The sequence below is a fragment of the Geodermatophilus sabuli genome (assembly GCF_010686765.1).
Lineage (GTDB): Bacteria > Actinomycetota > Actinomycetes > Mycobacteriales > Geodermatophilaceae > Geodermatophilus > Geodermatophilus sabuli_A.
In genome coordinates this window covers 1-54,303 of sequence record NZ_JAAGWF010000030.1, presented here as the reverse complement: position 1 = coordinate 54,303, position 54,303 = coordinate 1, and the positions used below count along the sequence as shown (strand labels likewise).

General features: G+C 76.0%; 61 protein-coding genes (1 of these 61 only partly in view). 29 read left to right on the top strand and 32 right to left on the bottom strand.

Translation table 11 applies throughout. From position 1 onward, the window contains the following. A protein-coding gene (locus tag GCU56_RS22070; protein WP_163484351.1) for a DNA polymerase III subunit delta' crosses the window boundary here: on the bottom strand, window positions 1-766 show its 5' portion. Its footprint begins 413 nt before the window's first position; 766 of the gene's 1,179 nt are visible here — the first part of the coding sequence; its start codon is at window positions 764-766; its stop codon lies off the left edge, out of view. Then, complete coding sequence (gene tmk / locus GCU56_RS22065) at window positions 763-1,383, bottom strand: dTMP kinase (protein ID WP_275586022.1); 621 nt, start codon at window positions 1,381-1,383, stop codon at window positions 763-765. The genes GCU56_RS22070 and tmk overlap by 4 nt, the downstream gene beginning before the upstream one ends. 187 nt (window positions 1,384-1,570) lie before the next feature. On the opposite strand from tmk, the gene GCU56_RS22060 reads away from it, so the two are divergent. From GCU56_RS22060 to GCU56_RS22050, 3 genes are read left to right on the top strand one after another with little or no spacing between them, the layout of a single operon-like run. Beyond that, entirely contained in the window at window positions 1,571-2,389 is an 819-nt protein-coding gene (locus GCU56_RS22060) for a trans-aconitate 2-methyltransferase (RefSeq protein WP_163484349.1), read from the top strand. 54 nt (window positions 2,390-2,443) lie between these two features. Further along, window positions 2,444-2,875 carry a hypothetical protein gene (locus tag GCU56_RS22055; protein ID WP_163484347.1) on the top strand — a complete coding sequence of 144 codons (432 nt, stop codon included), beginning with the start codon at window positions 2,444-2,446 and terminating at the stop codon, window positions 2,873-2,875. Continuing rightward, complete coding sequence (locus GCU56_RS22050) at window positions 2,872-3,204, top strand: transcriptional regulator (RefSeq protein ID WP_345772010.1); 333 nt, start codon at window positions 2,872-2,874, stop codon at window positions 3,202-3,204. Before GCU56_RS22055 ends, GCU56_RS22050 begins: the two co-directional genes overlap by 4 nt. Here GCU56_RS22050 and GCU56_RS22045 read toward each other — a convergent pair. The 5 genes from GCU56_RS22045 to GCU56_RS22025 all read right to left on the bottom strand — a co-directional run bounded on the left by GCU56_RS22045 (window position 3,191) and on the right by GCU56_RS22025 (window position 11,339). After that, complete coding sequence (locus tag GCU56_RS22045) at window positions 3,191-3,955, bottom strand: class I SAM-dependent methyltransferase (protein WP_345772009.1); 765 nt, start codon at window positions 3,953-3,955, stop codon at window positions 3,191-3,193. The genes GCU56_RS22050 and GCU56_RS22045 overlap by 14 nt on opposite strands. An 8-nt stretch (window positions 3,956-3,963) precedes the next feature. Then, the gene (topA, locus tag GCU56_RS22040) at window positions 3,964-6,870 is read right to left on the bottom strand and encodes a type I DNA topoisomerase (protein ID WP_345772008.1); all 2,907 of its coding nucleotides are present in this window, start codon (window positions 6,868-6,870) and stop codon (window positions 3,964-3,966) included. A 217-nt stretch (window positions 6,871-7,087) separates the two neighbouring features. Then, window positions 7,088-8,596, bottom strand: a complete 1,509-nt coding sequence (locus tag GCU56_RS22035) for an alpha/beta hydrolase (RefSeq protein ID WP_163484343.1) — start codon at window positions 8,594-8,596, stop codon at window positions 7,088-7,090. Continuing rightward, window positions 8,593-8,907 (bottom strand): WXG100 family type VII secretion target, encoded by a 315-nt coding sequence (locus GCU56_RS22030; protein WP_163484341.1) that lies wholly within the window; start codon window positions 8,905-8,907, stop codon window positions 8,593-8,595. The genes GCU56_RS22035 and GCU56_RS22030 overlap by 4 nt, the downstream gene beginning before the upstream one ends. A 170-nt stretch (window positions 8,908-9,077) precedes the next feature. Continuing rightward, entirely contained in the window at window positions 9,078-11,339 is a 2,262-nt protein-coding gene (locus GCU56_RS22025; RefSeq protein WP_163484339.1) for a sodium-translocating pyrophosphatase, read from the bottom strand. A gap of 202 nt (window positions 11,340-11,541) precedes the next feature. Between GCU56_RS22025 and GCU56_RS22020 the strand changes: the two genes are divergently transcribed. Next, window positions 11,542-14,127, top strand: a complete 2,586-nt coding sequence (locus GCU56_RS22020; protein ID WP_345772007.1) for a DEAD/DEAH box helicase — start codon at window positions 11,542-11,544, stop codon at window positions 14,125-14,127. A 14-nt stretch (window positions 14,128-14,141) separates the two neighbouring features. On the opposite strand, the gene GCU56_RS22015 is transcribed toward GCU56_RS22020, so the two are convergent. The 7 genes from GCU56_RS22015 to ssd form a co-directional block, all read right to left on the bottom strand. Beyond that, window positions 14,142-14,528: an Rv3654c family TadE-like protein gene (locus GCU56_RS22015; RefSeq protein WP_163484337.1), complete on the bottom strand. Its 387-nt coding sequence runs from the start codon at window positions 14,526-14,528 to the stop codon at window positions 14,142-14,144. Beyond that, window positions 14,525-15,007, bottom strand: coding sequence for a TadE family type IV pilus minor pilin (locus GCU56_RS22010; RefSeq protein WP_163484332.1), 483 nt, complete (start codon window positions 15,005-15,007; stop codon window positions 14,525-14,527). Before GCU56_RS22010 ends, GCU56_RS22015 begins: the two co-directional genes overlap by 4 nt. 1 nt (window position 15,008) lies before the next feature. Then, window positions 15,009-15,272 (bottom strand): DUF4244 domain-containing protein, encoded by a 264-nt coding sequence (locus tag GCU56_RS24900; protein WP_345772006.1) that lies wholly within the window; start codon window positions 15,270-15,272, stop codon window positions 15,009-15,011. Window positions 15,273-15,401: 129 nt separating this feature from the next. After that, window positions 15,402-16,127 carry a type II secretion system F family protein gene (locus tag GCU56_RS22000; protein ID WP_163484327.1) on the bottom strand — a complete coding sequence of 242 codons (726 nt, stop codon included), beginning with the start codon at window positions 16,125-16,127 and terminating at the stop codon, window positions 15,402-15,404. Between the two features lie 13 nt (window positions 16,128-16,140). Next, the gene (locus GCU56_RS21995; protein ID WP_163484325.1) at window positions 16,141-16,956 is read right to left on the bottom strand and encodes a pilus assembly protein TadB; all 816 of its coding nucleotides are present in this window, start codon (window positions 16,954-16,956) and stop codon (window positions 16,141-16,143) included. Between the two features lies 1 nt (window position 16,957). Next, complete coding sequence (locus GCU56_RS21990; RefSeq protein ID WP_163484323.1) at window positions 16,958-18,103, bottom strand: TadA family conjugal transfer-associated ATPase; 1,146 nt, start codon at window positions 18,101-18,103, stop codon at window positions 16,958-16,960. After that, window positions 18,100-19,197 carry a septum site-determining protein Ssd gene (ssd, locus tag GCU56_RS21985; RefSeq protein ID WP_163484321.1) on the bottom strand — a complete coding sequence of 366 codons (1,098 nt, stop codon included), beginning with the start codon at window positions 19,195-19,197 and terminating at the stop codon, window positions 18,100-18,102. Before ssd ends, GCU56_RS21990 begins: the two co-directional genes overlap by 4 nt. Window positions 19,198-19,322: 125 nt before the next feature. Here ssd and GCU56_RS21980 point away from each other — a divergent pair, with 125 nt between their 5' ends. Next, window positions 19,323-20,171, top strand: coding sequence for an HAD-IB family hydrolase (locus GCU56_RS21980; RefSeq protein WP_163484319.1), 849 nt, complete (start codon window positions 19,323-19,325; stop codon window positions 20,169-20,171). 91 nt (window positions 20,172-20,262) lie between these two features. Here the strand turns inward: GCU56_RS21980 and GCU56_RS21975 are convergent, their stop codons facing one another. Next, window positions 20,263-21,048 carry an oxidoreductase gene (locus GCU56_RS21975; RefSeq protein WP_163484317.1) on the bottom strand — a complete coding sequence of 262 codons (786 nt, stop codon included), beginning with the start codon at window positions 21,046-21,048 and terminating at the stop codon, window positions 20,263-20,265. Window positions 21,049-21,110: 62 nt separating this feature from the next. Here GCU56_RS21975 and GCU56_RS21970 point away from each other — a divergent pair, with 62 nt between their 5' ends. Beyond that, the gene (locus GCU56_RS21970; RefSeq protein WP_163484315.1) at window positions 21,111-21,662 is read left to right on the top strand and encodes a histidine phosphatase family protein; all 552 of its coding nucleotides are present in this window, start codon (window positions 21,111-21,113) and stop codon (window positions 21,660-21,662) included. Window positions 21,663-21,681: 19 nt separating this feature from the next. Continuing rightward, a complete protein-coding gene (locus GCU56_RS21965; RefSeq protein WP_163484313.1) occupies window positions 21,682-22,461 on the top strand; it encodes an adenosylcobinamide-GDP ribazoletransferase in 780 nt (259 codons plus the stop codon). 318 nt (window positions 22,462-22,779) lie between these two features. On the opposite strand, the gene GCU56_RS21955 is transcribed toward GCU56_RS21965, so the two are convergent. After that, a complete protein-coding gene (locus GCU56_RS21955) occupies window positions 22,780-23,109 on the bottom strand; it encodes a tetratricopeptide repeat protein (protein WP_163484309.1) in 330 nt (109 codons plus the stop codon). A gap of 50 nt (window positions 23,110-23,159) precedes the next feature. Between GCU56_RS21955 and GCU56_RS21950 the strand changes: the two genes are divergently transcribed. The 5 genes from GCU56_RS21950 (at window position 23,160) to GCU56_RS21930 (ending at window position 28,079) form a co-directional block, all read left to right on the top strand. Continuing rightward, window positions 23,160-24,110, top strand: a complete 951-nt coding sequence (locus tag GCU56_RS21950) for a pyridoxal-phosphate dependent enzyme (protein WP_163484307.1) — start codon at window positions 23,160-23,162, stop codon at window positions 24,108-24,110. Between the two features lie 79 nt (window positions 24,111-24,189). After that, the gene (locus GCU56_RS21945) at window positions 24,190-24,879 is read left to right on the top strand and encodes a DUF4383 domain-containing protein (RefSeq protein ID WP_163484305.1); all 690 of its coding nucleotides are present in this window, start codon (window positions 24,190-24,192) and stop codon (window positions 24,877-24,879) included. 136 nt (window positions 24,880-25,015) lie between these two features. Continuing rightward, a complete protein-coding gene (gene mftD / locus GCU56_RS21940) occupies window positions 25,016-26,185 on the top strand; it encodes a pre-mycofactocin synthase MftD (protein WP_163484303.1) in 1,170 nt (389 codons plus the stop codon). 59 nt (window positions 26,186-26,244) lie between these two features. Further along, window positions 26,245-27,471, top strand: coding sequence for an MFS transporter (locus tag GCU56_RS21935; protein ID WP_345772005.1), 1,227 nt, complete (start codon window positions 26,245-26,247; stop codon window positions 27,469-27,471). Between the two features lie 218 nt (window positions 27,472-27,689). Next, window positions 27,690-28,079, top strand: coding sequence for a hypothetical protein (locus GCU56_RS21930; RefSeq protein WP_163484299.1), 390 nt, complete (start codon window positions 27,690-27,692; stop codon window positions 28,077-28,079). Window positions 28,080-28,098: 19 nt separating this feature from the next. Here the strand turns inward: GCU56_RS21930 and def are convergent, their stop codons facing one another. Both def and GCU56_RS21920 read right to left on the bottom strand, forming a co-directional pair. Continuing rightward, window positions 28,099-28,656 carry a peptide deformylase gene (gene def, locus GCU56_RS21925; protein WP_163484297.1) on the bottom strand — a complete coding sequence of 186 codons (558 nt, stop codon included), beginning with the start codon at window positions 28,654-28,656 and terminating at the stop codon, window positions 28,099-28,101. Between the two features lie 73 nt (window positions 28,657-28,729). Further along, a complete protein-coding gene (locus GCU56_RS21920) occupies window positions 28,730-28,993 on the bottom strand; it encodes a hypothetical protein (protein WP_163484295.1) in 264 nt (87 codons plus the stop codon). 61 nt (window positions 28,994-29,054) lie between these two features. Between GCU56_RS21920 and yczR the strand changes: the two genes are divergently transcribed. The 3 genes from yczR (at window position 29,055) to GCU56_RS21905 (ending at window position 32,212) form a co-directional block, all read left to right on the top strand. Further along, entirely contained in the window at window positions 29,055-30,506 is a 1,452-nt protein-coding gene (yczR, locus tag GCU56_RS21915; RefSeq protein ID WP_163484293.1) for a MocR-like transcription factor YczR, read from the top strand. A 121-nt stretch (window positions 30,507-30,627) separates the two neighbouring features. After that, entirely contained in the window at window positions 30,628-31,458 is an 831-nt protein-coding gene (locus tag GCU56_RS24895; RefSeq protein WP_163484291.1) for an ANTAR domain-containing protein, read from the top strand. Window positions 31,459-31,567: 109 nt separating this feature from the next. After that, window positions 31,568-32,212 (top strand): 1-acyl-sn-glycerol-3-phosphate acyltransferase, encoded by a 645-nt coding sequence (locus GCU56_RS21905; protein ID WP_163484288.1) that lies wholly within the window; start codon window positions 31,568-31,570, stop codon window positions 32,210-32,212. Window positions 32,213-32,232: 20 nt separating this feature from the next. Here the strand turns inward: GCU56_RS21905 and GCU56_RS21900 are convergent, their stop codons facing one another. After that, on the bottom strand, window positions 32,233-32,619 hold the full coding sequence (locus GCU56_RS21900; protein ID WP_163484287.1) for a hotdog domain-containing protein: 387 nt from the start codon (window positions 32,617-32,619) through the stop codon (window positions 32,233-32,235). A gap of 34 nt (window positions 32,620-32,653) precedes the next feature. On the opposite strand from GCU56_RS21900, the gene GCU56_RS21895 reads away from it, so the two are divergent. Further along, window positions 32,654-33,241, top strand: coding sequence for an MSMEG_1061 family FMN-dependent PPOX-type flavoprotein (locus GCU56_RS21895; RefSeq protein WP_163484285.1), 588 nt, complete (start codon window positions 32,654-32,656; stop codon window positions 33,239-33,241). A gap of 31 nt (window positions 33,242-33,272) precedes the next feature. Here the strand turns inward: GCU56_RS21895 and GCU56_RS21890 are convergent, their stop codons facing one another. After that, complete coding sequence (locus GCU56_RS21890) at window positions 33,273-33,422, bottom strand: hypothetical protein (RefSeq protein ID WP_163484283.1); 150 nt, start codon at window positions 33,420-33,422, stop codon at window positions 33,273-33,275. Between the two features lie 191 nt (window positions 33,423-33,613). Between GCU56_RS21890 and GCU56_RS21885 the strand changes: the two genes are divergently transcribed. Beyond that, on the top strand, window positions 33,614-34,168 hold the full coding sequence (locus GCU56_RS21885; protein ID WP_239522717.1) for a type II toxin-antitoxin system PemK/MazF family toxin: 555 nt from the start codon (window positions 33,614-33,616) through the stop codon (window positions 34,166-34,168). Between the two features lie 22 nt (window positions 34,169-34,190). Here GCU56_RS21885 and GCU56_RS21880 read toward each other — a convergent pair whose 3' ends face one another. From GCU56_RS21880 to GCU56_RS21870, 3 genes are read right to left on the bottom strand one after another with little or no spacing between them, the layout of a single operon-like run. Continuing rightward, the gene (locus tag GCU56_RS21880; protein WP_163484281.1) at window positions 34,191-35,006 is read right to left on the bottom strand and encodes an ABC transporter permease; all 816 of its coding nucleotides are present in this window, start codon (window positions 35,004-35,006) and stop codon (window positions 34,191-34,193) included. After that, the gene (locus GCU56_RS21875; protein ID WP_163484279.1) at window positions 35,003-35,725 is read right to left on the bottom strand and encodes an ABC transporter ATP-binding protein; all 723 of its coding nucleotides are present in this window, start codon (window positions 35,723-35,725) and stop codon (window positions 35,003-35,005) included. The genes GCU56_RS21880 and GCU56_RS21875 overlap by 4 nt, the downstream gene beginning before the upstream one ends. A 35-nt stretch (window positions 35,726-35,760) precedes the next feature. Further along, the gene (locus GCU56_RS21870; RefSeq protein ID WP_163484277.1) at window positions 35,761-36,972 is read right to left on the bottom strand and encodes an FAD-dependent oxidoreductase; all 1,212 of its coding nucleotides are present in this window, start codon (window positions 36,970-36,972) and stop codon (window positions 35,761-35,763) included. A gap of 96 nt (window positions 36,973-37,068) precedes the next feature. Between GCU56_RS21870 and sigJ the strand changes: the two genes are divergently transcribed. Both sigJ and GCU56_RS21860 read left to right on the top strand, forming a co-directional pair. Beyond that, window positions 37,069-37,956 (top strand): RNA polymerase sigma factor SigJ, encoded by an 888-nt coding sequence (gene sigJ / locus GCU56_RS21865; protein WP_345772004.1) that lies wholly within the window; start codon window positions 37,069-37,071, stop codon window positions 37,954-37,956. Then, the gene (locus GCU56_RS21860) at window positions 37,953-38,375 is read left to right on the top strand and encodes a thiol-disulfide oxidoreductase DCC family protein (protein ID WP_345772003.1); all 423 of its coding nucleotides are present in this window, start codon (window positions 37,953-37,955) and stop codon (window positions 38,373-38,375) included. The genes sigJ and GCU56_RS21860 overlap by 4 nt, the downstream gene beginning before the upstream one ends. Window positions 38,376-38,379: 4 nt before the next feature. Here the strand turns inward: GCU56_RS21860 and GCU56_RS21855 are convergent, their stop codons facing one another. From GCU56_RS21855 to GCU56_RS21835, 5 genes are all read right to left on the bottom strand, one after another. Further along, complete coding sequence (locus GCU56_RS21855) at window positions 38,380-38,823, bottom strand: hypothetical protein (RefSeq protein ID WP_345772002.1); 444 nt, start codon at window positions 38,821-38,823, stop codon at window positions 38,380-38,382. Between the two features lie 108 nt (window positions 38,824-38,931). Further along, the gene (locus GCU56_RS21850) at window positions 38,932-39,192 is read right to left on the bottom strand and encodes a hypothetical protein (RefSeq protein ID WP_345772001.1); all 261 of its coding nucleotides are present in this window, start codon (window positions 39,190-39,192) and stop codon (window positions 38,932-38,934) included. An 83-nt stretch (window positions 39,193-39,275) separates the two neighbouring features. Then, complete coding sequence (locus GCU56_RS21845) at window positions 39,276-40,343, bottom strand: AbrB family transcriptional regulator (RefSeq protein ID WP_163484273.1); 1,068 nt, start codon at window positions 40,341-40,343, stop codon at window positions 39,276-39,278. Between the two features lie 69 nt (window positions 40,344-40,412). Next, on the bottom strand, window positions 40,413-40,706 hold the full coding sequence (locus GCU56_RS21840) for a transcriptional regulator (RefSeq protein ID WP_163484271.1): 294 nt from the start codon (window positions 40,704-40,706) through the stop codon (window positions 40,413-40,415). Next, window positions 40,703-41,167 (bottom strand): hypothetical protein, encoded by a 465-nt coding sequence (locus GCU56_RS21835; RefSeq protein WP_163484269.1) that lies wholly within the window; start codon window positions 41,165-41,167, stop codon window positions 40,703-40,705. The genes GCU56_RS21840 and GCU56_RS21835 overlap by 4 nt, the downstream gene beginning before the upstream one ends. 162 nt (window positions 41,168-41,329) lie before the next feature. Here GCU56_RS21835 and cobT point away from each other — a divergent pair, with 162 nt between their 5' ends. Further along, on the top strand, window positions 41,330-42,424 hold the full coding sequence (gene cobT / locus GCU56_RS21830) for a nicotinate-nucleotide--dimethylbenzimidazole phosphoribosyltransferase (protein WP_163484375.1): 1,095 nt from the start codon (window positions 41,330-41,332) through the stop codon (window positions 42,422-42,424). Further along, on the top strand, window positions 42,421-43,680 hold the full coding sequence (gene cobA / locus GCU56_RS21825; RefSeq protein WP_163484267.1) for a uroporphyrinogen-III C-methyltransferase: 1,260 nt from the start codon (window positions 42,421-42,423) through the stop codon (window positions 43,678-43,680). The genes cobT and cobA overlap by 4 nt, the downstream gene beginning before the upstream one ends. Here the strand turns inward: cobA and GCU56_RS21820 are convergent. Continuing rightward, window positions 43,664-44,248: a hypothetical protein gene (locus tag GCU56_RS21820; protein WP_163484265.1), complete on the bottom strand. Its 585-nt coding sequence runs from the start codon at window positions 44,246-44,248 to the stop codon at window positions 43,664-43,666. The genes cobA and GCU56_RS21820 overlap by 17 nt on opposite strands. 71 nt (window positions 44,249-44,319) lie before the next feature. Between GCU56_RS21820 and GCU56_RS21815 the strand changes: the two genes are divergently transcribed. From GCU56_RS21815 to GCU56_RS21805, 3 genes are all read left to right on the top strand, one after another. Continuing rightward, entirely contained in the window at window positions 44,320-45,249 is a 930-nt protein-coding gene (locus GCU56_RS21815; protein ID WP_239522716.1) for an ABC transporter ATP-binding protein, read from the top strand. Next, window positions 45,246-46,100 carry an ABC transporter permease gene (locus GCU56_RS21810; RefSeq protein ID WP_163484263.1) on the top strand — a complete coding sequence of 285 codons (855 nt, stop codon included), beginning with the start codon at window positions 45,246-45,248 and terminating at the stop codon, window positions 46,098-46,100. The genes GCU56_RS21815 and GCU56_RS21810 overlap by 4 nt, the downstream gene beginning before the upstream one ends. A 75-nt stretch (window positions 46,101-46,175) precedes the next feature. Continuing rightward, window positions 46,176-46,448 carry a helix-turn-helix domain-containing protein gene (locus GCU56_RS21805; RefSeq protein ID WP_163484261.1) on the top strand — a complete coding sequence of 91 codons (273 nt, stop codon included), beginning with the start codon at window positions 46,176-46,178 and terminating at the stop codon, window positions 46,446-46,448. 61 nt (window positions 46,449-46,509) lie between these two features. On the opposite strand, the gene ygiD is transcribed toward GCU56_RS21805, so the two are convergent. Both ygiD and soxR read right to left on the bottom strand, forming a co-directional pair. Beyond that, a complete protein-coding gene (gene ygiD, locus GCU56_RS21800) occupies window positions 46,510-47,361 on the bottom strand; it encodes a 4,5-DOPA dioxygenase extradiol (protein WP_204332641.1) in 852 nt (283 codons plus the stop codon). Window positions 47,362-47,432: 71 nt separating this feature from the next. After that, window positions 47,433-47,903, bottom strand: a complete 471-nt coding sequence (gene soxR / locus GCU56_RS21795; protein WP_163484260.1) for a redox-sensitive transcriptional activator SoxR — start codon at window positions 47,901-47,903, stop codon at window positions 47,433-47,435. Window positions 47,904-47,954: 51 nt separating this feature from the next. On the opposite strand from soxR, the gene GCU56_RS21790 reads away from it, so the two are divergent. After that, complete coding sequence (locus GCU56_RS21790) at window positions 47,955-48,650, top strand: SDR family NAD(P)-dependent oxidoreductase (RefSeq protein WP_163484258.1); 696 nt, start codon at window positions 47,955-47,957, stop codon at window positions 48,648-48,650. Next, window positions 48,647-49,660, top strand: a complete 1,014-nt coding sequence (locus tag GCU56_RS21785) for an S-adenosylmethionine:tRNA ribosyltransferase-isomerase (RefSeq protein WP_163484256.1) — start codon at window positions 48,647-48,649, stop codon at window positions 49,658-49,660. Before GCU56_RS21790 ends, GCU56_RS21785 begins: the two co-directional genes overlap by 4 nt. 48 nt (window positions 49,661-49,708) lie before the next feature. Here GCU56_RS21785 and GCU56_RS21780 read toward each other — a convergent pair whose 3' ends face one another. Next, window positions 49,709-50,413 (bottom strand): (2Fe-2S)-binding protein, encoded by a 705-nt coding sequence (locus GCU56_RS21780; protein ID WP_345772000.1) that lies wholly within the window; start codon window positions 50,411-50,413, stop codon window positions 49,709-49,711. Window positions 50,414-50,565: 152 nt separating this feature from the next. On the opposite strand from GCU56_RS21780, the gene acs reads away from it, so the two are divergent. From acs to GCU56_RS21765, 3 genes are all read left to right on the top strand, one after another. Next, window positions 50,566-52,518 carry an acetate--CoA ligase gene (gene acs / locus GCU56_RS21775; protein ID WP_163484251.1) on the top strand — a complete coding sequence of 651 codons (1,953 nt, stop codon included), beginning with the start codon at window positions 50,566-50,568 and terminating at the stop codon, window positions 52,516-52,518. 203 nt (window positions 52,519-52,721) lie between these two features. Then, window positions 52,722-53,225: a phage holin family protein gene (locus GCU56_RS21770; protein WP_163484249.1), complete on the top strand. Its 504-nt coding sequence runs from the start codon at window positions 52,722-52,724 to the stop codon at window positions 53,223-53,225. A gap of 23 nt (window positions 53,226-53,248) precedes the next feature. Beyond that, window positions 53,249-54,178, top strand: a complete 930-nt coding sequence (locus GCU56_RS21765; RefSeq protein WP_163484248.1) for an alpha/beta fold hydrolase — start codon at window positions 53,249-53,251, stop codon at window positions 54,176-54,178. Window positions 54,179-54,303: the final 125 nt, after the last annotated feature.

Sequence of the window (54,303 nt, the reverse complement as noted above, 5' to 3'; positions counted from 1 at the left end):
CGAGGGCGGAGGTCGCCTCGTCGGCCTCCTCCTTCGCCGCTCCGACCAGGTCGTCGGCGGCGTTGAGGCAGGCGGCGAGGGAGACCAGCGACAGCGGGACGTCGAGCACCGCCTTGCGGGTCAGCCGGGCGTCCTCGTCCTGCGCCAGGCGCCGGGCCCGCCCCACGTGGCCGCCCGAGGCCGCCGCCGACCACGCGGCCAGCGCCGGGTCGACGCCGTCCCGCCGCACCAGGACGTCGGCCACCGCGTCGACCGGCGGCGTGCGCAGGCCCACCACGCGGCAGCGGGAGCGGATGGTGACCGGGACGTCGTCGGGGTGCAGGCTCGGCGCGCAGAGCATGACCACGGTGCGCGCGGGCGGCTCCTCGATCATCTTGAGCACGGCGTTGGCCGCCTGCTCGGTCATCCGGTCGGCGTCCTCGACCAGGATCACCTGCCAGCGGCCCTGAGAGGGCGCCCGGCCGGCGACCCGCACCAGCTCGCGGGCCTCCAGGGCGCCGATCGACAGGCCGTCGGGGACCACGACGTGCACGTCGGCGTGGGTGCCGGCCAGCACCGTGCGACAGGCGTGGCAGGTGCCGTCCCCGCCGTCGGGGCACTGCAGCGCGGCGGCGAAGGCCCGGGCGGCCACCGACCGGCCGGACCCGGGCGGACCGGTGAACAGCCAGGCGTGGGTCATGGCCGCCGGGTCCGCGACCGCGGCCCGCAGCTCGGCGACGACCGCCGGCTGGCCGACTACCTGCGCCCAGACGCCGTCCCCGGTCACGAGCGCACCGGCAGCAGGGGCCCGACCCGGGCGCGCACCGCGGCGGCCAGCTCGTCGACCGGGCGGGTGGCGTCGAGGACGAGGTAGCGGCCGGGGTCGGTCCCGGCGAGCGTCCGGAAGGTCGCCCGCACGCGCTGGTGGAACTCCAGGGACTCCGACTCCAGCCGGTCGGCCTCGGCGCGCCCGCGGGCACGGGCCAGGCCCGTCTCGGGCGGGACGTCGAGCAGCACCGTGAGGTGGGGCCGGAGACCCTCGGTGGCCCAGCCCGAGATCGTGGCGACGTCGTCGAGCGGGATGGTGCGGCCCGCGCCCTGGTAGGCCAGTGAGCTGTCGATGTAGCGGTCGGTGATGACGACCTCGCCGGCCGCCAGCGCCGGGCGCAGCACCGCGTGCGCGTGCTGGGCCCGGTCGGCGGCGTAGAGCAGCGCCTCGGCCCGCGACGCGAGCCCGGTGTGCGCCCGGTCCAGCACGATCGCGCGGACGGCGGCCCCGACCGGCGTGCCCCCCGGCTCGAGCGTCGCCCGCGCGGCGTGCCCCTCGGCGGCGAGCCACTCCTGCAGCAGCCGGACCTGGGTGGACTTCCCGGCGCCCTCGCCACCCTCGAAGGCGACGAACAGGCCGGACCGGGGGGGACCGTCAGCCGGGACGGGCAGGGCGAGCCGGTCGGCCGGGCCGTCGACGGACGCGGTGATCTCGGCCCCCGGGAGGTCAGGAGTTGCGGGCGTTGCGGGCCCTGGGCGGTCGCCACGGTACCGGGCTGCACCGACGGTCCCCGGACGGCGCCGACCCCTAGGGTCGGGCCGCGTGACGAGCTCCTCCCGGGTGGCGCCCGGTGCCTGGGACCCGGCCGGCTACCTGCGGTTCGCCGGAGAGCGGGCGCGACCGTTCACCGACCTGCTGGCCCGCGTCGACGCCCCCGCACCCCGGGTCGTCGTCGACCTCGGCTGCGGCGAGGGTGCCCTCACCGCGTCGCTCGCCGCCCGCTGGCCCGGTGCCCGGGTGACCGGCGTGGACTCCTCGCCGCAGATGCTCGCCGCGGCGGCCGCCCACGCCGTCCCCGGGCGGGTGGACTTCGTCGCCGGCGACCTGCGCGACTGGACGCCCGGCGCGCCCGTCGACGTCCTGGTCACCAACGCCGTCCTGCACTGGGTGCCCGGCCACGCGGACCTGCTGCGACGGTGGGCCGGGCAGCTCGCGCCCGGCGGCACGCTCGCGCTGCAGGTGCCGGGGAACTCCCGCGCGCCGACGCACCGGTTGCTGGCCGACCTGTGCCGGTCCCCGCGCTGGGCCGCGCTGCTGGGCGGTGCCGCCCCGCCGGCGGACGCGGTCCTCGACCCGGCCGGCTACCTGGACGTGCTCACCGGAGCCGGGTTGGGCGTCGACGCCTGGGAGACGACGTACCTGCACGTCCTGCGCGGCACGGACCCGGTGCTGGAGTGGGTGCGCAGCACGGTGCTGCGGCCGGTGCTCGGCCGGCTCGGGGACGCCGACGCCGCCGAGCTCAGCGACGCCTACGCCGCCGCGCTGCGGGCGGCCTACCCCCCGCGACCCGACGGCACGACCCTGCTGCCCTTCCGGCGGGTGTTCGCGGTGGGACGGGTGCCCGATACGGCAAGTACTTGACGGTCAGGAAAGTAGTTGCCAAGGTGCTCCCCTGACTTCCGAGGAAGGGACGCCATGAGCACTCCGACCCCATCGACCGCCGCCGCCCTGCTCGCGCGGGCCGCGGACGCCGACGCCCGGGTCCGGCGGGACGCCGGATCCCAGCCCGCCGGCTTCCTCGCCGTCCTCGGCTGCGCCAGCGCGGGGCTGTTCCTGGCCCAGCCGGTCGCCGACGGGGACCGCGGCGTGCTCGCCGCGGCGGTCGTCTTCGGTGCCGCCGTCCTCGGCGCGGTCCTGGTGCTGGTCATCGGCCGGCGGTCGACCCGGTACGGCTTCAGCCGCCGCTTCGGCCTGGCGATGGGCGCCTGGGCCGCGGTGTTCGCGGTCGGCCTGGCGGTGGGCACGACGGCGCCGGGCCTGGCACACCGCGCGGCCTTCTGGGTGCCGCTGGCGCTGCTGGTGGCGGTGCCGGGCCTAGTTGGCGCCTGGCGGGAGCTGCCGCGGTGAGCGATCCCTCCGGTGAGCACCCGCGGCACGGTCTGGACGAGGCCATCCACGCGCCGGTCCGTTTCTCGGTGATGGCCACCCTGGCCGCGGCCGAGGAGGCGGAGTTCGGCTTCGTCCGCGACGGGGTGCAGGTCAGCGACTCGCTGCTGTCGAAGACGGTGAGCGCGCTGGAGAAGGCCGGCTACGTCGAGGTGCGCAAGGGCTACGTCGGCAAGCGGCCGCGGACGTGGCTGCGGCTGTCGAACCGGGGCCGGGCGGCGTTCGCGGCGCACGTGGCGGCGCTGCGGACGATCGCCGACGGCGCACTGCCGCCGGTCAGCGCGGAGTGAGCCGGTAGGCGTCGGTGCGGTAGGGCAGGTCCAGCAGGTCGCGGCCGCGGGTGTCGGGATGGCCGGCCAGCAGCTCCCGTACCCGCCCGAGGAACTCCGCCCGCCGGGCGTCGTCCATCGTGGCGACGTAGCTGCGCGTGGCGATCCCCTGCACCACGTCCTCCGGTGCCAGTCGCTGGACGACGCCCGAGCCGAACCGCTCGACGTCGGCGTCCAGCTCGCGGGCGAAGTCCTCGACCACGGCCTGGTCGGCCTCGTGGTCCCGGGACTCCGCGGCCAGGACCTCGCCGAGCGCCCCGACCCACGGCACCTGCTCGTCGCGGGTGTTCCACACCAGCCCGACCACGCCGCCCGGGCGCAGGACACGGCGCATCTCGGCCGCCGCCGCCGCCGGCCGGAACCAGTGGGCCGCCTGGCCGGCGACGACCGCGTCGACGGCGGCGTCGGGCAGCGGCAGGGCCTCCGCGCCGCCGACGGCCGCCGACACGTCCGGGTACGCGGCCCGCAGCTGGTCGAGCATCTCCTCGACGGGGTCGACGGCGACGACGTCGTGACCGGCGGCGACCAGGACGCCGGTGAGCAACCCGGTGCCCGCCCCGACGTCGGCGACCCGCCGGGGCCGCTCCCCCAGCAGGAAGGTCACCGCGTCGGCCGGGTAGCCCGGTCGCAGCGCGGCGTAGCCCGCCGCGACCGCCCCGAAGGACGTCCGCCGCGCGTCCCAGGTCGCCGGGTCCAGCGAGCCGGTCGCCACGGCGGACCTCAGCCGGCGGGGACGGCGTCGGTGCCGGCCGCGGTCCCCCGCGCCGCGGCCTTCGTCGCCGTCGCCTTCTTCGCGGGCGCCTTCTTGGCCGCCGCCTTCTTCGCGGCCGCCTTGGCGGGGGTCGCCTTCGTCGCCGTCTTCGCCGGGGCCTTCTTCTTGGTGGCCTTCTTCGTCGTCGGCCGGGCCCGCCGGTCGGCCAGCAGCTCGGCGGCCCGCTCGAGGGTGATCGTCTCGACGTCGTCGCCCTTGCGGAGGCTGGCGTTGGTCTCGCCGTCGGTGACGTAGGGGCCGAATCGGCCCTCCCGCACGGTGACCTGGCCCTCGCTGACCGGGTCGGCGCCCAGCTCCTTGAGCGGTGCCGCGGCCGCCCGGCGGCCGCGCTGCTTCGGCTGGGCGAAGATCGCCAGCGCCTCGTCGAGCGTGACCGTGAACAGCCGGTCCTCGCTCTCCAGGCTCCGGGAGTCGGTGCCCTTCTTGATGTAGGGGCCGTAGCGACCGTTGAGCGCCTGGATCTCCTCGCCGTCCGGCGCCGCCCCGACGGTGCGCGGCAGCGTGAGCAGCTTCAGCGCGTCGTCCAGCGTCACCGTCTCCGGCGACATCGAGGAGAACAGGCTCGCCGTGCGCGGGGACTCCTTGCTGCCCTCGGGGACGACGGTCGTCACGTAGGGCCCGTAGCGGCCGGCCTTGACCACGACGGGCGCACCGGAGTCGGGATCGGTGCCGAGCTCCCGGTCACCCGAGGGCGCGGCCAGCAGCTCCTCGACCTTCTGCTGGGTCAGCTCGTCCGGGCCGAGGTCCTCCGGGAGGCTCACCCGGGCGCCGTCGTCGCCGTCGACCTGGAGGTAGGGGCCGTAGCGGCCGACCCGGACCACGATCGGCTCGCCGCCCGGGCCCGTGGCGCGCAGCGGGATGGAGTTGACCCCCCGGGCGTCGATCTCCTCCAGGCGCTGGCCGACGACCTGCTTGAGGCCGCCGGACTTGGCGATGCCACCGGCGTGCCGGCCCTCGCCGCCGAAGTAGAACTCGGTGAGCCAGTCGACCCGCTGCAGGTCCCCGTTGGCGATCTCGTCGAGCTCGCTCTCCAGCGAGGCGGTGAAGTCGTAGTCGACGAGCTGGGCGAAGTGCTGCTCGAGCAGGTTGACCACCGCGAAGGCGACGAAGGAGGGCACCAGCGCGGCGCCCTTCTTCCAGACGTATCCGCGGTCCTGGATGGTCTGCATGATCGACGTGTACGTCGACGGGCGGCCGATGCCGAGCTCCTCGAGCCGCGCGATCAGGCTCGGCTCGGTGTACCGGGACGGCGGGGTCGTGGAGTGGCCCTTGGCCTCGAGCTCCCGGGTGTCCAGCTGCTGACCCCGCTCGACCCGGGGCAGCCGGCGCTCGGCGTCGTCGCTGCCGTGGTCGTCGTCGGGGGCCGCTCCCTCGTCCCGGGACTCGACGTAGGCGCGGAGGAAGCCGGGGAAGGTGATGGTCCGGCCGCTGGCGGTGAACTCGACCGCCTCGTCGGTGGTGCTGCGACCGGCCAGCCGGATGCTCACCGTCTGCCCCACCGCGTCGGCCATCTGGGAGGCGACGGTGCGCTGCCAGATCAGCTCGTACAGGCGGAACTCGTCACGGGCCAGCTGACCGGCGAGCTGGCCGGGCGTGCGGAAGCTGTCCCCGGCGGGGCGGATCGCCTCGTGCGCCTCCTGGGCGCCCTTGGCCTTGCTCTTGTATCGGCGGGCCTCGGCCGGGACGAACGCGTCGCCGTAGAGCTCGCGCGCCTGGGTGCGGGCGGCGTTGATCGCCTCGTTCGACAGGTTGGTCGAGTCGGTCCGCATGTAGGTGATGTGGCCGTTCTCGTACAGCCGCTGGGCCACCCGCATGACCTGGGCCGAGGACCAGCCGAGCTTGCGCCCGGCCTCCATCTGCAGGGTCGAGGTGGTGAAGGGGGCGTAGGGACGACGCCGGTAGGGCTTCTCGTCGACCCGGGTGACGGCGACCTGCCGGCCGCGCAGCCGGGCGGCCAGCCCGCGGGCCCCGGCCTCGTCCAGGTGCACGACCTCGCCGCTGACCCGGCCGGTGGCCGGGTCGAAGTCACGGCCGGTCGCGACCCGGCTGTCGTCCACGCTGACCAGGCGGGCGCGCAGCGTGGTGGGCTCGCCCTCGTCGGTGGCGCCGCGCTGCTCGGTCACCGCGAAGGTGCCCTCCAGCGACCAGTAGTCGGCGGACGTGAACGCCATCCGCTCGCGCTCCCGCTCCACCACGATGCGGGTGGCCACCGACTGCACGCGGCCGGCGGAGAGCTTGGGCAGCACCTTCTTCCACAGCACCGGGCTGACCTCGTAGCCGTAGAGGCGGTCGAGGATGCGCCGGGTCTCCTGGGCGTCGACGAGGGCGGTGTCCAGCTCACGGGGGTTGGCCACGGCCCGGGCGATCGCCTCGGGGGTGATCTCGTGGAACACCATGCGGCGGACCGGGACCCGCGGCTTGAGGGTGTCGACCAGGTGCCAGGCGATCGCCTCGCCCTCGCGGTCCTCGTCTGTCGCGAGGTAGACCTCGCTGGCGTCCTTCACCAGCTGCTTGAGCCGGCTGACCTGCTGCTTGCGGTCGGGGCTGACCACGTAGAGGGGCTCGAAGGAGTTGTCGACGTCGACGCCGAGCCGGGCCCAGGCGGCGCCCTTGTGCTCGGCCGGCACGTCCGCGGCATTGCGGGGCAGGTCCCGGATGTGCCCGACGCTGGCCTCGACGACGTAGCCGCTGCCCAGGTAACCGGCGATCTTCCCCGCCTTGGTGGGGGACTCCACGATGACCAGCGGGCGCCCTGCGCCCGCGGCGGCGGTCCGGCGGCGGGTGGGCGTGCTCGTGCCGCCGGCCGTCCGGCCTGCGGTCGTGCTGCCGTCGTCAGCGGTCTTCGTGGGGGCCACGGTGCTCCTGTCGGTGCTGCTCGGTACGGGCGCCGGCGGTCCGGCGCCGGGCGACGCGGTTGCTGCGCGTACGCCCTCCGCGACGCCACGGTAGGCCACGACACCGACGGAGAGCCCAGCGGCGAGCCACCGTGGGCGCGCCGTCCTCCCCTGCACGGGTGTGTTCCGGCCCCCGGTCCGCCCGCGGCACCGCCACCGCAGCGCCCGGCGTGGGCCTTCATCGGGGCTCCCAGGTGCCGGCCACCACCTCGCCCATGGCCGGCAGTGTGGGGCGGTCGGGGTCGTAGTAGTCGCTGTGCCCCATGTCGTCGTCGGTGGGCAGCGCCGAGGCGCCGAAGCCGGTGTCCCACGTCTGCTCGCCGTGGACCTCCAGCCAGGTCACGTAGTCGCTGCGCGACGACGCCTCGTAGACCTCCGCGGCCTCGAGGGCGTCGGCGTCGCCGTCCATGCCCGGGCTGCCCAGGAGGACGACGGAGTCGGCGGCGAGGACGCCGGGCGCCTGGGCCGCGCGCTCGCTCACGACGGTGCCGTAGCTGTGCGCCAGGACGGTCGTCCGGGGCGGGTCGGTCGACCGTGCGGCGACGAGGCCGTCGAGGGCCCGGTCGAGCGCCGGACCGCCGCTCCTGGCAGCGGACGTGGACAGGGCGCGGGCGAGTGGTGGCGCGCGGTACCCCAGCCACGCCACCGTCGCGACGGCGAGCTCCGGCGCGGCGGCTCCCGTGGCGTGCGCCACCGCGGCGGCGTCGTCCGCGACCGCGTCGAGGTCGTACGCCGCGTCGGTGCCGACGCCCGGCACCAGCACCGCCACGGCGTCGGCCTCGTCGAGGTCGCCCAGTGCGAGGGCGACCAGTCCCTCGTCGGGCCGGAACTGGTGCAACTGGACGTCCTCGCCGCGTTCCTCCCTCTCGCGGATCTCCGTGGACACCGACTCCGCGACGGCGTGCCCCGGTCGGGCCGGATCGGCCAGCTCCCGCCCGAGCAGCAGGCGGTTGGCGCGGTCCCGGGCCCAGGTGGGGACCCCGTCGAGTGCGCCGATCCGGGCGGGATGCCCGGCGATGGCGCTCGACCGGGCGGCCGTGGACAGCGCGGCCCACCAGGCGGCGACCTGGTCCGGGCCGGCGTCCGCCGACGGGGGCGGGGGCGGGGTGGCGGGCCCGCTCACCGCCAGCAGCCAGCTCAGGTCGTCGAAGGTGGCCGGGGCGAGGGAGGAGGCGACCCCCAGGGGCGCGAGCGCGTCGGCTGCCGCCGACGCCGCCAGCGCGGCCGACCCCGCCGCGTATACGGCGTCCCCCGCCAGGGCCTCCGCCCGGAGGACGGCCGCGGTGCTCCCGGCGTCCGGTCCGGCGCCGGACGACTCCGGGAGCGGACCGGTCACCCGGCCGTCGCCGTCGAGCTCGACCGGGACGGCGGCGGCCGTGGCCAGCGCCTGCTCCGCCAGCTCCTGCGCCGTGTCGGCCGAGACCAGCAGCTGCGCGGCCTGCTCCAGCGACTCGGTGAGCGCGGCGGTCACTGCCGTCGCCGCGGTGGACACCTCCTGGAGGGCGGCCGCGGCCGCGGTCGCGGCCGGGCCGTACCAGCAGTCGGCGTGCCCCAGTGACCGGCCGACGACCTCCATGCGGGCCCGCCACGCCGGCAGCCGGTCGGCCACCGCGGTGAGGACCGACACCGCTGCGCGCAGCGACGGCACGTCCCACCCGGCGATGTCGGGCAGCGTCGCGCTGCTCATCGGGTGCCCGTGTCCGCGCGCGACAGCAGCCGGTCCGACAGCGCGGCGTCGGCCAGCCGGTAGGAGGTGACGGCCGCATCGAGGGTCGCCGCGAGTGCACCGGTCTGCTGGGCCAGCAGGCCGACCAGCGACCCCCAGCCAGCCCCCGCGGCCGCGGCCCGCTCCCCGGTCGTCCCCGACAGCGCGGTGGTCAGGGGGGCGACCGTGGACCGGCACTGCTCCGCCTCGGCACCCAGCTCGGTGGCCAGCGCCGCCAACTCGTCGGCCAACGCCTCGATGGCGTCGAACTGGGCGGCGATGGTGACGGACACGGGGACCTCCGGCGTCGGGCCGGGCCCCTGGTGGACCGGCTCGGCCGGACGTTAGGGAAGGCGGGCGACTCCGGGCTCGCCCTCGTCCACATGCCCGAACGCCGTCCACAACCCGCGGCAGGACCCTCCGGCCGGCCGGAACCGGCCGGAGGATCCCCGGTGTGCCGGGATCAGGGGACGCTGGTGGTCAGCGAGCTGGACGAGTCGGTGCTCGCGCCGCCCACGACGATCGACCGGCGCTTGGACACGACCACCGCGCCGACGATCACGAGAGCTGCCGCGACCGCGATGAGCACCCGCAACGTGGTGTTCTGGTCAGCACCGACCGACGTGCTGACCACGGCCGGAGCGATGATCAGGGCGACCAGGTTCATCACCTTGATCAGCGGGTTGATCGCCGGACCGGCGGTGTCCTTGAACGGGTCGCCGACGGTGTCCCCGATGACGGTGGCCGCGTGGGACTCGCTGCCCTTCCCGCCGTACGCGCCGTCCTCGACCATCTTCTTGGCGTTGTCCCAGGCCCCGCCGGAGTTGGCCAGGAAGACCGCCATGAGCGTGCCCGCCGCGATCGCCCCGACCAGGTAGGCGGCCAGCGGACCGAAGCCCAGCCCGAAGCCCACCGCCACCGGCGCGAGGACGGCGAGCAGGCCGGGGGTGGCGAGCTCGCGGAGGGAGTCCTTGGTGCAGATGTCCACGACGGCGGAGTAGTCGGGCCGCTCGCTGTAGTCCATGATCCCGGGCCGGGTGCGGAACTGCTCGCGCACCTCGAACACCACCCGGCCGGCCGCCCGGGACACGGCGCTGATGGCCAGCCCGGAGAAGAAGAAGACCACCGCGGCACCGAGCACCGCGCCGACGACGTTGTTGGGGTTCACCAGGCTGAACGCCGTCCCGAGGGTGTCGCCGGCCTCCTCGAGGGCGACCTCGATCTGGGCGTTGTACGAGCCGAACAACGCGGTCGCGGCGAGGACGGCGGTCGCGATCGCGATGCCCTTGGTGATCGCCTTGGTGGTGTTGCCGACGGCGTCGAGGTCGGTGAGCACCCGCGCACCCTCCTCGTCGATGTCGCCGGACATCTCCGCGATGCCCTGGGCGTTGTCGCTCACCGGGCCGAAGGTGTCCATGGCGACGATGACCCCGGCCGTGGTCAGCAGCCCACAGCCGGCCAGCGCCACGGCGTAGAGGGCGGCGCCGCCCCCGACGAGGAAGGCTCCGTACACCGCACCGCTGATGAGCAGCGCCGCGTAGACGGCCGACTCCAGGCCGAGGGAGATCCCGGAGAGGATGACCGTGGCGGGGCCGGTCAGGGAGCTGCGGCCGACGTCCTGCACCGGCTTGCGGCTGGTCTCGGTGAAGTAGCCGGTCAGGAGCTGGATGGCGGCGGCCAGCACGATGCCCACGAGGACGGCGACGAAGCCGAGCACCTGCGGGCTGACCGCGGTGTCCGGGATGTCGGCGACGCTGGGCAGCACCGTGAACGACGCCGCAGCGACCAGCACCAGCGAGGCGACGGCGGAGGCGAAGAAGCCGCGGTTGATGGGTGCCAGCCCGCTCGAGTCGCCCTTGCCCGGGTTGGTGGCGAGGATCCCCACGACCGAGGCGATCACGCCGATGGCGGCCACGACCAGCGGGAAGACCATCCCCACGGCACCGAAGAAGACCTGCCCGAGGATGAGGGCGGCCACCAGGGTGACGGCGTAGGACTCGAAGAGGTCAGCGGCCATGCCGGCGCAGTCGCCGACGTTGTCCCCCACGTTGTCGGCGATGGTGGCGGCGTTGCGGGGGTCGTCCTCGGGGATGCCGGCCTCGACCTTGCCGACGAGGTCGGCGCCCACGTCCGCGGCCTTGGTGAAGATGCCGCCGCCGACGCGCATGAACATGGCCAGCAGCGCGCCACCGAAGCCGAAGCCCTCGAGGACGACGGGGGCGGTCTCGTCGAACAGCAGCAGGGCCAGCGCCGATCCGAAGAGGCCGAGCCCGACCGTGATCATCCCGACCACGCCGCCGGTGCGGTAGGCGATCCGGAAGGAGGGCAGGTACCCCCCGCTCTGCGCGGCGGCGGCGACGCGGACGTTCCCACGCGTGGCCAGCGTCATCCCGATGAACCCGACCATCGCGGAGAACAACGCGCCGACCAGGAAGAACACCGCCCGCCCGATCCGGGTCCCCCAGCCTCCGTCGGCCACCGGCAGCACCAGCAGCAGGAGGAAGACGATGACGGCGAAGACCCCGAGAGTGCGGAACTGTCTCCGCAGGTACGCCGCTGCGCCCTCCTGCACCGCCTTGGCGATCTCGCGCATCGACGCCGTGCCCTGGTCGGCCGCGATGACGGCTCGCACCAGGTAGGCGGCGAAGGCCAGGGCGGCGATCGATATGGCGAGCACGATCGTCACCAGGACGATGTCCCCGCCGGAGAGTGCGCTGTCCGGCATGTGTTCCTCCAAGTGCGTCGGCTGCCCCGGGGTCCACCTGCGCTGCGGTCGGCGGAGGTCCGCCCACGCGCGTGGAGGGCTCCTCGGGCCGGGGTCGCGTGAGTGTAAGGGGAATCACAAGCCGTGTCGGTAGCTCGACGGTCTGCTGTCCCCGACCGGGCGACGGCGGTGGGGGGTTGCCCCCGGGTGTGACAGTGGGGAGGTGACCACGCTCCACCCGGTCCGGTCGGCTCCCCCTCCCGGCCAGGACCACGGTCCAGGGGGGCGTGTCCCGCCCGCGACGGCGTTGCCCGGCGCGGAGCTGCTGGCGGCGCTGCTCGCCGGCACACCCGCCGAGGAGCAGCCGGTCACCCACGTGCACCGGTTGCCGGTCCGGGACAGCCGCACGCAGCCGTGGCCGGACTGGGTGGACCCGGCGCTGCGGGTGCGGCTGGAGTCCGCCGGGGTCCAGGCCCCGTGGCGGCACCAGGTGCAGGCCGCGCAGCTCGCCCGCGACGGCAGGTCCGTCGTCGTCGCCACCGGGACGGCCTCGGGCAAGTCGCTGGCCTACCAGCTGCCGGCGCTGACCCGCCTGGCCGAGGACCCCCGGGCGTGCGTGCTCTACCTCGCGCCGACCAAGGCCCTCGCCCGTGACCAGCTCGCCTCGGTGGCGGCGCTGGCCGATCCGTCGGTGCGTCCAGCCGCCTACGACGGGGACACCCCCGCCGAGGAGCGGGACTGGGTGCGTCGGCACGCGCGCTGGATCGTCACGAACCCGGACATGCTGCACCGCGGCGTCCTCCCGGCCCACCAGAGGTGGTCGAGCACGCTGCGCCGGGTGGCCTACGTCGTCGTCGACGAGTGCCACGCCTACCGCGGCGTGTTCGGCTCGCACGTGGGTCACGTGCTGCGCCGGCTGCGGCGGATCTGCCGGCGGTACGGCGCCGACCCGGTGTTCCTGCTCGCCTCGGCCACGGTCGCCGAGCCGGCCGAGGCCGCGAGCCGGCTTGTCGGGGCACCGGTGGTCGCGGTCACCGAGGACGGCTCGCCTCGGCCGGGGACGACCTTCGCCCTGTGGGAGCCGCCGCTGACCGAGCGGACCGGGGAGCACGGTGCCCCGCTGCGCCGCTCGGCAGCGGCCGACGCCGCGACCCTGCTCGCCGACCTCGTGGAGCGCGAGGCCCGGACCCTGGCGTTCGTGCGCTCGCGCCGCAGCGCGGAGTCCGTGGCCGAGCAGGCGCGACGGGTGCTGGTCGACCGCGGCCGGGCCGACCTGGCCCGGCGGGTGGACTCCTACCGGGGCGGTTACCTGCCCGAGGAGCGCCGCGAGCTGGAGCGCGCGCTGTCGACCGGGGACCTGCTCGGCGTGGCCACCACGAACGCGCTCGAGCTGGGCATCGACATCGCCGGCCTCGACGCCGTCGTCCTGGCCGGCTACCCCGGCACGCTGGCCTCGCTCTGGCAGCAGGCCGGGCGGGCGGGCCGGGCGCAGCGGGAGTCGCTGGTCGTCTTCGTCGCCCGGGACGACCCGCTGGACCACTACCTCGCCCACCACCCGAAGGCGGTGTTCGGCCGACCGGTGGAGGCCACCGTCACCGACCCCACCAACCCCTACGTGCTCGGCCCCCAGCTGTGCTGCGCGGCCGCCGAGCTGCCGCTGACCCCCGAGGACCTCGCCGACTTCGGTGGGCCGGCCGCGCAGGCGCGGATCGAGGAACTGGTCGCCGAGGGGCTGCTGCGTCGGCGGCCGACCGGCTGGTACTGGGCCGGCCGGGGCCGGCCGGACGTCGACATCCGGGGCAGTGGGCTGGAGCCGGTCACCATCATCGAGGGGGCGACCGGTCGGCTGCTCGGCACGGTGGACGGCGGCGCCGCGCACGCCACCGTGCACACCGGCGCCCTCTACGTGCACCGCGGGGCGACGTACGTCGTGGACGAGTTCTGCGGTGACGACGCCTGCGCGGTGGTGCACGCGGAGAGCCCCGAGTGGACGACGGTCGCGCGCGACGTCACCGACCTCGGGATCGTCTCCACCGACCGCACCCGGCGGCTCGGCACCGTCACCGCGCACACCGGCGTCGTCGACGTGACCAACCAGGTGGTGGCCTACCAGCGACGGCGGCTGGGGACCGGCGAGGTGCTGGCCGAGTTCCCGCTCGACCTGCCCGCCCGGCAGCTGCGGACCCGCGCGGTGTGGCTGACCTTCGACGACCGGGCCGTGACCCGCGCCGAGGTGGACGAGGTGGCCCTCCCGGGATCGCTGCACGCCGCCGAGCACGCGGCGATCGGCATCCTGCCGCTGCTGGCCACCTGCGACCGGTGGGACCTCGGCGGCCTGTCGACCGCCCTGCACCCGGACACCGGTGCGGCCACGATCGTCGTCTACGACGGCCATCCCGGGGGTGCGGGCTTCGCCGAGCGGGGATTCGCCGTGCTGCGGCGGTGGCTGCAGGCGACCCGGGCGACGGTCGCCAGCTGCGAGTGCGAGAGCGGTTGCCCGTCCTGCGTCCAGTCGCCCAAGTGCGGGAACGGCAACGAGCCGCTGGACAAGGCCGGTGCCGTCCGGGTGCTCGACGTCGTCCTCGACGAGCTCGCCGCTGCCGAGGCCGCCGCCGAGGACGCCGACGAGGACGCCGACCTCGACGAGCCCGAGGACGCCGCCCACGTCGCTCTGCCGACCGCCCCGGTCGGCAGCGCCCGGACCACCCGCCACCGCGCCGCACGGGCCGAGGGCAGGCCGGTGGGCCGTGCCGCACCGTCACCGCCCCCCGCTGCCACGGAGCCGGTCGAGGACGACCTGGTCTTCTGAGTCCGCCGGCGCGCTCACGGAACGGGCTCCGGACCGGGCGCGACCGGTCCCGCCCGCGCCCGGGCGGGCGCGTGACGGACGCCCAGCGGTCCCAGGCGCACGGCGACCTGGACCGCGACGTCGACCACCGCGGCCGCGTCCACCGCGCAGCCGGTGAGACGGGCGCCGTTGGCCCGGGCGACCTCCGCCGCCACGGCGCAGGGCCCGCTCGCCCCGCGCACCGCCTGCTCGGCCGCGGCGAGCGCCGCGAGGTCGGCGGCACCGGTGGCCCGGTGCCGGGCGACGACGGCGGAGCCGACGAGCACGGCGGCGACGCCGATCGCGGCCAGGACGCCCGACAGCGCCACGACCCACACCGTGGCCGACCCGCGCTCGCGGTCCGACCGGTTCCATCGGGTCATGGCGCCGGCGCGACGGCCTCGGGCCCCACCGGCGCCTCCTCCGTCCCGACCATCCCGTCCTCGAGACCTGCGGTCGACGCCGGCGGAACGCTGCCGGGCTCCCGCTGCGCGACGGCGGACGCCGACACGGACACCCGCAGCGGCACCGGGCCCAGCGGCGCGACGACCGCGGTGACGGTCACCGTGACCGCCGTCCCGTCCACGGCCACCGTGGTCAGCGCACCCGCCGGCGCCGCGCGCGCCGCCAGGGCGACCACCACCGCGGTCTCCTCCCCTCGCGCCGCGGCACGAGCGCCCTCCCGGGCCGCGTCGACGCACCGCAGCTGGGCACCGACCACGGTGACGGCGGCGACCGCACCGGCGAGGACGAGCAGCAGCACGGGCAGCACCACCGCCGTCTCGGCGGTCACCATCCCGGCCTCGCGTCGCCGGCCGGTCCGGAGCCGGGCCGCGCGCCGCGCGACCGCCGCCGGCGCCATCTCAGGAGAGGGTGGCGAGCGCGGAGGCGACCAGGTCGCCCAGTGCCTCGACCACCGAGCCGCCGGTCACCACCCGGTAGAGGACGGCGGCGAACGCGCACGCGGCGACCGTGCCCACGGCGTACTCGGCGGTGCTCATCCCGGCCTCGGCGCCGGCGCGGACCCGGGCCCAGCGCGCCCGCAGGCCCCCTCCGCCCGGAGGTGTGCCGCCGGGCGCCGACGGGGTGGTCTCGGGGGCGGGCTGCTCGTCAGGGCTGTCGGTCACGGGTGCTCCTCGGTCTCCGGCCCGCCGTCCGGGCCGCCACCCCTCCGACCCTCGTGGCCCCGCGCGGCCGGTCCCAGGGGCTTCCCGCATCTGTGGAGACGGAGCGGGACTGTGGACGGCCGCAGCGCGTCAGAAGACGTCCGCAGCGATGCCGAGCACCAGCGGGACGACGCCGAGACAGAGGAATGCCGGCAGGAAGCAGACCCCGAGCGGGGCCAGGACCCAGACCCCGGCGCGGCGCACGCCCGCGTCGGCGTGGCTGCGGGCCTCCGCACGGGTGTCCGTGGCGAGCCCCTGCAGCGCCGGCACGACCGCTGACCCCGACTCCCCGGCCCGGACGAGGACGCGTCCCAGGCCGGTCAGCTCCGGCGGCACCTCGGCCCACGCCTGGCGCAGCGGTGCGCCCAGCCGGTAGAGGCCGGCGACCGTCGCCAGCTCGGGACCGAGCGGCCCAGGGAGGACGGCGGACACGGCGGCGAGCGCGCCCCCCACCGGGAGGCCAGCGGCGAGGCACACCGCGATCAGGTCGCAGGCGACGGGCAGGTCCGCCACCAGGGCCCCGTGCACCCGGCGGCGGTCGTCGGCACCGGAGCGCAACAGTCGCTCGACACCGACAGCGACCAGCACGGCCGCCACCCCGCCCAGGGGGCCACCCACGAGGAGCCCGGCTGCCAGGCCGGCCGCCGCGGCCAGCGGCCACCGCCGGCGCGCACCGCCGGTCGCGGCACCGGGCGGGTCCGGCGACGACTCGGGCCGTCGTACGGCCAGGGAGCGGGCGCGGGCGACGACGGCCGCCCGCCGCGGCGGCCACAGTGCCAGGGCGGCTGCGAGCAGCGGGACCACCGCCCAGGTCATGGCCGGGCCCCGTTCACCGCACGGCCCGTCGCACCAGCCGGCCCGACCACGCCAGCCCGGCGGCCTCCAGCGCCACCCCCACGACCAGGAGCAGCTGGCCGGGCCCGGTCGCCGTGAGCACCCGCCATGGATCGGCACCCACCCCGCCGCCCATCGCGAGGGCGAGGACCGGCAGCCCGGCCAGCAGGGCCGAGCTCGCCCGCGCCCCCGCCGTGGCCGACCGGAGGTCGTGGCGCTGCCGGCGTCGCGCGCGCAGGTCGTCCTCGACCGCGCCGACCACCGCGGCCAGCGAGCACCCGGTGCGGACGCTGAGCACCACGGCCGCCGACACCCGCCGCAACGCCTGCGCCACCTCGGGACCGCCGGCCGCGACCGGTCGGTCCCTCCCGCCCGGCAGCGCCGGTGCCCGCACGGCCTGCGCGAGCGCCCGCCCGCTGTCGGCGTCCGCGCAGGCAGCGGCGGCGGCGCTGGTCGCCCCGTCCAGCGACCGCCCGCTGCGGAGCTCGGCGGCCAGCGCGGCCAGCGACTCGGTCAGGGCGTCCAGCCGCGCCTCCTCGCGTGCCGCGGCCCGACGGCGCAGCTGGGCGCGCGTCGCGCCCGCCGCCCCTGCCCCGGCGAGAGCAGCCACCAGGGGTGTCGTCACCGACGCCGCGGCAGCCGCCACCCCGATGCCGCAGGCAAGCGGGGGTGGCACCGCGACGCCCCGCCGGCGTGGTCGCCGCTCCCGGCTCCGCCCGTCCACCAGGTCGGCCCACCGCGCCCGGCGCAGCGACCGGCTGCCCGGCCACGCCAGCACCGCCGCACCGAGCAGGACCATGGTCGTACCCACCTCAGCCGTCCCCCGCGGCGCCGAGCAGGCGGGCCAGGGCGGCCGCGGCCGGACACGGGCCCCCGTCGGCGCGCCACCCGGGTTCGACGGTGACGAGCTCACCCGACCGGCGCACGACGCCGATCTCCTCGACACACCGCCCGACGGGGGTGCGGCGCAGGTGGACCACCACCGAGAGGGCAGCAGCCGCCTGGCTGTGCACCGCGAGGCGGTCGAGCCCGGCGGCGACGCCGAGCGCCTCCAGGCGCGCCGGCACCTCGGCGGGCCGGTTGGCGTGCAGCGTGCCGCAGCCACCGTCGTGGCCGGTGTTGAGCGCGGCGAGCAGATCGGCGACCTCCGCCCCGCGCACCTCCCCCACCACGAGCCGGTCGGGGCGCATGCGCAGCGCCTGGCGGACCAGGTCGCGCAACGTCACCTCTCCGACCGTCTCCACGTTCGGCGGACGGGTGGTCAGCCGGACGACGTGCGGATGGGTGGGCGCCAGCTCGGGCGCGTCCTCGCAGAGCAGCAGGCGCTCGACCGCAGGCACGAGCCCGAGCAGCGACGAGAGGAGCGTCGTCTTGCCCGAGCCGGTGCCGCCGGTGACGAGGAAGGCGTGGCGCCGGGCGACGAGCGCCTGCAGCAGGGCCGCGCAGTCCCCGGGGAAGGTGCCGCGTGCGGCCAGGTCCGCGAAGGACAGCGACGCCCGCCGCAGCACCCGGAAGGACAAGCAGGTGCCGCTGCCCGACACCGGCGGCAGGACGGCGTGCAACCGGGTCCCGTCGGGCAGGCCGGCGTCCACCCAGGGCGCGGCGTCGTCCAGCCGCCGTCCGGCCGCGGCCGCCAGGCGCACGGCGAGGCGACGCACGGCGTCCTCGTCGGCGAAGCGGACCGTGCTGCGCTCGAGGCCGGCTCCGCGGTCCACCCAGACCTCGCCGGGGCCGTTGACCAGGACGTCACTCACCCCCGACGCGCGCAGCAGCGGCTCCAGCGGCCCCGCCCCGGACAGCTCGTCGACCGCGTCGCGGACCGCGCGCAGCACGTCGTCGTCGCCGAGCAGGCCGCCGGACTCCTCGCGCACCAGGGCTGCGACCACGGCCCTCGTCGGCACCTCCGGTTCGGCGGCCAGGCGCGCCCGGACCCGGTCGACGAGCGTCCCCCCGCTCATGCCGCAGCCCCGGCCGCGCGGACCGGCTCGCGGAGGACCCGCCGGGCGACCGTCCCCAGCGGTGACCGGGCGGCCACCGACGGGGGATGGCCACGCTCGCCCCGGGGCACCGCGCTGCGATCGTGCCCCAGCTCGGCGAGCACCGGCCGCCCCACCACGTCGGCGACCTCGCCCGCCGAGAGGCCGCCGGGAACCCGCCGGACGAGCAGCTGGGCCGCCGACCAGCCGGCGGGCCGGCCGGCCGGATCGTCCGCGACCAGCAGGCGCCCGGCTGACGCCGACCGCAACCGCGCGGGCACGACGAGCAGCGGGAGGTCGGCCTCGGCCAGCACCGCCTCGGGCACGGCACCGGCCGCCGAGCGGGCGAGGTCGACGACGACCCGGTGGCCCGCCGTGCGGGCGGCCTCCACGACGGCGGCGAGCGCCTCCGGCCCGACGTCCCCCGGCGCCTCGCGGGAGGCGGCGAGGACCGCCACGCCGCCCACCTCCGGCAGGGCGGCCATCAGGGCGTTGCCGTCGACCCGGCCCCGCAGCCCGGACAGCTCCGGCCAGCGCAGACCCTCGGCGCGCTCGGCGCCGAGCAGCAGGTCCAGCCCCCCGCCCCAGCCGTCGGTGTCCACGAGCAGCACCCCCTCGCCCCGGGCGGCCGCCGTGAGGGACACCGCCGCGGCCACCGTGCTCGCCCCCGCGCCTCCGCAACTGCCGCCGACGGCGAGCAGGCAGCCACGGTCGACCGGGCGCCGGAGCGCCGACGCGACCCGGGACAGCAGCCAGCCCTCGTCGGCCGGCAGCACGACCACCCGTTCCGCGCCCAGCTCCACCGCCGCCGCCCAGGCCGCGGCGGGGGGCTCACCGGGGGCCACCACCACGACGTCCGGCCGGCGAGGCAGCGTGCGGACGGGCGTCGCGGCGAGGACGTCGGCGCCGAGCAGGACGAGAGGTGCCTCGCGGTGCGCGCGGCGCAGCGCCGGGCCGTCGGTGGCGACCTCCGGCTCGGCGCCGGCAGCCGCCATGAGCCGCAGGAGGTCGTCGAGGAGGTCCTCGTCGGTGCTGACGAGGAGCGGGCGGGCGGGGAGGGACCGGGGATCGACCACGGACCCACCCCAGTGCCGGCGCGGAGGTGCCGGGAGGGACGCACGGGATCTGTGGATGACCCGAAGGGGTGTGGACGGCGTGCGATCCCCGTCACCGTCCGGGAATCCACTTACAGTCGTGAACCGTGACCCGCGCAGCGGCGTTCTTCGACCTGGACAAGACCGTCATCGCCAAGTCCAGCACGCTGGCCTTCGGCCGGCCGTTCTTCCAGGGCGGGCTGATCAACCGCCGGGCCGTCCTCAAGGGCGCCTACGCCCAGTTCGTCTTCTCCCTGTCCGGCGCCGACGCCCAGCAGATGGAACGCATGCGGGCGCAGATCACCCACATGTGCACGGGCTGGGACGTCGCCACGGTGCACGAGATCGTGCGGGAGACCCTGCACGACATCGTCGACCCGCTGGTCTACGCCGAGGCCGCCGACCTCATCGAGGAGCACCGGGCGGCCGGCCGGGAGATCGTCATCGTCTCCAGCAGCGGTGCGGAGATGGTCGAGCCGATCGGCGAGATGCTCGGAGCCGACCGAGTGGTCGCCACGCGCATGGTCACCGTCGACGGCCGCTACACCGGCGAGATCGACTTCTACGCCTACGGGGAGAACAAGGCGGTCGCGGTCCGCGAGGTGGCTGCGGCGGGCGGCTACGACCTGGCCGACTGCTACGCCTACAGCGACTCGGTCACCGACCTGCCGATGCTCTCGGAGGTCGGGCACCCCACGGCCGTCAACCCCGACCGGGCGCTGCGGAGGGCCGCGGCCGAGCGCGGGTGGCCCGTGCTGGCCTTCACCCGGCCGGTGTCCATGCGGTCCCGCTTCCCCGTGCCGACCACGCCCGTCGTGACCGGTGCCGCGATGAGCGTCGGAGCAGCGGTGGTGGGCCTGGCCTGGTACGCCCGCCGGCGGGCGCTCCGCGAACTCGCCGCCGGCCCGGTCGCGCCGGCGCCCGTCACCGGACGCCGCCGCCGCCGCGGCGCCTGACGGGCCACCGGCACCCGACCCGTCACCGGCGACCGCCTCGACGCCCAGCGCGGCGGCTCCATCGGCCGCCCCGCCCGGCGCGGCGGCACCCTCAGCCCCGCAGCAGGCTCTCGCACACCGCCAGGCCCTCCAGCGCACCGTGCTCGGTGGCCCGGCAGCAGTGGACGAGCCAACCGGCCACGCCCTCGGGCCGACCCGAGGCGTATCCAGCCAGCGCCTGGTCGTACCGCTCGCGGCCCAGCTCGGCGAACCCGACCTCGGGCACCGACACCGCCTTGGGGTCCAGGCCCCGGGCGATCCCGGTCAGCCGGCCGGCGGCACGGGCGACGATCCCGTCGGCGGTCCCGAACGGCGACAGGGCCGCCAGCTCGCCGTGCACGAGCCCGGCCACGAGCACGGCGGGGATGCTCGTCGTCCCGGTGACCAGCGCGAACAGCCCCGCGAGCCGAGGACCGGCGTGGGCAGCCGGACGCCCCAGAGCGGAGCGGTCGACGAGGTCGGCCGCGGCCAGCACGTGCAGACGCGCCAGCACCTGGCCCGGCGCGCGCGACCACGTCTCGACCATCGAGCCCAGGGCGCCCGAGGTCCGGAGCGCGCCCTGCACGACCGGGTCGGCCACCTGGCCGGCGCGCAGGAGCGCCAGCGGGACGTCGACACCCTCGAGAGCGGCCGAGGCGCGCGCGCCGCGGAGGGCGGACTCCGCGCTGACCCCGGCCGACTCCCGCCGGAGGACCCGGTGGCCGAGCAACCGGTCGATGCCGCTGCGGGCCGCGTCGGCGGCGTCGCGGACGCCGGGCAGGTCGAGCAGCGGGGCGAGCGCGTCCGGAGCACCCGCAGCGGCAGGCCGGGCGGCACCGGGGCGGACGGGAATGGTCACGGCGACGACGGTACGAGCACGCCACCGGGGATCCGAACTCCCTGGTTACGCTCCCGACCACCATGGCCAAGCTGCTGTCCCTGCTCCTCGTCCGCCACGGACAGAGCGAGTGGAACGCCGCGGGCCTCATGCAGGGCCAGACGGCGCACGTGCCGCTGACCGAGCTCGGTCACGCCCAGGCCGCCCGCGCCGCAAGCGAGCTGGCCAGCCTGCGACCCGAGCTGCTCGTCTCCAGCGACCTGCGGCGGGCGGTGCAGACCGCGGAGCACTGCGCCCGCGCGACCGGCCTGCCGTCCACCACCACGCCCGCGCTCCGCGAGCAGGGCTACGGCGTGCTGGAGGGCCGACCCTCCCGCGAGCTCTGGGACGTGGTCGACTGGACCGATCCGCACTGGGCCGCCGAGGGTGGGGAGAGCCTGGCCGAACTGCACGGCCGGGTCGGTGCGTTCCTCGAGCACCTCTGTGCCGAGCGACCCGCGGAGGTCATCGCCCTGGTCACCCACGGCGACACCATCCGGGCCGCACAGGCCGTCGCCGCCGGCCTCGGGCCGGACGCGTTGCCTGCCGTGACCCCGCCCAACGGCTCGGTGACCCGGCTGGAGCTGGACCTGTGAGCCCTCGGCTCGCCCCGCGGTGAACGCGGGCGACCGACGGTCGCGGTGGACCGGGCCGCTCGAGTCCGCCGCCCTGCTCACGGTGCTCCCGGTGCCGGCGCGGGCGGCGTCGTCCACCCGCGGGGTCCTGCCGTGGGCGCCGCTGGTCGGGCTGGTGCTGGGCGGGGTGGCGACCGGCATCGCGGTCGCCGGTGCGCGCCTGGTCTCCCCACTGGTGGGCGCGGTGCTGGGCGTGGCCGCCCTGGCCGCGCTCACCCGCGGTCTGCACCTGGACGGTCTCGCCGACACCGCCGACGGTCTGGGACCGCTGCGCGGGCGGGAGCGGGCGCTGCAGGTGATGCGTCAGGGGGACGTCGGGCCGTTCGGCGTCCTCACCCTGCTGCTGACCGTCCTCCTGCAGATCAGCTGCGCGGCAGCCCTGCTGGGGACGGCGGACGGCTGGCTCCCGGTGTGGACCGCGGTGCTCACCGCGCGGCTCGCCATGGCGCGCACCGGCCTGCGGGGCGTCCCGGTGGCCGAGGGCTCGTCGCTCGGGCGAGCCGTCGCGGGGACGGTGTCGAGGACCTGGCTCGCCGGGTGGGCGCTGGCCACCGCGGGGCTGGTGCTGGCCGGCGCAGGCGGGGACTGGCCACTCGCCGGTCGGGTCTGCGGCAGCGTCCTCGCCGGCCTGGTCGCGGCCGAGGTGGTGCTGCGCCGGGCACGCGCCCGCCTGGGCGGGGTGACCGGCGACGTCATGGGCGCCGTGGGCGAGACGGCAGCCGCGGCCACCCTGCTGGTGGCCGCGGCCGTCGTCCCCTGACCGTCAGCGGCGGCGCAGCAGGCCGCTGAGCATGCCGCCGAGGCCACCCGAGGCGGCGGGCGTGGCCCGGCCGCGGCCGGTGCTGCGGGGCATGCTGCGGCCGTAGCCGCGCCCCGTCGTCGCCCGGCCCGTGGTGCGCCCCACGCTGCGCCCTGTGGTGCGTCCGCCACGCGCGGCGTTGCGAGCAGTGTTCTCTGCCGTACCCATCAGTCGTCCGAGGATGCTCATGTCGGGCCCGTACCCCGGGGACGCCGGGTCGATGCACGGACCTGCGCGGACGTGGCCGGCCGCGGGCCCAGCGACCTCGCGTACAGAGGGCTACTCGGCGCCGAGGGCATCGGCCATCCGGTGGTGCGGCACCGCCTCGTCGCCCCGGCTCTGCCGCTCCAGCGTGCGGGCCAGCGCCCGGCGGGCCCAGCCGTTGGCCGGCGCCAGCACGACCAGCCGGGTCAGCGCCTCCTCGGCGCGACCGAGCTGGGCGGACCCGAAGTAGGCGCGCGCGAGCAACTCGAGCGCGGCCTCGTTGCCGGGCTCGGCCGCCACCACGGGCGCGAGCACCTTGGCCGCCTCGATCGGCTGCCCCATGGAGAGGAACAGGTCGGCGCGCAGGAACTCCGAGTGCAGGTCGATCTCGAACGTGCGGTCCATGACGGGGGAACGGCGCGGACGGCGCCGGGCTTCCCGGGCAGGATCGCGCCATGACCCCCCTCACCCTGTCGCACTGGCCCACCCCGCTGGACCCCGCACCGCGGCTGGCCGCCGCGCTGGGCCTGGGCGCCGGCGACCTGGCGGTCAAGCGGGACGACCTCACGGACTTCGGCGGCGGCAACAAGGTGCGCAAGCTGGAACACCTCGTGGCCGACGCCCGCTCCGCCGGGGCCACGGTGCTGGTCACCAGCGGCGGCGCCCAGAGCAACCACGCGCGGATGACGGCGGCCGCGGCCGCCCGCTGCGGGCTGGGCGCCGTCCTCGTGCTGGGCGGGACGCCGACCGCCGAGCACCCCGGCAACCTCGCCCTCGAGGAGCTGCTGGGTGCCCGGGTGGTGGCCGCGGGGGACGTCGACGGCGACGAGCTCGACCACCGGGTGGCCGAGGTGGCCGAGCAGCTGCGTGCCGAGGGGCAGGTGCCCGCCGTCCTGCCCCTGGGCGGCTCCTCCCCCACGGGCGCGCGGGCCTACCTGGCCTGCGCCGCGGAACTCGCCGAGCAGGCACCCGACGCCGCGCACGTGGTGGTGGCCGTCGGCTCCGGCGGGACGATGGCCGGCCTGGTCGCGGGGCTCGGCGCCGACCGGGTGCTGGGCGTGGACACCGCGGCGGTACCCGATCCCACCGAGCGGGTGGCCGGTCTGGTGGCCGCCCTGGGTCACTCCCCCGGCCCGCTGCGGTTGCGCCGTGACCAGGCCGGTGACGGCTACGGCGTCCTCACGCCCGCGGCGATGGCGGCCATGCGCACCGCCGCCCGCACCGAGGGGCTGCTGCTCGACCCCGTCTACACGGCCAAGGCCCTGGCCGGGCTGGCCGCCGCCGTGGCCGACGGCAGCATCCGACCCGGCGAGCGGACGGTGTTCCTGCACACCGGTGGGCTGCCGGGCCTCTTCGGCCACCCGGTCGCCCGGGAACTGGCCGCCGAGCTCCTCGCACACGCGTAGCGCGTCGACCAGGACTGCATCCGGGCGACTCGCCCGGTCGGAAGACCGGGTACCACCGCCTCTCCCCAGGAGCGCCCCCATGGCCCTGAGTCCCCGGCCCCAGCCGCACCCCGACGCCCCGGCCGAGCCGGCCGCCGGCAGCCCCGTGCTGGTGGTCCACCGGATCGGCGCCGTCGTCGTCGGCCTGGTCATCGCCACCTTCGGCCTGCTCGGCTTCGCCGGCGGGCTCGACTTCTTCTCCACCGAGGGCGAGCAGGTCCTCGGCCTGTCCTCCAACGGCCTGCTGTCGGCCATCTCGGTGGCCACCGCCGTCGTGCTGTTCACCGCCGCGGCCCGCGGGCCCCGCATCGCCTCCACGGTGATGATCGTCGTCGGCGCGCTCTTCCTGCTCTCGGCCCTGGCGAACCTCGCCGTGCTGCGCACGGGCCTCAACGTCCTCGCCTTCGAGCTGCCCAACGTCGCGTTCTCCGTCGTCGCGGGCCTGGTCCTCCTGCTCCTGGGCACCTACGGCCGGGTCAGCGGGAACCTGCCGCCGGAGAGCCCCTACGCCCGGCCCACCACCGGTGAGCCGGGCGAGGTCCTCGACGAACGGCCCTCGACGCCCGAGGAGGTCGCGGCCGAGCAGGCGATGCGGGACGCCGAGGTCGCGGTCGTGCAGCGCACCGCGACCGCCGACCAGCGCCGGCGGGTGGAGGCGATGGCCCGGGTCCACACACGGACCGACCGGCGCCAGGTGTGGATGGCCCTGGACGCCCCTCGGGCGCGCTGAGCCCTCCCCTTTCCGGCAGCGGGAAGACCCGCGTGACACTGAGTGCCACCCCTGGCACCATGGCTCGGAACGTGGCGGGCGTCACCGGTTCTCACCCGGTCCGCGCCGCCGGTCGGCAGCGCACCCGGAGGAACCCATGGCGAGCACGAAGGACTGGTTCGAGACCGTCGAGGAGGCCCAGCACCGCGCGAAGAAGCGGTTGCCGCGGTCGGTGTACCTGGCGCTGGTCGCCGGCACCGAGAAGGGCCTGACGGCGAACGACAACGTCGCCGCCTTCGACGAGCTCGCCTGGCGCCCGCACGTGGCCGACCTGGCCGCCAAGCGGGAGACGGCGACCACGGTCATGGGCCAGGAGATGTCCATGCCGGTGCTCATCTCGCCCACCGGCGTCCAGGCGGTGCACCCCGACGGCGAGGTCGCCGTCGCCCGCGCGGCCGCGGCCGAGGACGTGGCGATGGGGCTGTCCTCGTTCGCCAGCAAGCCGGTCGAGGAGGTCGGCGCCGCGCACTCGAAGCTGTTCTTCCAGATGTACTGGGTGGGCTCGCGCGAGACCATCCTCGCCCGGGCCGAGCGCGCCCGCGCCGCCGGCGCCAAGGGCCTGATCATGACCCTGGACTGGTCGTTCGCCTCCCGGCGCGACTGGGGCAGCCCGCCGATCCCCGAGAAGATCGACGTCAAGAACGCGCTGAAGTTCGCGCCCGAGGTGCTGCGCAAGCCGCGCTGGCTGGCCACCTACCTGCGGACCGGCGCCATCCCCGAGCTCAGCGTGCCGAACCTGGCGCTCGACGGCCAGGAGCCGCCGAACTTCTTCGGCGCCTACGGCGAGTGGATGGGCACCGCGCTGCCCCGGTGGGAGGACGTCGCGTGGCTGCGCGAGCAGTGGGGCGGCCCGTTCATGCTCAAGGGCGTGACGCGGGTCGACGACGCCCGTCGCGCGGTCGACGCCGGGGTCAGCGCCATCTCCGTCTCCACCCACGGCGGCAACAACCTGGACAGCACGCCCGGCGCGATCCGCTCGCTGCCCGGGATCGTCGACGCCGTCGGCGACCAGGTCGAGGTCGTGATGGACGGCGGGGTCCGGCGTGGCGCCGACGTGGTGAAGGCGATGGCCCTGGGCGCCAAGGCCGTCATGATCGGCCGCGCCTACCTGTGGGGCATGGCCGCGGGCGGCGAGCGCGGCGTGCAGAACGTGCTGTCGATCCTGCGCTCGGGCATCGACGAGGCACTGCTGGGCCTCGGGAAGTCCTCGGTGCACGACCTCACCCGCGAGGACGTCATCGTCCCGCCCGGCTTCACCCGGGACTGAGCCGGCCGACCCGCCGGGCGCCGGGAATGCGCCCACGGCGGGAGGGCTTGCGAGCTGTCGTGCCCTCCCGCCGAGTCCCGCGTCCGGTCGCGTTCTGGGCGGCTGCCGTCCTGCTCGTGCTGGTGCTGGCCGCCTCGGGTGTGCCCTCACCGCTGTACCGGGTGTACCAGGAGCAGTTCGGCTTCTCCGCCGGCGTCCTCGCCACCGTCTTCGGCATCTACGCGATCGCGCTGCTGGCCGCGCTGCTGGTGGTCGGCGCCCTGTCCGACCACGTGGGTCGGCGGCCGGTCATCGCGGCCGGGATGCTGCTGCAGGTCGCCGCCATGGTGCTCTTCCTGCTGGCCGACGGCGCGGGCTGGCTGATGGCCGCGCGGGTGGTGCAGGGCCTGTCGGTCGGCGCCCTGACCGGCACCCTGGGCGCGATGCTGCTGGACCTGCAGCGCCGTGACCGGCCGCTCGGGCCCCTGCTCAACGCCGCCTCGCCGACCGTCGGGCTCTCCCTCGGCGCGGTGGGCGCCGGGGTGCTCGTCGAGTTCGTCGCCCGGCCCACCGTCTGGGTGTTCGGGGCGCTGACGGCGGCCTTCGCCCTCGCCGCGGCGGCGGTGCTGGTGCTGCCGGAGACCTCGCCGCGGCTGCCCGGGGCGCTCGCCTCGCTCCGCCCGCAGGTGCACGTGCCGTCCACGCAGCGCGGGCCCTTCCTCGTGGCGTTGCCGGCCGTGGTCGCGATGTGGTCGCTGGGCGGCCTCTACCTGTCGCTCGGGCCCTCGCTCGCCGCCGACGTCTTCGGCATCGAGGACCACCTCGTCGGCAGTCTGCTGATCCTCGCGATGCAGGGCATGGGCGCGGTCGGCTCGGTGACGATGTGGCGGGTCCCCGCGTACACGTCGATGCTCAGCGGTTGCCTGGTCTTCGCCGTCGGCGTCACGGGCACCGTCGCCTCGCTGCTCACGGGCAGCGTGCTGCTGTTCTTCGTCGGCGCGGTGCTCTCCGGTTTCGGCTTCGGCTCGGCCTTCCTCGGCGCGATGGGCACCGTCACCCGGGGCGTCGCGCCGGGTGAGCGGGCCGGGCTGCTGTCCAGCATCTTCGTCGTCGGCTACCTGGCCTTCAGCCTGCCCGCGATCGCCGCCGGCCTGGTCGCGGGCGAGGTCGGGCTGCGCCCGACGGCGGAGGTGTACGGGGTCGTCGTCATCGTGCTGGCGCTGGTGGCCGTCGTGGGCCTGCTGCGCCGCCGGCGCACGGAGCGGGTCTCCGCGGCCGTCGAGCAGGCCGAACCCGTCGCCGCCTGACCCGGGCGGTCGCGGACGGCGAAGGAGGCCGGCTCGCCGGTGGCCACGGCCAGCACGCCGGGTGGTGCCCTCCATGGGCGGCGGCGGCACGGGGACGGAGTGACCAGCGTGCCGTCCAGGCCGAGCACCGCCAGTCGTCCCTGGTGATCGCGACGGGATTCTGCTTCAATCTTCAAGGAAGCGCCCCTGTCTCCGCCTCACCGAACCCGGAGGACCCGATGACCCGGACCCGCGACACCGCCGTCGCCGCCCCGACGACGGCCATCCGGTTCGCCCAGGCCGCCACCGTGCTCTCCGTGCTCGTGCTGATCTGGCAGTTCTTCTCGGCCGGTCAGCTCGTCACCGGGGAGGACGCCCTCGGAGGTCACGGGGCCGGCGCGATCGCCCTCCACGTGGCCACCTTCCTGATCCTGGCGGCCACCGTCCTCGAGGGCCGCTCGACCCGGGTCTGGTGGCCGGCCGCCCTGGCCGCCGTCGTCTTCGTGCTCACGTTCGTCCAGGCCGCCCTGGGCAGCTCCGGCGACATCGCGCTGCACGTGCCGGTCGCCATGGTCCTGACGGTCGGCACGGTGTGGCTGACCGCCTGGGCGTTCTGGCCCAGCGCCTGACCCCGCGCCCGCGGCAGCCTCACGCGGGCAGCTCACCGGCCGGACCGGCCGCCTCCGCCAGCAGCCGCGTCCGCGTCCCGGCGTCGAGCCGGTCGACGTAGACGGTCCCCTCGAGGTGGTCGACCTCGTGCTGCAGGCAGCGCGCCGCCATCCCGGTCGCCTCGATCGAGACGGGGTCACCGGCCAGGTCGACGCCGTCCACCCGGGCACGGAAGGCGCGGGCCAGCTCCGCGTAGGGCCCGGGCACCGACAGGCAGCCCTCGTCGGTGACCTCCTCGGCCGGCTCGCCCTCGCGCGGGTCCGGCAGGGTCAGCACCGGGTTGACCACGTAGCCGACGACGTCCTCCCCCTCGGCGTCGGGGCAGTCGATGACGAACACCCGCGCGTCGACGCCGATCTGGTTGGCGGCCAGGCCGACGCCGTCGGCGGCCTCCATGGAGGCGAACATGTCGAGGACCAGCCGGCGCAGGTCCCGGCCGAACTCGGTGACCGGCGCGCACGGCCGGTGCAGCACCGGATCGCTGCCGTAGGTGACGATCGGCCGAGCAGTGCCGGGGTAACGGCCGGGCAGACGCATGTCCGCCGATCCTAGGGACGGCCGCGCCGCGACGTCCGGGCGAGGGACGCCGCGACGCCCTCACCCGGACCGGTCAGCGCGCGGGCGACGTGCGCCGTGCGGCCCGGAGCAGTCGCACCGACGAGCGCGCCGCCGGCACCCGCGGCTGCCGCGGACGGCGGTGCAGGGCTCCCCGGGGCGCGGGCGGGACGGGGAAGCCGGCCAGATCGGTCCGGAGGTGACTGGCCGGCGGGTCAGCCGGTCCGCGGCCGCCGCGGACGGCGACGACGAGGGTGGTCACCGAGAGGGCGACCAGTCCCAGCAGCACGAGCAACGTGACGACACCACCTGAGGTCATGGGAAGAGCGTGGCATCGAGTGGACTGGACGATGTGAGTCCACTGCGGCATGGTGGCCTGCATGCCACCACGAGCAGACCAGTCCACTTCGGCACGTGAACTGGCCACGATGGTCGGCCCGGTCGAGGCGGTGCCCGGTCCGCGGTACGCGGGGCTGGCCCGCCGCGTGCGCGAGCTCGTCGCCACGGGCGCCCTGCCCAGCGGCACCCGGCTGCCGGCCGAGCGGGAGCTGGCCGCCGAGCTGGGCGCCAGCCGGGTCACCGTCGCCTCGGCCTACCGGCTGCTGCGCGAGCAGGGCTTCGCCGTCACCCGGCACGGGTCCGGCACGGTCACCGAGCTGCCCGAGACCGGCACCGGGTGGCGGGCGCCGAGCACCGACCCCGCCGTGCTCGACCTCGCGCACGCCGCGCCCGAGGCGGTGCCGGAGGTGCTCACCGCCTACCAGGAGGCGCTGGCCGCGCTCCCCGGCCTCACCGCGGGCCACGGCTACGCCCCTGGCGGGCTCCCCGAGCTCCGCCGCGCGATCGCCGACCGGTTCACCACGCGCGGCCTGCCCACCGACCCCGACCAGGTGGTGGTCACCGCCGGCACCGGTGACGCCACCGCCGTCGCGGTCGAGACCCTCCTGCAGCCCGGCGACCGGGTCCTCGTGGAGCACCCCACCTATCCGGGCGCGATCGGGATGGTCGGCGCCGCGGGCGGCCGCTGCGTCCCGGCGCCGGTCGACGCGGCCGACCCCGACGCGCTGGTCGGAGCCGCCCAGCTGGTCGCCCGGCAGAGCAGCCCGCGGCTGGCCTTCCTCATGCCCGACTTCTCCAACCCCTCCGGCGCGCGCTTGACGGCGGCCGGACGGCGACGGTTGTCGGCCACCCTGTGGCAGCACGGCGTGCTGGCGCTGGTCGACGAGGTCACCGCGGAGCTGTACCTGGACGACGGGCCGCTGCCCCCGTTCGCCGCCGGGCTGCCCGACGCGGCGACGGTCACCGTGGGCGGGCTGTCCAAGGCGGTCTGGGGCGGGCTGCGGATCGGCTGGCTGCGGACGGACGCCGCGCTGGCCGCCCAGCTCGGCGCCGCCCTGGGCCGCCGGCAGCTGTCGGTCGGGGTCCTCGACCAGCTGGCCGCCGCCATCCTGCTGCGCGACCTGGACGGCATCCTCGACCAGCGGCGACGCGCGCTGAGGGAACGCCGGGACGTCCTGCTCGGCGAGGTGGCGCGGGCGCTGCCGGACTGGTCGGCGTCCCGGCCCGGCGGTGGACTGTCGCTGTGGTGCCGGCTGCCGGCCGGCAGCAGCTCGGCCGCGCTCAGCGCCGCCGCCGCGCCCCTCGGCCTGCTGCTCGCCGAGGGCCGCGCTTTCGGCACGGGGCACGCCTTCGACGACCACCTGCGGCTGCCCTTCACCCTCCCGCCGGCCCGGCTGCGGGAGGCGGTGGCCCTGCTCGCCCGGGTCGACACCGAGCTGGGCAGCCGGCCGCCCGCGCAGCACCCGCTCGTCCGCCCGGCCACGGTCGTCTGACCGCCCCCGGGGTGCGGCAGCGGACGGCCCGTGGCGACACGACGGACCGCGCGACCGCACCGGGACTGGGCGTGCACGCGGGCAGCGGACGACGTACGGTCCGGGGGCAGCGGAGCGACCGGTGGTCACCCCCACCGGCATCCCGTCCTCGTCGAACACGCGGCTGGGCGGCGCACCGGAGCCACCCCTCGGAGTCGAGATGACCGCGACGTCGTCCCCCGTCCTTCCCGTCCGCGAGCCCGCCCGACCGGGCCCGCCGGCAGCACGGCCCGTCCCGGTCGCCCGGCGAGTCGCCGGCCGCTACCGGTTCGACCGGCGCACCGGCGCCTGGTCGTGGACGCCGGAGATGACCGTGGTGCTCGGCCTGCCCCGCACCGCCGCCCACCCCTGCGTGGACCTGCTGCTCCGGGCGCTGCACCCGGACGACCGCCCGCGGCTGCTGGAGGCCGTCACCGCCGCCTGCACCCAGGGCCGGCCGTTCGCGCTGACGGTGCGGCTGTCCAGCCGGCGCGGCGGCGAGCGCAGCGCCGTCCTCGTGGGGGAACCGGTGGTCGACGCGGTCGGTTCGGCCACCGCGCTGGAAGGCCTGCTCGTCGAGGTGCCCGCACCGGAGTCCCCGGCGTTCGACCCGCCGCAGCCGACCCCGTCCGCCGCAGCGGCGCCCGGGGACGGCGAGCGGGTGCACGCGCTGGAGACCGAGATCGCCCAGTTGCGCACCGCGATGAGCAGCCGCGCGGCCATCGAGCAGGCCAAGGGCATCCTCATGCTGCTCACCAGCTGCAGCGAGCAGGTGGCCTTCGACCTGCTGGCGCACATCTCGAGCAACTCGCACCGCAAGGTCCGCGACGTGGCCGTCGCCATCGCCCAGTCCGCGACCGGGCGGACCCCACTGCCCGCCGACGTCCGCGCGCTGGTTCGGGACGTCTGCCCGCCCGGACCGATCCGGACCTGACCCCGCGGGGGCGCGCCCCGCCCCTGCGCGGCCGGTTCCCCGCCGCAGGGGAGGATGCCGCTGTCGTCGGCGGCCGCCGGCGTCCCCCACCCGAGAGGGGAAGCGCGGCGTGATCTACCTCGTCGTCCGGTTCCTGCTGCGCCCGCTGTTCCGCCTCGCGCTGCGCACCCACGTGACCGGGCGGGAGAACGTGCCGGCGACCGGCGCGTTCATCATCGCCAGCAACCACCTGTCGTTCATCGACAGCATGGTCATCCCCCTCTCGGCGCCCCGCCGGGTCGGCTACCTCGCCAAGGCGGAGTACTTCACCGGGACCGGGGTCGGCGGCTGGCTGACCCGCACCCTGTTCACCGCGCTCGGCGCGCTGCCCGTGGAGCGCGGGACGCACCGGGCGGCCCAGGCCGCGCTCGACACCGCCCTCGGCGTGCTGCGGGAGGGTGGTGGCTTCGGCATCTACCCCGAGGGCACCCGCTCCCGCGACGGCCGGCTGGCCCGCGGGAAGACCGGGGTGGCGTGGCTGGCGCTGACCGCCGACTGCCCGGTCGTGCCCGTCGCCGTGACCGGCACCGACCGGGTGCAGCCGGTGGGGTCGAACTGGCCCCGCCCGCACAAGGTCTCGGTCGTCTTCGGGACGCCGCTGACCTTCCCCGAGCACCGCGGCGGCGCCGGGAACGGCCGCGCGCGCCGCGAGGTGACCGACCGGATCATGTCGGCCATCGCCGAGCTGTCCGGGCAGGAGAAGGCCGGCTGGTGAGCGCGCTGCCGATCGGCAGGTCAGCCGGCGAGCAGGGTCCGGACGTCGTCCGGCCAGGGGGTCGGGCGTCCCGCGGCGGTGGCGACGTACGTGCTGCGGACGACGCAGCAGGTCCGCGTCCCCACCCGGACGGTGAACCGGACCGTGGCGCTCGTCGTCCCCACCCGGTCGGTCTCGGCGTCCACCGTCACCGTGTCCCCCCAGCGGGCCGGGGAGGACCACTCCAGCGCGCTGGCCTTCACGACCGGCTCGACCCCCCGGGCGACCAACTCGTCCCAGGGCAGCCCGTGGGCGGCCCACCAGACGGTCGACGCCTCGTCGGCCCAGGTGAGGTAGTGCGCGTTGAAGACCAGCCCCTGCTGGTCGCACTCGACGTACCGGACCGGGGAACTCCACTGGGCGGGCACGGGGGACGACCGTAGCCCGGGTTACCGTCAGCCCATGGACGCCGTGCTGGACAGCTACCGCGACCCCTCGAAGCTGGTGCTCGACAAGGTCATCGACCGGATCGACGGGTACTGCGCGGCCTTCATCGCGCTGTCCCCGTTCGCCACCCTCGCCACCGCCTCGCCCGAGGGCTGGCCGGACACCTCGCCCCGTGGCGGCGACCCGGGCTTCGTGCGGGTCCTCGACGTGCACCGGCTTGCGCTGCCGGACCGGCCGGGCAACAACCGGGTCGACAGCCTGCGCAACCTGGCGGCCAACCCCCGCGCGGCGCTGATGTTCTTCGTGCCCGGGATCGACGAGACGCTGCGGGTGTACGGGACGACGACGCTGCACGGACCCGACGAGCTCGACCTGGACCTCACCGAGTTCGGCAAGGCGCCCCGGTCGGTGCTGCTGCTGCAGGTCGAGCGGGCCTACTTCCAGTGCTCGAAGTCGGTGATGCGCTCGGGTCTGTGGGACCCCGACCGGCGCGTCGAGCGCTCGCAGTTCCCGCCGTTCTCCCAGGTGCTGCGCGAGCACTGCCGCGACGCGTCCATCCCGGAGGAGGAGCAGCTGCGCGCGGGGTTGCGGCTCGAACTCTGAGGAACCGGCCGCCGCGGCGGCCGATCGGGGGTCAGCTGGCGGGCAGGTCGCGGGCGAGCTTGCGGTTGGCGACCGTCCGCTCGGCCAGTGCGCGCCGGCGGTCCTGCCTGCTGCGGCGGTCGTTGCCGCGGTACCGGGCGTCTTCCACGAGCTGGAAGGCGGCGAGCACGCTGGCCTTCACCTCGCGTCCCCGTGGTGCTGCAGGCGGCACTGGCTCGGCCGAGGTCATCACAGCCACCCTCTCCCGGGAGGCCCCCTGACCTGCCCCGTGCCGACATGGTGCCCTGACATCGGCACGTCGAACCATCCCCGTGACCATTTGGTGCCGTTGTGTCACAAGTGACACGCGGGACTGATCCGTACGGTGCCGGCATGACAGGTCTCGGTCGACGGCTCACCCGGCTGCTGCGCGCCCTCGTGCCGCCCGGCCCCCGCACGGCGGCTGGCCGCCGTGCGGTCCCGGACGGCGGCACCGCCCGCCGCGCGCCGGCTCCGCCCCCCACGGCCGGCGGAGGCGTCCGGGACCTGACGGGCGGCCTGGCCGGGACCGACCTCGAGCACCGCCCGCGGGAGGACGGCCGGCCCGACCCGGGCGAGGTCGTGTGGGCCTGGGTCCCGTTCGACGAGGGCGACGGCCGGGGCAAGGACCGGCCCCTGCTGGTCGTCGGCCGGCGCGGGGGTGAGCTGGTCGGGCTGATGCTGTCCAGCCAGGACCACGACCGGGACGCCGCCGACGAGGCCCGGCACGGTCGCAGCTGGATGGACGTGGGCCGCGGCGGCTGGGACTCCCGCGGGCGCTCCAGCGAGGTGCGCCTGGACCGCCTCCTCCTGCTCCCACCCGGGGCGGCCCGCCGCGAGGGGGCCGCCCTCGACCGGCGCCGGTTCGACGAGGTGGTCGCCGCCGTGCGGGAGCTGCACGGCGGCTGAGGCCGCGCCTCACCGGGTGGGGTCAGCCGCTGCGCCTGCGCAGGGTCGCCGCGCCCAGGGCGAGGGCGAGCAGGGCGACCGCGGCGACGACTCCGACGTCCCGCCACAGGGTGCCCGTCCCGGCCGCCGACCGGCCGACCTCCTGCAGCGCCTCGACCGCGTAGGTCAGCGGCAGGACGTCGCTGATCGCCTGCAGCCAGCCGGCCATCTGCTCCCGGGGCACGAGCAGGCCGCAGAGGAAGAACTGCGGCAGCACGACCACCGGCATGAACTGCACCGCCTGGAACTCGCTGCGGGCGAAGGCGCTGGCCAGCAACCCCAGGGCGACCCCGAGGACGGCGTCCACGACCGCGATGACCACGACCAGCCAGAGCGATCCGGCGACGTCCAGGTCGTAGAACGTCGTCGCGACGGCCACCGTCACCACCGCCTGGACCGCCGCCGCCAGCCCGAAGGCGAGGCCGTAGCCGAGCAGCAGGTCCAGCCTTGCGAGCGGGGTGGTGAGCAGTCGTTCGAGCGTGCCCGTCGTGCGCTCCCGCAGCATCGCGATGCTGGTGACCAGGAACATCACCACGAACGGGAAGACGCCGAGCATGGTCAGGCCGACGCGGTCGAAGGTGCTGGGCTGCCCCGGGAGGGTCGGGAGGTCCTTCCAGAGCAGGTACAGCAGCCCCAGCAGGATGCTCGGCAGCACGACCATCATCGCGATCGTGCGGGGGTCGTGACGCAGCTGTCGCAGGACGCGGCCGGTGACGGCCGCCGTGAGCCGGACGCCGGTGGTCCGCGCCCGGGGGCCGACGGTCCGGCCGGTGTCGGTGGTGCGGGTCGCCGTGGTCATGCCGCCACCCCCGGCTGGGAGCGGACGAGGGTCAGGAACGCCTCGTCGAGGTCGTCGGTGCCGGTCCGTGCGCGCAGTTCGGTCGGCGTCGAGTCCGCGAGCAGGGCACCCTCGCGCAGCAGCAGCAGCCGGTCGCAGCGGCCGGCCTCGTCCATCACGTGGCTGGACACGATCAGGGTGGTCCCCTCGGCGGCGAGGGCGTGGAACCGGTCCCACAGCTCGGCCCGCAGCACCGGGTCCAGCCCGACCGTCGGCTCGTCCAGGACCAGCAGCTCCGGCCGGCCGACCAGCGCGCAGGCCAGGGACGCCCGGCTCATCTGGCCGCCGGAGAGGTCGGCGACCAGTTGTCCGGCGGCGTCGGCCAACCCGACGTCGGCGATCGCGGTGTCGGCCTCTCGTGCACCGCGGCCGTACAGGGCGGCGAAGAACCGGGCGTTCTCCCGCACGGTCAGGTCCGCGTAGACGCTGGGGGCCTGGGTGACGTAGCCGACCCGCGTGCGCAGCGGCGGAGCGCCGGCCGGGCACCCGAGGACGGTGACCTGCCCCGATCGGGTCCGCTGGACGCCGACGATCGCGCGCAGCAGCGTCGTCTTGCCGCTGCCACTGGGGCCGAGGAGGCCGGTCACCTCCCCGCGGGGCACCGCGCACGACAAGCCGTCCAGCACGCGGCGGCGCCCGCGGTCGATGACCAGATCGGTGACGGTGACAGCGGCGTCCATGTCCCCTCCCCAATTCAACAGCCGATGAATAGACGCTAGCCCAACCGCCGGGGCGCCACCAGCCCCCGACGCGGGACCCCGTCCACCGCGGAGTGCCGAACGCCCAGCCGCGTGACCGCCGCCGAGGCCGCCGTGACGGCGCTGGTGACCGAGACCTCGGACAGCAGCCCGGGTGCGGCCACCTCGTCGCCGGCCAGGAAGACGTCGTCGCCCTGGTCCACGGCCGGCCGGTCCCGCCACGTGGAGCCGGGCAGGTCGAGCGCGCCGGTCCGGCCGCGCGCCACGGCGGAGCGGCACCACGTCGTCCGCTCCTGCCAGCCGGGCACCGCGCCGTCCACCAGCTCCGCCAGGGCCCGGGAGGCCGCCGCCCGGTCCTCCCCCTCCCGCAGCGGTCGCTGGGCCTGGACCAGGTCGCTCCCCGCCGGGGCGAGGCTCGGGTCGACCCGGGAGAACGCCTCCACCCAGCCCGCTTCGTCGATGTCGGAGACGACGAAGAGGTCACCGCGCCGCCGCGGGACGGCGACGTCGAGCAGCAGGGTGGCGCCCGAGACGGCCGGGGTCGCCAGCGGCCGGCCGAGCAGCGCACGGGCGGCCGGCAGCGAGGTGGCGACGACGGTCGGCCGGTCGGGCAGGGTGGCGACGTGGCTCCCGGTCTCGATGACGACGCCGAGACCGCGGGCACGCGCCTCGAGCCGGTCGACCAGCGCCCCCCAGCCGCCGACGACGTAGCGCGGACCCCCGGCCGGGTTGGTCACCCGCAGCAGCCGCTCCCACACGAAGGCCGCCGAGAGCCGTCCGGGGTCGGCCGTGAACGTCGCCACACCGGCGAACGAGGAGGCCGCCGCCGCCACCTCGTCCCCGTGCGTGCCGGCCACCCAGCTGCGGAAGTCCTGCTCGACCGGCGCGGTCCGGCGCCGCCGGGGCAGCAGCCGCACCAGGCCCGGCGGTGGGGTGGCGCGCACCCGCCCGCCCCGCCGGAAGCGGATCCCGGCGGCGGCCGCCGGCGGCAGCCGCCGGTACGGGTCCGCCAGTCCCCGGCGGCGGAGCCACGACCACGCCGCACCGTCCCCGTAGAAGACGTGCGGTCCCTCGTTGGCCACGAAGGGCGCCGGCGTCGAGCGCGCCCGTCCGCCCAGCCGGGAGTGGCTCTCCACGAGCCGCACGTCCGCGCCCGCCTCGGCCGCCGTCACCGCAGCGACCAGCCCGGCCAGGCCCCCGCCCACCACCACCAGTTCGTCTCTGCTCATGCCGAGCAGACACCGCGGGGCCGGAGATCGTGACATGGCGCCGTCGCGCGGCGCGGTCGACGTCACGACCGGGGTGGACGCGGTGTCATGTCCCTCGTGACCACTCCGAGCCCCGGACCGGCGGACACCTTCGAGCAGCACCGGTCGCTGCTGACCGGTGTCGCCTACCGGGTCCTGGGCAGCATCGCGGACGCGGAGGACGTCGTGCAGGAGACCTGGCTGCGCTGGTCCACCGTCGACCACGCCGGCGTGCGCGATCCCCGGGCCTTCCTCACCACCACGGTCACCCGGCTGGCGCTCAACGGCCTGCGGTCCCGCCGACACCGCCAGGAGAGCTACATCGGCCCGTGGCTGCCCGAGCCGGTGCCCACCGCGGAGGACGGCGACGACCCCGCCCAGCCCGTGCTGCTGGCCGAGAGCGTGTCCCAGGCCTTCCTCGTGGTGCTCGAGTCGCTGTCGCCCCTGGAACGGGTCGTGTTCGTGCTGCACGACCTGTTCGGCTTCGGACACGACGAGGTGGCCCGGGCCGTCGACCGCTCGGAGCCCGCGGTCCGCCAGCTCGCGTCCCGCGCGCGCCGGCACGTCCGGGAGCGACGTCCCCGGGCGGCGACCGACCCGGCCGAGCACGTCCGCGTCACCGAGGCCTTCATGCGAGCCGCCGTCGACGGCCAGGTCTCGGCGCTGCTCGCGGTCCTCGCGCCGGACGTCGTGGTGCTCACCGACGCCGGCGGCACCCAGAAGGCGGCACTCCGGCCGATCACGGGAGCGGCCAAGGCCGCCCGCTTCCTCGCGGCCATCAGCTCCGACGTGTCGGGCGCGCGCTGGACACTGACGCCGCTCAACGGCCGGGTGGGCGTGCTCGTGCACGTGGGCGACGAGCTGCTGGGCACCGTCGACCTCGACACCGCCGACGGCCTGGTCACCGCGGTACGGGCCCAGCTGAACCCCAGCAAGCTCACCGCGGTCCGGGGGATCCGGCCGTGACCGGGCCGCGGCCGCCGGGAGCGGTGCTGCTCTTCGACGGCGACTGCGCCTTCTGCGGCCGCTGCGCCACCGTGGCCCGACGGCTGCTCCCCGCCGACTCCTCCGTGGTCGCCTGGCAGTCCGCCGACCTGGCGTCGCTGGGCGTGACGGCGGCCCGCGCGCGCTCGGAGGTGCTGTGGATCGGCCGGGACGGCGAGGTGTCCGGCGGCGCGCCGGCGGTCGGGCGGGCCCTCCGGGCAGCCGAAGGGCTCTGGGCGGTCCTCGGCGTCCTGCTGTCGTGCTGGCCGGTCAGCGCGATCGCGCCGCGGGTCTACCGGCTGGTCGCGGCCAACCGGCACCGGCTGCCCGGTGGCACCGCCGCGTGCGCGGTGCCACCGCCTGCGCCGGGGCAGCACGGCCGGACGGGGCAGGACCGGTGACCGGTCAGGCGGGCACCGGCGGGGAGGGGACCGCGTGCAGCCGGCGCTTGGCGACGGCGATGGGCAACTGGCCGACGAGTGCGGGCAGCACCCACCACACCGGGCTGCCGGTGGACGCCACGAGCAGCCCGGTCACCAGCGCGATGTAGGAGCCGCCCAGCAGGTGCGGCTGCGTCGTCCGCCAGTGCGGCCGGTCCCACCGGCGCACGAGCGCCCCGGCGCCGGCCAGCCCGCAGGTGAGCAGGGCCACCGGCAGCAGCCACAGCAGGCCGGGCGCGGTCAGCGCGAGACCGGCTCCGCTGACGGCCACCGCGCCGACCGCCCCCAGGTAGCCGGCGGCGGCGGCGCGGGCGGGAGAACCGCGCAGCCGGGCGGCCAGCCAGAGCGGACCCAGCAGCAGGCCCGCCGTCCCGGCGGCGACGTGCACCAGCAGCAGGGCCTCACGCACGACCGGAACACCCGCCGGCAGCTGTGGTCATGCCGGAACGGTGTCAGCGGTGGGCGCGCAGCGGCCAGTGCCATCCGTCAGCCCGGCGCCATGACGGACGACGTCCCCTCAGTCGGCGAGGGACCGGTCCGGGTCGCCCGCCGTGCGGAGGTGGTAGACGCCGGCCTGCGGGCTCAGCGGGGTCAGGTCGTAGCGGTGCACGACCTTGGGCCCGCCGTGGAGGTGGACGTGGGTGATCGTCGGCAGGGGCTCGCCGTGCCGCGCCTCGCGGATCTCCACCCGCCCGTCGAGCGGGCCGCCGACGAACAGCAGCACGGCGTCCTCCGTGCCGGTGTCGGTACCGGTCGTCTCCTCGGACAGCTCGCTCACCTCCCTGGCGCCCCGGCAAGGGTAGGCGTGCCCGGCGCCGGCGGCTGCTCCTCGGACGGGTGGCGCCGTGGCGCCGGCCGGTCTCAGGCGGGGTCCGGGCGACGCAGCCACCGGGCCAGCAGTGGCGCGGACAGCAGCATCACGAACAGCCGCAGCACCTGGACGGCGAGCACGAAGGTGGCGTCCGCGCCACCGTCGCGGGCCGTCGCGAGCACGGCGTAGAGGCCGCCGGGGGTGGTGGCCAGGTAGGCGTCGAGGGCACTGGCCCCGGTCGTGAGGGTGAGCACCGCGCCCAGGCCCGCGCAGCCGACGATGACGCCGACGATGACCGCCAGGGCCAGCGGCAGGGCCCGGCCGATGGTGCGCAGGCTCTCCCGGGTGAAGTTCAGCCCCACGGCCAGCCCGATGAGCAGGAAGGCCACCGTCTCCAGCGGCGCGGGCAGCTGCGCCCCGCGGGAGAGCCCGCTGAGGTCCAGGACGGCGGCCACCAGCAGGGACCCGAGCAGGGCCGGCACGGGGATGCGCAGCAGCCGGGCCAGCGGCAGCCCCACGGCGACGGAGACCGCCGCGTACAGCAGCCCGGCCGGCCAGCCCGGTCCGGCCTCGCCCGTGACCGGTCCCCCGGCACCGGACTCGACGCCGAAGACGACCGTGGCCGCCAACGGCATGAGGACGACGATGAGCAGCACCCGCAGGTACTGGAGGACGGCGACCATGCGCTCGTCGGCGCCCAGCTCCCGGGACATCGCGGTGATGCCCGACGCCCCACCGGCGATCATCCCGAAGGCGCCGGTCACCGGGCTGATCCCCGGCTGCAGGCGCATGAGCAGGCCGGCCAGCAGGGTGAGCAGGAGCGTGCCGATCGTGACCAGCAGCACCGCGAGCCAGTCCTGCCCGATCGCGGCGAGGGTGTCGACGTCGACCAGTCCCCCGACGGAGACGCCGATGAGGGCCTGCGCCGCCGTCATGCCCGACCGGGGCACGGTCAGCCGCCGGCGCCCGGCCAGACCGCGGACCAGGCCGGCGAGCAGACCGCCGAACAACGACGGGGAGGGCGTGTCCAGCGCGTCCAGGAGCACCGTGGCCGCCACCGCGAGGACCAGGACAGAGGCCGCGTCGCCCAGCCCGGCCCACCGCCGCGTCCCCGACACGCGCCCAGTCTCCCCGGGCCGCCGGCGGGGCCCCAGCCAGGCGGCGAGCGGTGGGGGTGGGGTCCTCCGTCACACCCCGGCGATGCGGCGCAGCTCGGCGACGTGCGCGTCGAAGGCCACGCGGCCGGCGTCGGTCAGCGCCAGGCTGGTGCGCACCCGTGCCGCGCGGGTGGCCTTGCGCACGGCCACGTACCCGGCCTCCTCCAGTTGCCGGACGTGCTTGGACAGCACCGAGTCGCTGACCCCCACCGACTCCCGCACGACGGCGAAGTCCATCGTGTCGACGGCGGCCAGCAGGCCGCAGATCTGGAGTCGGGGCGGCGGGTGGATCACCCCGTCGAACACCGGCTGGACGGCGGTCACAGCTGGCCGCGCAGTTCGGCGACGTAGATCCGTGCCCACCAGCGACTGATGACCACGATCCCGATCCCGAGGACGATCCCGGCGACCACCATGACGCCGCGGACCCCCAGCAGGTACTCGGCGAGCGCCCCACCCGCGAGGACGGCCGCGTAGAGGACCGCCCACACCCGGATCGCCCGCCGGGTGGGCCCCGGCCGGTTCCCGTCCACCCACATCCCGGTGAGCCGCCGGTAGACCGCCACCAGCCCCCAGATGCCGGCCATGAACACCAGGAACGCGCCCATGATCCAGAACGGGTCACGGGTGGCGTAGGAGGAGACGAAGCCGGCGACCAGCAGGCCCAGCAGCACGTCGTACCACAGCGGCTGCACCACCCGGTCGGCCAGCGCCGTGCGGGTGGCGGCGAGGGCGGCCAGCTCCGCCTCGGCGGCGGCGCGGTCGTGCAGCTCGTTGCTTTCCATACCGGAAAGTCTGCCTCGTCACTTTCCATTCCGTCAAGAGACGGACCGACCGGCGCGCGGCACCTCGCGTGCGCCGGCCGGCGGCCGGGCTGCGATCCTGGAGCCGATCCCTCCCGCGCCACCGCCGCCGCGGGCCTCGCCCCGCCTGCCCGAGGAGATCCGCTGAGCACCGACCGCCACCCGTTCGCCGGCACGCTCCTGGGCGACACCATCGCCGCCGTCGGGCCGCGGGACGCCGCCGCCGAGCGGGCCGCCCGCGACCGGCTGGACCGGATGACCAAGCCACCGGGATCGCTCGGTGTCCTGGAGGACGTCGCCGTCCGGCTCGCCGGCACCGCGGGCGCCTGCCCGGCTCCACTGCCCTCGCCCGCCGTGGTCGCGGTCTTCGCCGGCGACCACGGGGTGCACGCCCAGCGGGTCACCCCCTGGCCGCAGGAGGTGACCGCCCAGATGGTGGCGAACCTGGCCCGCGGCGGGGCCGTGGTCAACGCCTTCGCCGCGCAGCTCGGTGCCGAGGTCGTGGTGGTGGACGTCGGCGTGGCGACCCCCTACGCGGTCGACCCCACCCCGGCGTTGCTCAGCCGCAAGGTGCGGCACGGCACCGCCGACCTCGCCGTCGGGCCGGCGATGACCGTGGCCGAGGCACACCGCGCGGTGGAGGTCGGGATCGAGGTCGCGACCACGCTGGCCGAGCGCGCCGGGTGCCTGGTCACCGGAGACATGGGGATCACGAACACGACCGCCTCGGCGGCGCTGGTCTGCGCGTTCACCGGCGCCGAGCCCGCGGCGGCCACCGGCCGGGGCACCGGCGTCGACGACGCGACGCTGCGCCGGAAGGTCGGCGTCGTCACCCGCGCGGTGGCCCGCGTCCCCGTCCCCCCGAGGACGCCGGAGGCCGCGCTCGCCGCGCTGGCCGAGGTCGGGGGTCTGGAGCACGCCGCGCTGGCCGGGTTCGTGCTGGGTGCCGCGGCCGCGCGGGTGCCGGTGCTGCTGGACGGCGTCATCGCCGGTGCCGCCGCGCTGGTCGCCGCTGCGCTGTGCCCGACCGCCATCGACCACGCGCTCGCCGGGCACACCTCCGCCGAGCCCGGACACGCCGTCGCGCTGCGGGCGCTGGACCTGCGGCCGCTGCTCGGCCTGGACCTGCGCGTGGGCGAGGGCACCGGCGCGCTGCTGGCCTGGCCGCTGGTGACCAGCGCGGCCCGGGCACTGCGCGACGTGGCCACCTTCGACTCCGCGGGGGTCACCGAGAAGTGAACGCGACCCCCGTCTCCCCGGTCAGCGGCATCGTCTACCCCGTGGGCCTGCGCCTGCTCGACCGCCGGGTGGTCGTCGTCGGCGGCGGTCAGGTCGCCCACCGCCGGGTGGCCGGCCTGCTGGAGGCGCGCGCCCGCGTCACGGTGGTCAGCCCCGACCTCACGCCGGCCCTGGAGGCCCTGGTCGAGCCCGGGTCGGTCACCTGGGTGGCCCGCCGGTACGAGTCCGGCGACCTCGACGGCGCCTGGTACGCGGTGGCGGCGACCGACGACCCGGCGGTCAACGCGGCGGTGTCCGCGGAGGCGGAGCGGGCACGGGTCTTCTGCGCCCGCGCCGACGACCGGTCGGCGTCCAGCGCGTGGACCCCCGCCGTCGGACGGCAGGGTGACCTGGTCGTGGGCGTGCACGGTGGCGGCGACCCGCAGCGGGCCGTCGGCGTCCGCGACGCCGTGGTCGCCGGCCTCAGCGACGGCAGCATCCGCGACCGCGCCGGACGCACACCGGTGGGCGGGCGGGCCGGCAGCGTCGTCCTCGTCGGGGGCGGTCCCGGCGACCCGGGGCTGATCACCGTCCGCGGTCAGCACGCGGTGGCGCAGGCCGACGTCGTCGTCGCCGACCACCTGGCCCCCCAGTCGCTGCTGGCCTCCCTGCCGCCCGACGTCCTGGTGATCGACGCCTCCAAGCTGCCGCGCGGCCGCTCCATGGCGCAGGAGCAGATCAACGCGCTGCTGGTCGAGCACGCCCGGGCCGGGAAGCGGGTGGTCCGGCTCAAGGGCGGCGACCCGTTCGTCTTCGGCCGCGGGATGGAGGAGCTGGAGGCGTGCGCGGCCGCCGGGGTGCCGGTGGAGGTGGTGCCCGGGGTGACCAGCGCGATCGGCGTCCCGGCGCTGGCCGGCATCCCGGTGACCCACCGGGGCCTGACCCACGAGTTCGTCGTCGTCTCCGGGCACCTCCCCCCGGGCCACCCGTCGTCCCTGGTCGACTGGACGGCGCTGGCGCGGCTGCGCGGCACGCTCGTCGTCCTCATGGGTGTCGACACCGCACCGGAGATCGCCGCGGCGCTCATCCGGCACGGCCGGCCCGCGCAGACACCGGTGGCCGTGGTCGCCGACGGGTCCATGCCGACCCAGCGCACGGTGCGCACGACGCTGAGCGGCCTCGTGCAGACCCTGGCCGACGAGGAGATCCGGCCGCCCGCGGTGTGGGTGGTCGGGGACGTCGTCGGGCTGCTCGCGGAGGTCAGTCCGCCGCGCTGACGCGGGCCCGCAGTTCCCGGACGGCGGCAGCCGCGTCGTGGGCGGAGAAGGCGACCCGCACCACCGGCCCGGGCTGCCCCTCCACCTGCACCGGAGGGTCGAACCGCAGCTCGACGTTGGTCTCGCCCATGAACGAGACCGCGAGCCGGTCCCCGTCGAGCTCCACGTTCCGGCGGTGTCCCCCCTGGACGTGCCGGCGCACGCCGACCAGGCCCGCCAGCGGCACGTGCACGGAGCGGACGTGGCCGAAGCGCAGCTCCAGCGCGCCCGGACGCAGCAGGTGGGGGTGCCGCCGGAGGGACACGACGAAGCCGGCGAACCAGACCAGCCCGTAGAGGCCCAGGGCGAAGAGCACCCAGCGCAGCACCGGCCACGGCACCAGCACGTGGACGACGACCAGTTCCAGCAGCCCGAGCCCGCCGATCACGCCCATGGCGGCCCCGTCCTGGCCGGCGTAGGGCAGCGCGACCGCACCCCCGGTCGCCGGCGGGCGGCGCCGGATGGCATCGGCCAGCGCGCGCCAGTTCCCCGCTTCCGACCGGAGCATCGTGCGCAGCACCTGTCGCATGCGTCCATGTAAGCACTTGTACGGCTGATGTAGTACTCCTACTATGTGCTCGACCCCTTGGGAGGTGGCCGATGCCCCGCGAGCTCGCCGACGACGCCGTGGTCCGCGTACGTGACCTGCGCATGACCTATGGCTCCCACGATGTGCTGACCGGCGTCGACTTCGACGTGCACGCCGGAGAGGTGGTCTGCCTGCTGGGCCCCAACGGTGCCGGCAAGACGACGACGATCGAGATCCTCGAGGGCTTCCGGATGCGCTCGGGCGGAGACGTCCGGGTGCTCGGCGAGGACCCGGCGCAGGGCGGTGACGCCTGGCGGGCACGGGTGGGGGTGGTGCTCCAGTCGTGGCGCGACCACGCGCGCTGGACGCCGCGCCGGTTGCTGGAGCAGCTGGGGGGATACTTCGCCCCGTACTCCACGCCGGAGCACCCACGGCCCTACGAGCTGGACTGGTTGCTGGACACCGTCGGGCTGACGGAGAACGCCGACCGGAAGATCGGCACGCTGTCGGGCGGGCAGCGACGGCGGCTGGACGTCGCCATGGGCATCATCGGCCGCCCCGAGCTGCTGTTCCTCGACGAGCCGACGGCCGGCTTCGACCCACAGGCGCGGCGCGACTTCCACGACCTCGTGCACCGGCTGTCGGACCTGGAGGGCACGAGCATCCTGCTCACCACGCACGACCTGGCCGAGGCCGAGCGGCTGGCCGACCGGATTCTCATCCTGGCGGCGGGCCGGATCGTGGCCGACGGCAGCGCGGCGGAGCTCACCCGGCAGGTGGCCGGCACGTCCGAGGTGCGCTGGGCCCGGGGCGGCGAACGGTTCGTGCACGCCACGGAGGACCCCACGCCGTTCGTCCGCCGGCTGTTCGAGCAGTACGGCGAGGAGATCACCGACCTCGAGGTCAACCGGGCCAGCCTCGAGGACACCTACATCGCCATGGTGCAGCGGTTCGAGTCCGGCGACCGGACCACGCCCGTCCTCGCGGAGGCAACCCGATGAACCCCACCCGGCACGCGATCAGCCTCGGCCTGCGCCGGGGCTGGACAGAGTTCCTGCTCAGTCTCCGGAGCACCCAGGACCAGGGCTTCTACCTGTTCATGGCCGTCGGCACCCTCGTCCTGCTGTGGACCAACCGGGACAACGAGGTCGGCGACACCGGGCTGATGTACCCGACGTTCGCGCTGCCGAGCATCCTCGGCGCCCTGCTCGCGTTCGGGGTGGTCATCGGCCCCGCCTACGCCCTGGCGATGGAGCGGGAGGACGGCACGCTGCTGCGCCACAAGGCCATGCCGCACGGGATGCAGGGGTACGTGACCGGGCAGCTGCTCTACCACTCCCTGAGCCTGCTGCCGCTGCTGCTGGTCATCCTCGTGCCCAGCTTCTTCCTCTTCGACGACGTCATGAGCAACGGCCTCGCCGGGTGGGCCACCGTCGCGTGGGTCGCCGTCCTGGGACTGCTCGCCACCCTGCCGCTCGGGATGATCCTGGGCTCGGTGGTCCCGAGCGTCCAGAAGGTGGGCACCTGGGGGATGCTGCCGGTCATCGTGCTGACGGCCATCTCCGGGATCTTCTTCCCGATCCAGTCGATGTGGCACTGGGTCCAGATCGCGGCCCAGGTCTTCCCGACGTACTGGATCGGCCTGGGCATGCGGTCGGCGTTCCTGCCCGACGCCGCCGCGAGCATCGAGATCGGCGACTCCTGGCGCACCGGGATGACGGTGCTCGTGCTGGGTGCCTGGGCGGTGTTCGGTCTGCTGGTGACGCCGCGGGTGCTGCGCCGGATGGCCCAGCGGCAGTCCGGGTCGCAGGTCCAGGAGGCCAAGGAGGCCGCACTGCAGTGGGTCAAGTGAGCAGACTGGCGAGCTCACCGGAGGGCCGGCAGCGGGCCCTCGACCGGGGCCGGCGAGCGCCGGCGAGGACCTGACGTGAGCGCGGACCGCTCCGGGGACGCCGTCTTCAACCGGATCGCCCTGCTGCGCGCCGAGCAGGGGGTGACCCGGCGGGAGCTCGCCGACGCCCTGGGCGTGCACTACCAGACCGTCGGCTACCTCGAACGCGGCGAGTACAACCCGAGCCTGTTCCTGGCGCTGCGCATCGCGGAGTTCTTCGGGCTGCCGGTCGAGGTGGTCTTCTCGACCACCCCGTTCCCCCGGATCAGCGACGTGGCCGGCCCCGAGAGGCCGGCCGTCGCGGGGTGAGGGCGGCCCCCTGCAGGGTCCCGCCACGAGCCTGCGGGTGGTGGGGGGCAGAGGGGTCCTCTCAGATGTTGGCGCCGTCCGGCGGCGGCTCGTCGGGCAGCGGCGCCGCGACACCGGTCCCCTCCGCCGGTGGCGGGGTCATGCCCACGGTGTAGGCCGTCATCGACAGCGAGCCGTAGGCGTAACCGTCGACGAGCACCTCCGCCGCCGTCCCGGTCGCGCCGGCCATCCCGGCGACGTAGAGCAGCGGCAGGAAGTGGTCCGGCGTCGGGACGGCGAGGTCGAAGTCGGGATGGCCGTCGAGGCGGGCCACCTCAGCGGGGTCCTCGAGCATCAGCTCCCGGGCGCGCTCGTCGAACCGGCGGGCCCAGTCGAAGCCGCCGTCGGACAGGGCGCGGCTCACCCCGGCCAGGTTGTGGACGACGTTCCCGCTGCCGATCACCAGCACGCCGTCCTCCCGGAGCGGCGCCAGCGAGGCACCCAGCTGCAGGTGGTCGTCGAACGGTTTGAGCGCGTTGATCGACAACTGCACGACCGGGATGTCGGCCTCGGGGAAGGCGTGCCGCAGCACCGACCAGGCGCCGTGGTCGATGCCCCAGCTGTCCACGTCGGCACCCACCCACGTCGGGTGCACGATGTCGGCGATCTCCTCGTGCAGGCTCGGCAGACCCGGCGCCTCGTAGCTGACGTCGAACAACTCGCGGGGGAAGCCGAAGAAGTCGTGGATGGTGCGGGGACTGGGCATCGCCGTCACGGCGGTGGCGTGCACGTACCAGTGCGCCGAGACCACGAGGATCGCGCGCGGGCGCGGCACGGCCTGCCCGAACGCCCGCCATGCCTCGGTGTAGCGGTTGGTCTCGACGGCGTTCATCGGGTTGCCGTGCCCGATGAACGCGGCGGGCATGACGGTCATGCGCCCTCCCCTACCCGCGCCGGCGGCCGATCACCACCGGGGACCCGGCCCGCTGCGGAGGCGGCCGGCCCTCACCCGGCGTCGGGCACCACCGACGCCCGCCGCAGTGCGGGTGACAGCCAGCGGGCACCCGGTCCCTGGGCGGCCGCGACGTCGCCGGGGTTGGACAGGCGGCACCGGGTGAGCGACAGGCAGCCGCAGCCGATGCAGGACGACAGGCCGTCCCGCAACTGCTGCAGCGCCGCGATCTGCTCGTCCAGCCGGGCCTGCCAGGTCGAGGAGAGCCGCGCCCAGTCCCGCGCCGACGGCGTCCGCCCCTCCGGCAGCGTGGCCAGCGCCGCCCGGACCTCGGGCAGGGTGAGCCCCACGTTCTGTGCCGCGCGGACGAACGCGAGCCGCCGCAGGACGCTGCGCGGGAACCGGCGCGCGCCCCCGGGCGTCCGGGACGAGCTGATCAACCCCTGGGTCTCGTAGTACCGCAGTGCCGACGCGGCCATCCCCGACCGCTGCGACACCTCCCCGATCGTGAGCAGCTCCGCCATGGCGCCTCCCGGCCTTGACCTCAAGTCGGCTTGAGGTCCGACGGTAGTCCCATGAGCACGCCCACCGCACTCGTCACCGGCGCCTCCCGCGGGCTCGGCGCCGCCCTCACGCACGTCCTCGCCCGGCGCGGCTGGCGCCTGGTCGTGGACGGCCGCGACCCGGAACGCCTGGCCGCCGCCGTCGCCGCCCTCCCCCGCCCCGACCTGGTCACCGCCGTCGCCGGGGACGTCGCCGATCCCGCCCACCGCGCCGCCCTCGCCGCCGCCGTCCCCGACCGCCTGGACCTGCTGGTCGCCAACGCCAGCGAGCTGGGTCCCAGCCCGCTGCCCCGCCTGGCCGACCTCCCGGTGGCCGCCCTGGAGCGGGTCCTCGCGGTCAACACCGTCGCTCCGCTGGCGCTCCTGCAGGCGGTGCTGCCCGCCCTGGAGCGGGCTCGCGGACGGTTCCTGGCCATCAGCAGCGACGCCGCCGTCGAGGCCTACGCGGGCTGGGGCGGGTACGGCGCGAGCAAGGCCGCGCTGGACCAGCTGACCGCAGTCCTCGCCGTCGAGCACCCGGCCCTGCGGGTGTACGCGGTCGATCCCGGCGACATGGCCACCGACCTGCACCGGGCGGCCGAACCCGACGCCACGGGACTCCCCGAGCCGGGCACCGTCGTCCCGGCGCTGCTCCGGCTCGTCGACGGCGAGCTGCCCAGCGGCCGGTACCGGGCCGCCGACCTGACCGCCGTCGAGGCCGACCGGTGACCGCCGCGCCCCGCGAGGCGGCCGCCCCACCCGAGCGACGGGGGCTGGCGCGCGACGCCGTCCGGTTGATGCTGGTGCGTCCCGGCGTCCTGCGCGACGCGGTCTTCCGCGACCTGCCCGGCCTGCTCGAACCGGGCGACCTCGTCGTCGTCAACACCTCCGCGACGCTGCCCGCGCGACTCGACGTCCGCCGCGCCGACGGCGGCATCGCCCCGCTGCACGTGTCGACCACCCTGGACGACGGCGACTGGGTGGTGGAGGTCCGGCGGCCGGCCAACGACGGCCCCGACCGCGGCGTCGAGCCGGGCACCGAGCTGGCGCTGCCCGGAGGCGTACGGCTCACCCTGCTCAGCGGCTTCCCGGACCCGGCCCGCCCGGGGCGGCTGTGGCGGGCGCGCCCCGACCCGCCGGTGCCGGCAGCCGGCCACCTGCACCGGTACGGGCAGCCGATCCGCTACGGCTACCTCTCCGCGGCGTTCCCGCTGGCCGACGCCCAGAACGTGTACGCCAGCGAGCCCGGCAGCGCGGAGAACCCCAGCGCGGGGCGGCCCTTCACCGAGCGGCTCCTGGTGCGGCTGATGGCGCGCGGGATCCCGGTCGTCCCGGTCGTGCTGCACGCCGGGGTCTCCAGCCCGGAGGTGCACGAACCGCCCATGCCCGAGCGGTTCACCGTCCCGGAGGTCACCGCGCGGCTGGTGACCGGGACCCGCCGGGCCGGCCGCCGGGTGGTCGCCGTGGGCACCACCGTCACCCGCGCGCTGGAGACGGCGACCGGCGAGGACGGCGTGACCCGTCCGACGGCCGGCTGGACCGACCTGGTGCTCGGCCCGGACCGCCCGGCCCGGGCGGTGACCGGCCTGCTCACCGGCCTGCACGCCGCCGACGCCAGCCACCTCCTGCTGCTGGAGGCGGTTGCCGGGCGGCACCTGGTCGACGAGGCGTACGCCGCGGCACGCGACCGGGGCTACCTCTGGCACGAGTACGGCGACACCATGCTCTTCCTGCCCTGACGACGGGACCGCCCGTGCACCGGCCGCGCCCCGGCACGGGAGGCCCGGTCAGCGTGTGCGGGCGGCCCGCTCCAGCAGGCCCCGGCGCTCGGCCGCGGGACGGCGCGGGCACGAGGTGCACAGCGGCCCCCCGGGCAGCCGGTACAGCAGGCAGCACGAGGCCCGCCGGACGAAGCGGACGCCGGCCACGTCGTCGTACCGCGGCGCCGGCAACGGGGTGCCCACCGCCGCCGCGAGCGGCCCGGCCAGCGCGGTGACCGCCGGGACGTCGCCCAGCGCCTGCCCGAGCGCCAGCAGCCGGCCGGCCAGCGAGTCGGTCGCGATCGCCCACAGCGGCCGCGACCGCATCCCGCCAGCGGTGGCGACGGCCGCGACCACCGCGCCGAGCGCCTCCCGCAGCTCGCAGGCGAGCGGACCGCCGGGCGAGGCCGAGACGGCGGCGGCCAGCGTCCCGCCGGGCAGCTCGGCCAGCGTGGTGTCGGCGAGCCGCGCGGACAGCGGTCGCCCGGTCACCAGCCCGGCCAGCGAGGGCGTGAGCAGGACGGTGGACGCGGAGTACCACCACACGGTGGCCAGCGTCCGCCGGTCGCCGCCCCGGTGGCGCACCGCCAGCTCGGTCAGCCGCTGCGCGGTCCAGTCCGGATCGGCCAGGAGGACGGCGGGCAGCGGCCGGGCCGACGAGGGCACGAGCAGGCCGAGGGCGCCGGCGCCGGGCACCCGCGCGGCGACCTCCGCCTGCGCCGTCGTGCCCACCGGCCCAGTCTGGCCGTCGCCGCCGGGCGGGCGGCGCACGGGGCAGACGCGGAGTGGCCCCGGCCCATACGGTGTGGTGGGGAGCACGTCGCGTCGGCCGGACGCACGCACAGGGGCGTCGGTGCGACGCCGAGACCGGGGAGGAAGCCGCCATGAGCGAGTCGACCGAGGTGGAGGGCCGCCGGTTCCCGGCGCCCGAGCAGCTGACCGCCGAGGCCAACGTCGGCCCGGACGTCTACCAGGAGGCGTCAGCGGACCGGCTGGCCTTCTGGGCGCAGCAGGCCCGCCGGCTCACCTGGACCCAGGAGTGGGACGAGGTCCTCGACTGGAGCAACCCGCCCTTCGCCAAGTGGTTCGTCGGCGGCAAGCTCAACGTCGCCTACAACTGCGTCGACCGGCACGTCGAGGACGGCCACGGCGACCAGGTCGCCTACCACTGGGAGGGTGAGCCGGGCGACACCCGCACGATCACGTACGCCCAGCTCAAGGACGAGGTCAGCAAGGCCGCCAACGCGCTCACCGAGCTGGGCGTGGACGCCGGTGACCGGGTCGCCATCTACATGCCGATGATCCCGGAGACGATCATCGCGATGCTCGCGTGCGCCCGGATCGGCGCGGTCCACATGGTGGTCTTCGGCGGCTTCTCCGCCGACGCCCTGGCCAGCCGCCTCGACGACTCCGGCGCCGTCCTGGTCATCACCTCCGACGGCGGCTACCGCCGCGGGGCGCCCTCGGCCCTCAAGCCGGCCGTGGACGACGCGGTGGGCCGCACCGGCAGCGTGCGCAACGTCGTCGTCGTCAAGCGGACCGGCCAGGACGTCGAGTGGACCGAGGGCCGCGACCTGTGGTGGGACGACGTGGTCGGGCGCCAGTCGGCCGAGCACCAGCCGGAGTCCTTCGACGCCGAGCACCCGCTCTACATCATGTACACCTCGGGCACGACGGCGAAGCCGAAGGGCATCCTGCACACGACCGGGGGCTACCTGACCCAGGTCGCCTACACGCACTGGGCGACCTTCGACCTCAAGCCCGACACGGACGTCTACTGGACGGCGGCCGACGTCGGCTGGGTGACCGGCCACAGCTACATCGTCTACGGGCCCCTGGCCAACCGGGCCACGTCGGTGATGTACGAGGGGACACCGGAGACGCCGCACCGCGGGCGCTGGTGGGAGATCATCGAGAAGTACCGGGTGACCATCCTCTACACCGCGCCGACGGTGATCCGGACGTTCATGAAGTGGGGCGAGGACGTCCCGGCCGGCTTCGACCTGACCAGCCTGCGGGTGCTCGGGTCGGTCGGTGAGCCGATCAACCCCGAGGCGTGGCTCTGGTACCACGAGCACATCGGCGGCGGCCGCTGCCCGATCATGGACACCTGGTGGCAGACCGAGACCGGCGCCCACATGATCACCCCGCTGCCCGGTGTCACCACCCTCGTCCCCGGCTCGGCCCAGCACCCGTTCCCCGGGATCTCCGCGAAGGTCGTCGACGACGAGGGCAACGAGCTGACCAACGACTCCACGGGCCTGCTCGTGCTCACCGAACCGTGGCCGTCGATGCTGCGCACCATCTGGGGCGACGACGACCGCTACGTCGACACCTACTGGTCCCGGTTCGGCAAGGAGGTCTACTTCGCCGGTGACGGCGCCAAGAAGGACGCCGACGGCAACATCTGGCTGCTCGGCCGGGTGGACGACGTCATGAACGTGTCCGGGCACCGGATCTCCACCACCGAGGTCGAGTCGAGCCTGGTCGCGCACCCGTCGGTGGCCGAGGCGGCGGTCGTGGGCGCCAGCGACCCGACCACCGGACAGGGCATCGTCGCGTTCGTGATCCTGCGCGAGAGCGGCCAGGACTCCGGCGACGAGCTGGTGCAGACCCTCCGTCAGCACGTGGCCAAGGACATCGGCCCGATCGCCAAGCCGCGCCAGATCATGGTCGTGCAGGAGCTGCCCAAGACCCGCTCGGGCAAGATCATGCGCCGGCTGCTGCGCGACGTCGCGGAGAACCGCGAGCTCGGCGACGTCACCACGCTCACCGACTCGTCGGTGATGGAGCTGATCAGCTCGAAGCTGCCGGCGGCCTCGTCGTCCGAGGACTGAAGAAGGACCCCGTCCTCCCCACCCTTCGCAAGCTCAGGGCAGGGCCCGGGACGGGGCCGTGCCGGGAAGGGGTGCGCCCCTCCCCGGCGCGCGAGCCCGTTCGGGGGACGCGGAGACGCGCGCCCGGCGATCATGGGGCACGATTCCCCCAGTCGCCGCGTCCCCGCGGTGGCCGACCGACGTCCCTCCAGGGAGGAGCCCCCGTGGCCCACAGCGCATCGTCGACCCCGTCGCAGGGCCGGCCCACCGGCGCGGAGGAACCCTCCATCGGCGCGCTGGTGCAGAGCGCGATGGCCGACGTCTCGACGCTGATCCGCAGCGAGATCGAGCTGGCCAAGGCGGAGGTCGGCAAGTCGGCCAAGAAGGCGGGCATCGGCGCCGGGGCGTTCGGTGCCGCCGGCGCCCTCCTGGCCTTCTCGCTGATCTTCATCTTCGTCGCCATCGCCGAGTTCCTGACCTGGCTCGGGTTGGAGCGCTGGATCTCCTACCTCATCGTGTGGTTCCTCATCGTGCTGCTGGCGGCGGTGGCCGCGCTGATCGGCCGCAGCAGCCTGAAGAAGATCGAGAAGCCCGAGCGCACGCTGGAGACGCTGCGCGAGCTGCCCGAGGTCATGCACCGCGAGGCGCCCGGGCAACGCCACCGCGAGGTGCCCACCGTGACCAACGGCCGGGTGCAGCTGCGCGGCAGCGACAACTACAAGGTCTGAGCAGTGCGGGCACACCCCGGCCGGTGACTGCCCCCGAGGAGGAGCCGCCGGACGCCACCAGCGTCCTGCTTCCCGGACCCTGGACCCACCGCGACGTGTCGGCCAACGGCGTCCGGCTGCACGTCGCCGAGGCCGGCGAGGGCCCGCTGGTGCTGCTGCTGCACGGCTTCCCCGAGTTCTGGTGGAGCTGGCGTGCCCAGCTGCCGGCCCTGGCGGCGGCCGGGTTCCACGCCGTCGCCCCCGACCTGCGCGGCTACGGCGGCAGCGACAAGCCCCCGCGCGGGTACGACCTGCCGACCGCCGCCTCCGACGTCGCCGCCCTGGTCCGGGCGCTCGGCGAGCGGGACGCCGTGGTGGTCGGGCACGACTGGGGCGGGCTGGTCGCCTGGTCGGTCGCCGCCCTGCACCCGCGCAGCGTCCGCCGGCTGGCCGTGCTGTCGATGGCCCACCCGCGCCGGCTCCGCGCGGCGATGACCGACCGGGCGCAGCGACGGGCGTTCCGGCACCTGCTGGGCTTCCAGCTCCCGCGGCTGCCCGAGCGGCGGCTGACCCGCGCCGACGACGACCCGGTCGCCGAGCTGATGCGCCGGTGGGCGGGTCCGGCGTGGACCTCGACCGCGGACTTCGCCGAGGCGGTCGGCCGGTACCGGTCGGCGGCCCGCATCCCGCAGGCCGCCTACGGCTCGATGGAGTACTTCCGCTGGGCCGGGCGCTCCCAGGTGCGCCCGGACGGGCTGCGCTACGCCCGCCGGATGGCCGCGCCGGTGACCGCCCCGACGCTGCAGCTGCACGGCGACCTGGACGCCTGCGTGCTGCCGTCCTCGGCGCGCGGCTCGAGCCGCTACGTCGCCGGCGCCTACGCGTGGCGGGAGCTGGCCGACGTCGGCCACTTCCCGCACGAGGAGGCCCCCGAGCTGGTCAACGCCGAGCTCGCCCGCTGGGCAGCCGGCTGAGAGAGGACCCCGTCCTCCCCACCCCTCGGCGGCCCCGCCGCAGGGTCCCACCCAGAGCCTGCGAGTGGTGGGGGCAGCGGCGGCCCCGCTGCAGGGTCCCACCGCGAGCCTGCGAGTGGTGGGGG

What these genes read in the sequence shown, in the direction of transcription:
- GCU56_RS21790 (WP_163484258.1), top strand. Translation starts at nt 47,955, where the DNA reads ATGAGCACGCCCACCGCACTCGTCACCGGCGCCTCCCGCGGGCTCGGC.
- GCU56_RS22010 (WP_163484332.1), bottom strand. Translation starts at nt 15,007, where the DNA reads ATGGCGCCGGCGGCGGTCGCGCGGCGCGCGGCCCGGCTCCGGACCGGC.
- GCU56_RS21810 (WP_163484263.1), top strand. Translation starts at nt 45,246, where the DNA reads ATGAACCCCACCCGGCACGCGATCAGCCTCGGCCTGCGCCGGGGCTGG.
- acs (WP_163484251.1), top strand. Translation starts at nt 50,566, where the DNA reads ATGAGCGAGTCGACCGAGGTGGAGGGCCGCCGGTTCCCGGCGCCCGAG.
- GCU56_RS21885 (WP_239522717.1), top strand. Translation starts at nt 33,614, where the DNA reads ATGACAGGTCTCGGTCGACGGCTCACCCGGCTGCTGCGCGCCCTCGTG.
- GCU56_RS22000 (WP_163484327.1), bottom strand. Translation starts at nt 16,127, where the DNA reads ATGACCTGGGCGGTGGTCCCGCTGCTCGCAGCCGCCCTGGCACTGTGG.
- GCU56_RS21880 (WP_163484281.1), bottom strand. Translation starts at nt 35,006, where the DNA reads ATGACCACGGCGACCCGCACCACCGACACCGGCCGGACCGTCGGCCCC.
- GCU56_RS21895 (WP_163484285.1), top strand. Translation starts at nt 32,654, where the DNA reads ATGGACGCCGTGCTGGACAGCTACCGCGACCCCTCGAAGCTGGTGCTC.
- GCU56_RS21955 (WP_163484309.1), bottom strand. Translation starts at nt 23,109, where the DNA reads ATGGACCGCACGTTCGAGATCGACCTGCACTCGGAGTTCCTGCGCGCC.
- GCU56_RS22015 (WP_163484337.1), bottom strand. Translation starts at nt 14,528, where the DNA reads ATGACCCGATGGAACCGGTCGGACCGCGAGCGCGGGTCGGCCACGGTG.
- GCU56_RS21875 (WP_163484279.1), bottom strand. Translation starts at nt 35,725, where the DNA reads ATGGACGCCGCTGTCACCGTCACCGATCTGGTCATCGACCGCGGGCGC.
- ygiD (WP_204332641.1), bottom strand. Translation starts at nt 47,361, where the DNA reads ATGACCGTCATGCCCGCCGCGTTCATCGGGCACGGCAACCCGATGAAC.
- GCU56_RS21945 (WP_163484305.1), top strand. Translation starts at nt 24,190, where the DNA reads ATGGCCCTGAGTCCCCGGCCCCAGCCGCACCCCGACGCCCCGGCCGAG.
- GCU56_RS21820 (WP_163484265.1), bottom strand. Translation starts at nt 44,248, where the DNA reads ATGCGACAGGTGCTGCGCACGATGCTCCGGTCGGAAGCGGGGAACTGG.
- GCU56_RS21815 (WP_239522716.1), top strand. Translation starts at nt 44,320, where the DNA reads ATGCCCCGCGAGCTCGCCGACGACGCCGTGGTCCGCGTACGTGACCTG.
- GCU56_RS21970 (WP_163484315.1), top strand. Translation starts at nt 21,111, where the DNA reads ATGGCCAAGCTGCTGTCCCTGCTCCTCGTCCGCCACGGACAGAGCGAG.
- GCU56_RS21990 (WP_163484323.1), bottom strand. Translation starts at nt 18,103, where the DNA reads ATGAGCGGGGGGACGCTCGTCGACCGGGTCCGGGCGCGCCTGGCCGCC.
- GCU56_RS22035 (WP_163484343.1), bottom strand. Translation starts at nt 8,596, where the DNA reads ATGAGCAGCGCGACGCTGCCCGACATCGCCGGGTGGGACGTGCCGTCG.
- soxR (WP_163484260.1), bottom strand. Translation starts at nt 47,903, where the DNA reads ATGGCGGAGCTGCTCACGATCGGGGAGGTGTCGCAGCGGTCGGGGATG.
- yczR (WP_163484293.1), top strand. Translation starts at nt 29,055, where the DNA reads ATGCCACCACGAGCAGACCAGTCCACTTCGGCACGTGAACTGGCCACG.
- GCU56_RS21870 (WP_163484277.1), bottom strand. Translation starts at nt 36,972, where the DNA reads ATGAGCAGAGACGAACTGGTGGTGGTGGGCGGGGGCCTGGCCGGGCTG.
- GCU56_RS22055 (WP_163484347.1), top strand. Translation starts at nt 2,444, where the DNA reads ATGAGCACTCCGACCCCATCGACCGCCGCCGCCCTGCTCGCGCGGGCC.
- GCU56_RS22025 (WP_163484339.1), bottom strand. Translation starts at nt 11,339, where the DNA reads ATGCCGGACAGCGCACTCTCCGGCGGGGACATCGTCCTGGTGACGATC.
- GCU56_RS21920 (WP_163484295.1), bottom strand. Translation starts at nt 28,993, where the DNA reads ATGACCTCAGGTGGTGTCGTCACGTTGCTCGTGCTGCTGGGACTGGTC.
- mftD (WP_163484303.1), top strand. Translation starts at nt 25,016, where the DNA reads ATGGCGAGCACGAAGGACTGGTTCGAGACCGTCGAGGAGGCCCAGCAC.
- GCU56_RS21930 (WP_163484299.1), top strand. Translation starts at nt 27,690, where the DNA reads ATGACCCGGACCCGCGACACCGCCGTCGCCGCCCCGACGACGGCCATC.
- def (WP_163484297.1), bottom strand. Translation starts at nt 28,656, where the DNA reads ATGCGTCTGCCCGGCCGTTACCCCGGCACTGCTCGGCCGATCGTCACC.
- GCU56_RS21835 (WP_163484269.1), bottom strand. Translation starts at nt 41,167, where the DNA reads ATGGAAAGCAACGAGCTGCACGACCGCGCCGCCGCCGAGGCGGAGCTG.
- GCU56_RS21950 (WP_163484307.1), top strand. Translation starts at nt 23,160, where the DNA reads ATGACCCCCCTCACCCTGTCGCACTGGCCCACCCCGCTGGACCCCGCA.